The sequence below is a fragment of the Devosia sp. XGJD_8 genome, assembly GCF_046614475.1.
In the GTDB taxonomy this organism is placed as follows: domain Bacteria; phylum Pseudomonadota; class Alphaproteobacteria; order Rhizobiales; family Devosiaceae; genus Devosia.
Genome location: NZ_JBKJHF010000001.1, coordinates 1,126,327 through 1,181,906, shown reverse-complemented (window position 1 = coordinate 1,181,906; position 55,580 = coordinate 1,126,327). Strand labels below are relative to the sequence as shown.

General features: G+C 64.8%; 56 protein-coding genes, 1 riboswitch and 1 other annotated feature (2 of these 58 only partly in view). Of the genes, 27 read left to right on the top strand and 29 right to left on the bottom strand.

All coding sequences use genetic code 11. From position 1 onward, the window contains the following. Positions 1–2,005 carry the 3' portion of a chromosome segregation protein SMC gene (gene smc / locus ACLI1C_RS05515; RefSeq protein ID WP_411395864.1) on the top strand. The gene continues 1,451 nt to the left of window position 1, outside the view, so only the last 2,005 of its 3,456 coding nucleotides appear in the window; its start codon lies beyond the left edge, outside the window; the stop codon is at positions 2,003–2,005. Here smc and ACLI1C_RS05510 read toward each other — a convergent pair. Continuing rightward, positions 2,002–2,505, bottom strand: coding sequence for a DUF1353 domain-containing protein (locus ACLI1C_RS05510; protein WP_411395862.1), 504 nt, complete (start codon positions 2,503–2,505; stop codon positions 2,002–2,004). The genes smc and ACLI1C_RS05510 overlap by 4 nt on opposite strands. A gap of 585 nt (positions 2,506–3,090) precedes the next feature. On the opposite strand from ACLI1C_RS05510, the gene ACLI1C_RS05505 reads away from it, so the two are divergent. The 9 genes from ACLI1C_RS05505 to gcvPB all read left to right on the top strand — a co-directional run bounded on the left by ACLI1C_RS05505 (position 3,091) and on the right by gcvPB (position 10,587). Beyond that, entirely contained in the window at positions 3,091–3,480 is a 390-nt protein-coding gene (locus ACLI1C_RS05505) for an AtpZ/AtpI family protein (RefSeq protein WP_411395860.1), read from the top strand. A 21-nt stretch (positions 3,481–3,501) separates the two neighbouring features. Beyond that, positions 3,502–4,278 carry a F0F1 ATP synthase subunit A gene (locus ACLI1C_RS05500; protein WP_411395859.1) on the top strand — a complete coding sequence of 259 codons (777 nt, stop codon included), beginning with the start codon at positions 3,502–3,504 and terminating at the stop codon, positions 4,276–4,278. A gap of 66 nt (positions 4,279–4,344) precedes the next feature. After that, a complete protein-coding gene (locus ACLI1C_RS05495) occupies positions 4,345–4,572 on the top strand; it encodes a F0F1 ATP synthase subunit C (RefSeq protein ID WP_108462026.1) in 228 nt (75 codons plus the stop codon). 95 nt (positions 4,573–4,667) lie between these two features. Next, positions 4,668–5,306: a F0F1 ATP synthase subunit B gene (locus tag ACLI1C_RS05490; protein ID WP_411398230.1), complete on the top strand. Its 639-nt coding sequence runs from the start codon at positions 4,668–4,670 to the stop codon at positions 5,304–5,306. 5 nt (positions 5,307–5,311) lie between these two features. Further along, the gene (locus ACLI1C_RS05485) at positions 5,312–5,797 is read left to right on the top strand and encodes an ATP F0F1 synthase subunit B (protein ID WP_411395858.1); all 486 of its coding nucleotides are present in this window, start codon (positions 5,312–5,314) and stop codon (positions 5,795–5,797) included. 102 nt (positions 5,798–5,899) lie between these two features. Then, positions 5,900–5,987, top strand: a riboswitch (glycine riboswitch). 158 nt (positions 5,988–6,145) lie between these two features. Then, positions 6,146–7,315, top strand: a complete 1,170-nt coding sequence (gene gcvT / locus ACLI1C_RS05480) for a glycine cleavage system aminomethyltransferase GcvT (protein WP_411395857.1) — start codon at positions 6,146–6,148, stop codon at positions 7,313–7,315. Between the two features lie 10 nt (positions 7,316–7,325). After that, the gene (gene gcvH / locus ACLI1C_RS05475) at positions 7,326–7,691 is read left to right on the top strand and encodes a glycine cleavage system protein GcvH (protein WP_411395856.1); all 366 of its coding nucleotides are present in this window, start codon (positions 7,326–7,328) and stop codon (positions 7,689–7,691) included. A gap of 8 nt (positions 7,692–7,699) precedes the next feature. Beyond that, positions 7,700–9,043 carry an aminomethyl-transferring glycine dehydrogenase subunit GcvPA gene (gcvPA, locus tag ACLI1C_RS05470; RefSeq protein WP_411395854.1) on the top strand — a complete coding sequence of 448 codons (1,344 nt, stop codon included), beginning with the start codon at positions 7,700–7,702 and terminating at the stop codon, positions 9,041–9,043. Next, positions 9,040–10,587: an aminomethyl-transferring glycine dehydrogenase subunit GcvPB gene (gene gcvPB / locus ACLI1C_RS05465; protein WP_411395853.1), complete on the top strand. Its 1,548-nt coding sequence runs from the start codon at positions 9,040–9,042 to the stop codon at positions 10,585–10,587. The genes gcvPA and gcvPB overlap by 4 nt, the downstream gene beginning before the upstream one ends. 208 nt (positions 10,588–10,795) lie before the next feature. Here gcvPB and ACLI1C_RS05460 read toward each other — a convergent pair whose 3' ends face one another. From ACLI1C_RS05460 to ACLI1C_RS05450, 3 genes are all read right to left on the bottom strand, one after another. Further along, positions 10,796–11,380, bottom strand: coding sequence for a hypothetical protein (locus tag ACLI1C_RS05460; protein WP_411395852.1), 585 nt, complete (start codon positions 11,378–11,380; stop codon positions 10,796–10,798). Between the two features lie 23 nt (positions 11,381–11,403). Continuing rightward, complete coding sequence (locus tag ACLI1C_RS05455) at positions 11,404–11,898, bottom strand: redoxin family protein (protein WP_411395851.1); 495 nt, start codon at positions 11,896–11,898, stop codon at positions 11,404–11,406. Between the two features lie 122 nt (positions 11,899–12,020). Then, positions 12,021–12,833 carry a protein-disulfide reductase DsbD domain-containing protein gene (locus ACLI1C_RS05450; protein WP_411395850.1) on the bottom strand — a complete coding sequence of 271 codons (813 nt, stop codon included), beginning with the start codon at positions 12,831–12,833 and terminating at the stop codon, positions 12,021–12,023. Between the two features lie 128 nt (positions 12,834–12,961). Here ACLI1C_RS05450 and ACLI1C_RS05445 point away from each other — a divergent pair, with 128 nt between their 5' ends. Further along, positions 12,962–13,537 carry a YqgE/AlgH family protein gene (locus ACLI1C_RS05445; protein WP_411395849.1) on the top strand — a complete coding sequence of 192 codons (576 nt, stop codon included), beginning with the start codon at positions 12,962–12,964 and terminating at the stop codon, positions 13,535–13,537. Between the two features lie 47 nt (positions 13,538–13,584). Here ACLI1C_RS05445 and ACLI1C_RS05440 read toward each other — a convergent pair whose 3' ends face one another. The 12 genes from ACLI1C_RS05440 to coxB form a co-directional block, all read right to left on the bottom strand. Next, the gene (locus ACLI1C_RS05440) at positions 13,585–16,464 is read right to left on the bottom strand and encodes an EAL domain-containing protein (protein WP_411395848.1); all 2,880 of its coding nucleotides are present in this window, start codon (positions 16,462–16,464) and stop codon (positions 13,585–13,587) included. A 167-nt stretch (positions 16,465–16,631) separates the two neighbouring features. Then, positions 16,632–17,243, bottom strand: a complete 612-nt coding sequence (locus tag ACLI1C_RS05435; RefSeq protein ID WP_411395847.1) for a GNAT family N-acetyltransferase — start codon at positions 17,241–17,243, stop codon at positions 16,632–16,634. Positions 17,244–17,258: 15 nt separating this feature from the next. After that, positions 17,259–18,521, bottom strand: a complete 1,263-nt coding sequence (locus ACLI1C_RS05430) for a M16 family metallopeptidase (protein ID WP_411395845.1) — start codon at positions 18,519–18,521, stop codon at positions 17,259–17,261. 54 nt (positions 18,522–18,575) lie between these two features. Then, positions 18,576–19,967, bottom strand: a complete 1,392-nt coding sequence (thrC, locus tag ACLI1C_RS05425) for a threonine synthase (RefSeq protein WP_411395843.1) — start codon at positions 19,965–19,967, stop codon at positions 18,576–18,578. Positions 19,968–20,035: 68 nt separating this feature from the next. After that, positions 20,036–20,794: an SURF1 family protein gene (locus tag ACLI1C_RS05420; protein ID WP_411395842.1), complete on the bottom strand. Its 759-nt coding sequence runs from the start codon at positions 20,792–20,794 to the stop codon at positions 20,036–20,038. Beyond that, positions 20,791–21,144, bottom strand: a complete 354-nt coding sequence (locus ACLI1C_RS05415) for a DUF983 domain-containing protein (RefSeq protein ID WP_411395841.1) — start codon at positions 21,142–21,144, stop codon at positions 20,791–20,793. The genes ACLI1C_RS05420 and ACLI1C_RS05415 overlap by 4 nt, the downstream gene beginning before the upstream one ends. 63 nt (positions 21,145–21,207) lie before the next feature. After that, the gene (locus tag ACLI1C_RS05410; RefSeq protein ID WP_411395840.1) at positions 21,208–22,041 is read right to left on the bottom strand and encodes a cytochrome c oxidase subunit 3; all 834 of its coding nucleotides are present in this window, start codon (positions 22,039–22,041) and stop codon (positions 21,208–21,210) included. A 2-nt stretch (positions 22,042–22,043) separates the two neighbouring features. Beyond that, entirely contained in the window at positions 22,044–22,610 is a 567-nt protein-coding gene (locus tag ACLI1C_RS05405) for a cytochrome c oxidase assembly protein (RefSeq protein ID WP_411395839.1), read from the bottom strand. Further along, positions 22,610–22,792 (bottom strand): hypothetical protein, encoded by a 183-nt coding sequence (locus tag ACLI1C_RS05400; RefSeq protein WP_411395838.1) that lies wholly within the window; start codon positions 22,790–22,792, stop codon positions 22,610–22,612. The genes ACLI1C_RS05405 and ACLI1C_RS05400 overlap by 1 nt, the downstream gene beginning before the upstream one ends. Continuing rightward, positions 22,792–23,724 (bottom strand): heme o synthase, encoded by a 933-nt coding sequence (locus ACLI1C_RS05395; protein ID WP_411395836.1) that lies wholly within the window; start codon positions 23,722–23,724, stop codon positions 22,792–22,794. Before ACLI1C_RS05395 ends, ACLI1C_RS05400 begins: the two co-directional genes overlap by 1 nt. A 54-nt stretch (positions 23,725–23,778) precedes the next feature. Next, positions 23,779–25,473 carry a cytochrome c oxidase subunit I gene (ctaD, locus tag ACLI1C_RS05390; RefSeq protein WP_411395834.1) on the bottom strand — a complete coding sequence of 565 codons (1,695 nt, stop codon included), beginning with the start codon at positions 25,471–25,473 and terminating at the stop codon, positions 23,779–23,781. Between the two features lie 24 nt (positions 25,474–25,497). Then, complete coding sequence (gene coxB / locus ACLI1C_RS05385; protein ID WP_411395833.1) at positions 25,498–26,409, bottom strand: cytochrome c oxidase subunit II; 912 nt, start codon at positions 26,407–26,409, stop codon at positions 25,498–25,500. 326 nt (positions 26,410–26,735) lie between these two features. On the opposite strand from coxB, the gene ACLI1C_RS05380 reads away from it, so the two are divergent. Both ACLI1C_RS05380 and ACLI1C_RS05375 read left to right on the top strand, forming a co-directional pair. Continuing rightward, positions 26,736–27,248, top strand: a complete 513-nt coding sequence (locus tag ACLI1C_RS05380) for an invasion associated locus B family protein (protein ID WP_411395832.1) — start codon at positions 26,736–26,738, stop codon at positions 27,246–27,248. Positions 27,249–27,262: 14 nt separating this feature from the next. Continuing rightward, positions 27,263–27,514 (top strand): PilZ domain-containing protein, encoded by a 252-nt coding sequence (locus tag ACLI1C_RS05375; RefSeq protein ID WP_411395831.1) that lies wholly within the window; start codon positions 27,263–27,265, stop codon positions 27,512–27,514. 173 nt (positions 27,515–27,687) lie between these two features. Here ACLI1C_RS05375 and ACLI1C_RS05370 read toward each other — a convergent pair whose 3' ends face one another. Next, entirely contained in the window at positions 27,688–27,945 is a 258-nt protein-coding gene (locus tag ACLI1C_RS05370; RefSeq protein ID WP_411395830.1) for a hypothetical protein, read from the bottom strand. A 150-nt stretch (positions 27,946–28,095) separates the two neighbouring features. On the opposite strand from ACLI1C_RS05370, the gene ACLI1C_RS05365 reads away from it, so the two are divergent. The 4 genes from ACLI1C_RS05365 to ACLI1C_RS05350 all read left to right on the top strand — a co-directional run bounded on the left by ACLI1C_RS05365 (position 28,096) and on the right by ACLI1C_RS05350 (position 32,109). Further along, on the top strand, positions 28,096–28,983 hold the full coding sequence (locus ACLI1C_RS05365; RefSeq protein WP_411395829.1) for a LysR family transcriptional regulator: 888 nt from the start codon (positions 28,096–28,098) through the stop codon (positions 28,981–28,983). Positions 28,984–29,073: 90 nt separating this feature from the next. Next, entirely contained in the window at positions 29,074–30,687 is a 1,614-nt protein-coding gene (gene xseA, locus ACLI1C_RS05360; RefSeq protein ID WP_411395828.1) for an exodeoxyribonuclease VII large subunit, read from the top strand. 49 nt (positions 30,688–30,736) lie between these two features. After that, positions 30,737–30,958 (top strand): DUF2093 domain-containing protein, encoded by a 222-nt coding sequence (locus ACLI1C_RS05355; RefSeq protein WP_056228027.1) that lies wholly within the window; start codon positions 30,737–30,739, stop codon positions 30,956–30,958. After that, entirely contained in the window at positions 30,958–32,109 is a 1,152-nt protein-coding gene (locus ACLI1C_RS05350) for a hypothetical protein (protein WP_411395827.1), read from the top strand. The genes ACLI1C_RS05355 and ACLI1C_RS05350 overlap by 1 nt, the downstream gene beginning before the upstream one ends. 41 nt (positions 32,110–32,150) lie before the next feature. Here ACLI1C_RS05350 and ACLI1C_RS05345 read toward each other — a convergent pair whose 3' ends face one another. After that, positions 32,151–32,393, bottom strand: coding sequence for a DUF4170 domain-containing protein (locus ACLI1C_RS05345; protein ID WP_411395826.1), 243 nt, complete (start codon positions 32,391–32,393; stop codon positions 32,151–32,153). Further along, positions 32,386–33,249, bottom strand: a complete 864-nt coding sequence (locus ACLI1C_RS05340) for a 3'(2'),5'-bisphosphate nucleotidase CysQ (RefSeq protein ID WP_411395825.1) — start codon at positions 33,247–33,249, stop codon at positions 32,386–32,388. Before ACLI1C_RS05340 ends, ACLI1C_RS05345 begins: the two co-directional genes overlap by 8 nt. A gap of 267 nt (positions 33,250–33,516) precedes the next feature. Between ACLI1C_RS05340 and ACLI1C_RS05335 the strand changes: the two genes are divergently transcribed. Then, positions 33,517–34,032 (top strand): DUF6101 family protein, encoded by a 516-nt coding sequence (locus ACLI1C_RS05335; RefSeq protein ID WP_411395824.1) that lies wholly within the window; start codon positions 33,517–33,519, stop codon positions 34,030–34,032. 77 nt (positions 34,033–34,109) lie between these two features. Here the strand turns inward: ACLI1C_RS05335 and ubiA are convergent, their stop codons facing one another. Then, positions 34,110–35,039 carry a 4-hydroxybenzoate octaprenyltransferase gene (ubiA, locus tag ACLI1C_RS05330; RefSeq protein WP_411395823.1) on the bottom strand — a complete coding sequence of 310 codons (930 nt, stop codon included), beginning with the start codon at positions 35,037–35,039 and terminating at the stop codon, positions 34,110–34,112. Between the two features lie 274 nt (positions 35,040–35,313). Between ubiA and ACLI1C_RS05325 the strand changes: the two genes are divergently transcribed. From ACLI1C_RS05325 to ACLI1C_RS05305, 5 genes are all read left to right on the top strand, one after another. Beyond that, positions 35,314–36,054, top strand: coding sequence for a 16S rRNA (uracil(1498)-N(3))-methyltransferase (locus ACLI1C_RS05325; protein WP_411395822.1), 741 nt, complete (start codon positions 35,314–35,316; stop codon positions 36,052–36,054). Positions 36,055–36,126: 72 nt separating this feature from the next. Then, positions 36,127–37,497 carry a glutamate--cysteine ligase gene (locus tag ACLI1C_RS05320; protein ID WP_411395821.1) on the top strand — a complete coding sequence of 457 codons (1,371 nt, stop codon included), beginning with the start codon at positions 36,127–36,129 and terminating at the stop codon, positions 37,495–37,497. 94 nt (positions 37,498–37,591) lie between these two features. Continuing rightward, positions 37,592–38,866, top strand: a complete 1,275-nt coding sequence (purD, locus tag ACLI1C_RS05315) for a phosphoribosylamine--glycine ligase (RefSeq protein WP_411395820.1) — start codon at positions 37,592–37,594, stop codon at positions 38,864–38,866. Further along, positions 38,799–39,884: a patatin-like phospholipase family protein gene (locus tag ACLI1C_RS05310; protein ID WP_411395819.1), complete on the top strand. Its 1,086-nt coding sequence runs from the start codon at positions 38,799–38,801 to the stop codon at positions 39,882–39,884. The genes purD and ACLI1C_RS05310 overlap by 68 nt, the downstream gene beginning before the upstream one ends. A gap of 61 nt (positions 39,885–39,945) precedes the next feature. Continuing rightward, positions 39,946–40,001: a sequence feature (sul1 is cis-regulatory element that is thought to sense ions involved in sulfur or methionine metabolism; They are found in Alphaproteobacteria), on the top strand. Between the two features lie 66 nt (positions 40,002–40,067). Continuing rightward, on the top strand, positions 40,068–41,552 hold the full coding sequence (locus tag ACLI1C_RS05305; protein ID WP_411395818.1) for a SulP family inorganic anion transporter: 1,485 nt from the start codon (positions 40,068–40,070) through the stop codon (positions 41,550–41,552). A gap of 9 nt (positions 41,553–41,561) precedes the next feature. Here ACLI1C_RS05305 and ACLI1C_RS05300 read toward each other — a convergent pair whose 3' ends face one another. Both ACLI1C_RS05300 and ACLI1C_RS05295 read right to left on the bottom strand, forming a co-directional pair. After that, positions 41,562–42,011 carry a nucleoside deaminase gene (locus tag ACLI1C_RS05300; RefSeq protein WP_411395817.1) on the bottom strand — a complete coding sequence of 150 codons (450 nt, stop codon included), beginning with the start codon at positions 42,009–42,011 and terminating at the stop codon, positions 41,562–41,564. A gap of 44 nt (positions 42,012–42,055) precedes the next feature. Further along, a complete protein-coding gene (locus tag ACLI1C_RS05295; protein WP_411395816.1) occupies positions 42,056–42,907 on the bottom strand; it encodes a DMT family transporter in 852 nt (283 codons plus the stop codon). A 160-nt stretch (positions 42,908–43,067) separates the two neighbouring features. Between ACLI1C_RS05295 and mutL the strand changes: the two genes are divergently transcribed. The 3 genes from mutL (at position 43,068) to ACLI1C_RS05280 (ending at position 45,662) form a co-directional block, all read left to right on the top strand. Further along, the gene (gene mutL / locus ACLI1C_RS05290) at positions 43,068–44,858 is read left to right on the top strand and encodes a DNA mismatch repair endonuclease MutL (protein ID WP_411395814.1); all 1,791 of its coding nucleotides are present in this window, start codon (positions 43,068–43,070) and stop codon (positions 44,856–44,858) included. 90 nt (positions 44,859–44,948) lie between these two features. Further along, positions 44,949–45,089 carry a hypothetical protein gene (locus tag ACLI1C_RS05285; protein WP_411395813.1) on the top strand — a complete coding sequence of 47 codons (141 nt, stop codon included), beginning with the start codon at positions 44,949–44,951 and terminating at the stop codon, positions 45,087–45,089. An 84-nt stretch (positions 45,090–45,173) separates the two neighbouring features. Continuing rightward, positions 45,174–45,662: a hypothetical protein gene (locus ACLI1C_RS05280; RefSeq protein WP_411395812.1), complete on the top strand. Its 489-nt coding sequence runs from the start codon at positions 45,174–45,176 to the stop codon at positions 45,660–45,662. Between the two features lie 7 nt (positions 45,663–45,669). On the opposite strand, the gene edd is transcribed toward ACLI1C_RS05280, so the two are convergent. The 4 genes from edd to ACLI1C_RS05260 form a co-directional block, all read right to left on the bottom strand. After that, positions 45,670–47,484 (bottom strand): phosphogluconate dehydratase, encoded by a 1,815-nt coding sequence (edd, locus tag ACLI1C_RS05275; protein ID WP_411395811.1) that lies wholly within the window; start codon positions 47,482–47,484, stop codon positions 45,670–45,672. Between the two features lie 123 nt (positions 47,485–47,607). Continuing rightward, the gene (pgl, locus tag ACLI1C_RS05270) at positions 47,608–48,303 is read right to left on the bottom strand and encodes a 6-phosphogluconolactonase (protein ID WP_411395810.1); all 696 of its coding nucleotides are present in this window, start codon (positions 48,301–48,303) and stop codon (positions 47,608–47,610) included. A 202-nt stretch (positions 48,304–48,505) separates the two neighbouring features. Continuing rightward, entirely contained in the window at positions 48,506–49,987 is a 1,482-nt protein-coding gene (zwf, locus tag ACLI1C_RS05265; protein WP_411395809.1) for a glucose-6-phosphate dehydrogenase, read from the bottom strand. Between the two features lie 30 nt (positions 49,988–50,017). Then, complete coding sequence (locus ACLI1C_RS05260) at positions 50,018–50,956, bottom strand: BadF/BadG/BcrA/BcrD ATPase family protein (RefSeq protein WP_411395808.1); 939 nt, start codon at positions 50,954–50,956, stop codon at positions 50,018–50,020. A gap of 270 nt (positions 50,957–51,226) precedes the next feature. Between ACLI1C_RS05260 and cobU the strand changes: the two genes are divergently transcribed. Then, positions 51,227–51,781, top strand: coding sequence for a bifunctional adenosylcobinamide kinase/adenosylcobinamide-phosphate guanylyltransferase (gene cobU / locus ACLI1C_RS05255; RefSeq protein WP_411395807.1), 555 nt, complete (start codon positions 51,227–51,229; stop codon positions 51,779–51,781). 212 nt (positions 51,782–51,993) lie between these two features. Here the strand turns inward: cobU and cbiB are convergent, their stop codons facing one another. The 3 genes from cbiB to ACLI1C_RS05240 form a co-directional block, all read right to left on the bottom strand. Further along, entirely contained in the window at positions 51,994–52,956 is a 963-nt protein-coding gene (gene cbiB / locus ACLI1C_RS05250) for an adenosylcobinamide-phosphate synthase CbiB (RefSeq protein ID WP_411395806.1), read from the bottom strand. Between the two features lie 154 nt (positions 52,957–53,110). Continuing rightward, a complete protein-coding gene (locus ACLI1C_RS05245) occupies positions 53,111–54,571 on the bottom strand; it encodes a cobyric acid synthase (RefSeq protein ID WP_411395805.1) in 1,461 nt (486 codons plus the stop codon). Between the two features lie 8 nt (positions 54,572–54,579). After that, on the bottom strand, positions 54,580–55,580 hold the 3' portion of the coding sequence (locus ACLI1C_RS05240) for a cobyrinate a,c-diamide synthase (protein ID WP_411395803.1). Its footprint extends 295 nt past the window's final position; only the last 1,001 of its 1,296 coding nucleotides appear in the window; its start codon lies beyond the right edge, outside the window; its stop codon occupies positions 54,580–54,582.

Genomic DNA, 55,580 nt, shown 5'->3' with positions numbered 1-55,580 from the left:
CGAGGCCGCGCTCAACCGGCTCGAAGCCGAGGCGGCAACGCTGGCCAAGATGCTCAATGTCGGCTCGGGCCTGTGGCCGGCCATTGTCGACCAGCTCAAGGTGACGCCGGGCTATGAGACCGCGCTCGGCGCCGCTCTCGGCGATGACCTTGAAGCCAGTTCCGATGCCGGCGCGCCGATGCACTGGTCGGTGCCGGTCGATCACAGCGATGACGCCGCCCTGCCCCAGGCCGCCGAGCCGCTGTCGCGCTATGTCACCGGCAGCGCCCTGCTCAAGCGGCGGCTCGACCAGATCGGGCTGATCGACGCGGCCGATGGTCCGGGGCTGATGCATGCGCTCAAGCCCGGCCAGCGGCTGGTGACGCTCGATGGCGCCCTCTGGCGCTGGGACGGCTTCGTCTCGGCCGCGGACGCACCGAGTGCCGCCGCGCAGCGCTTGGCGCAGCGCAATCGTCTCACTGACCTGGACGAGGAAATCGCCCGGGCCAAGGGCGAGCGCAATGCGCATAAGCGCGACGTGGAGGCGCTGACCGTGGCACTCGACATGGCCCGGCAGCAGGAGCGCGGGCGCCGTGAGGCCTGGCGCGCGGCCCAGCATGCCATTGGCGCGGCGCAGGCCGAGGTCGACAAGGCGCAACGCGCCATCGGCGACCTCACCACGCGCCAGTCGGCGCTGGAAGAAGCCCGTATTCGCCTCGCCGCCAGCCTCAGCGAGGCCGAGGCCATTCGCGCCGAGGCCGAACAGGCGCTGGCCGAGGCCGGCACCGAGGACGACGCCGCCCAGCGCGCCGAGGCCAGCCAATCCATTCTCACCACGGCCCGTGACCGGGCGGACCAGGCCCGGCTCAAGCTGGGCAGTTTCGAAACCGCCGCGCGCATGCGCGAGAGCCGTCTCGCCCAGCTCGAGCGCGATAGCCAGAGCTGGCAGCGTCGCCGCGAGGGCGCGCTGGCGCAGCTGTCGACGCTGGACCAGCGCAGCGCCGAAGTCAGCGCCCAACTGGCCGGCGTCAACGAAACGCCCGATGGGTTCGTGGCGCGGCGTGCGCAGATCGAGGACCAGATCGAGCAGGCCAAGATCGACCACAAGGCGGCCGGCGACAGCCTGAGCGTCGCGCAATCCGGCTATCGCGAGGCCGACAAGGCCCTCAAGACCGCCAGCGATATCCTGGCCAATGCCCGGATCGAACTGACCCGCATCGAGGAGCGCGCCAAGGGCTTCATCGCCCAGCGCCAGCAGATCGAGCGGCAGATCGAGGAAGTGCTCGACATTCCCGCCAGCAAGACGCTGGAAGCCTCCGGCATCCGCCCCGAGGAGGCGCTGCCTTCGGAAGCCGCCATCGAGCAGAAGGTGGACCGCCTCAAGGCCGAGCGGGAGCGGCTGGGCGGGGTCAATCTCTCGGCCGAAAAGGAAGCCATCGAGGTTCAGGAAAAGCTTGATGCCATGGTGCGCGACAAAACCGACCTGATCGAGGCCATTGCCAAGCTGCGCACCGGCATCCAGTCGCTCAACCGCGAGGGCCGCGCCCGGCTCAACGACGCCTTCGTCAAGGTCAATGCGCATTTCCAGGAGCTGTTCACCACGCTGTTCGGCGGTGGCACGGCGGAGCTGAGCTTTGTCGAGAGCGACGATCCGCTCGAAGCGGGCCTTGAAATCATCGCCCGTCCGCCGGGCAAGAAGCCGCAGACCATGACCCTGCTGTCGGGTGGCGAGCAGGCACTGACTGCCATGAGCCTGATCTTTGCAGTATTCCTCACCAATCCGGCGCCGATCTGCGTGCTCGACGAGGTCGATGCGCCGCTCGACGACGCCAATGTCGAGCGCTTCTGCAACCTGCTCGACAGCATGCGGCAGCGCACCAATACGCGCTTCATGGTCATCACCCACAATCCGATCACCATGAGCCGGGTGGATCGCCTGTTCGGCGTCACCATGGCCGAGCGCGGTGTGAGCCAGCTGGTCTCGGTGGACCTGACCACGGCCGAGAGTTTCCGCGAGGCGAGCTAGGCGCCGGTCACATAACGTTCAGTCGCCTCGCTGACCATGGCCGCCCGGTTCTCGCGCCAGCCCCCTGAGCCGCCCAGGCGAACGGCAGCGTAGATCAGCCTGCGGGCGAACCAGCCCACGCCGCGATTTTCCATCGCCTCTTCCATGATCCGGTCGGCTTCCAGCCGGCTATAGGGTTGGGGGCGGGTAATGGAGGGCGGATGCTTCTTCCATTTGCCGGTGCCGCCGGTGGAATAGAGGTAGTCGTGGATGATGGCGGCCTTGACCCAGGGTCCGTCCGGCGGGATCAGGATCCAGGCCCAGCGCGGCACCGATGCCAGATCGGTGACGAAACCCGCCGGCACCGTGATGGTGTGTTGCCGGTCGCCGGGGTGGTAGGTCAATGGGTCATGCATGCCCCACAGGCTCCGCCCCTCCTTGATGGATGGCGCAATCTTGTTGTCCAGCAGCACCAGAACCAGCTTGCCGCCAAATCTGTCGACCTTCTCAGCCCCTGCCATGCCAACCTCCCCGCACGGATAAGGCATTGAATGCCAGGACCGGCACGAGGGCAAGCTGGGATCTCCTCTTGCCGTCCCCAACTTATCCCCCTCTCCAGAACCCATGCCATAATCTCCCCATCACTCCGCATGGGCGGCCTGCAGGCGAACAGTGGCGGGGTGAGCCGGGCGCGGGCTTTGCCTTCCGCGCAGGTTCGAGATCCGGCCGCACGTTGGCGAGCGACCATCGTGCGCGATAACCGGGACTGTTCCAAAAACCGGCACCCGGAGGCGGTTGGCGTCTCGTTTTTAAATTACCAGAGGCGAAAGCCGCCTCGGGGTCCGTCCATCTCGAAAACCGCGCTGCAGGCGGCGCGTCCGCACGTCCCTGGGAGACAGAATCCCCCCGTCCCCGCCCCGACTTCGCCACGATCGCCGGTGGACAGCATGCCGCACCCCTGCGACAAGCTGAATTGCCATTACAGATCAACAACTTACGGTCGGTAAGGTTGTCTTGACACTCTCAGACCCCACCACTATGTTGCGCGCGACTTAAAAGGGCGTCCCGGAAACTCCGGGAGAAAGCCGGCCAGGGGGAGCGCGCGGATGGTAAAACCGCAAGATACCGAAGGTCGGCCGGACAGCGCCGAAGGGGTGACGCGCGATCTTGCATCACGCATCGCCTCGGCCAAGCGGGAACGCGATATCGAGGACAACAGAACCTCGAGGGACGCCTCCCCGGAGATGAGCGGTATGGCGCGCGGCATGCGCATCGGTACCGAGTTCATCGCCGCGATCCTGGTGGGGGCCGTTATCGGCTATCTCATCGATCTTGGCCTGGGGACCAGCCCCTGGGGCTTGCTCATCATGTTGCTGATGGGCTTCGCCGCTGGAATACTCAATGTCACCCGCGTGGTGGCGCAGATGAATGCCGCTTCGCCTCCCCCGCCGGGGTCCGATCTGGGACCCGACGTGGAAGACGAGGCAGACAAATGATGACGCTTAGAGGGCACCATCTTGGCCGGTACTGATCCGATCCACCAGTTCGTCATCTATGACATCGCGAAGCTGTTCACCGTTGGCGGTGACGGCACCGAAGGCAGTGGCGTCACCTTCGCCTTCACCAATTCGGCGCTGTTCATGGTCGCCACCGTGGCGATCGTGTCGCTCTATATGATCATGGCGACCGGCGCGAAGCGCGTGGTTCCAGGCCGGGCGCAGCTCGTGGCGGAGCTCATGTATGAGTTCGTGGCCAATATGGTGCGAAGTGCCGCCGGCACCGCGGGCATGAAGTTCTTCCCGCTGGTGTTCAGCCTGTTCACCTTCATCCTCGTGGCCAACATGCTCGGCATGGTGCCCTATTTCTTCACCGTCACCAGCCACATCATCGTCACCTTCGCGCTGTCGATGCTGGTCTTTCTGACCGTGGTGATCTACGGCTTCGTCAAGAACGGCCCGAAATTCCTCAAGCTGTTCGTGCCCTCCGGCGTGCCCGGCTATATCCTTCCCATCGTGGCGCCGATCGAGTTCATCTCCTTCATGAGCCGCCCGATCTCGCTCTCCGTGCGTCTGTTCGGCAATATCCTGGCCGGCCACATCACGCTCAAAGTCTTCACCGGCTTCATCGTCACCATGTCCAGCCTGGGTTTCCTCGGCATTCTTGGTTCGGCGCTGCCGCTGATCATGGCCATTGCGCTCACTGGCCTCGAGTTTCTCGTCGGTGCCGTTCAGGCTTACGTCTTCGCCGTCCTGACCTGCATGTATCTCAACGACGCGATCCACCCGTCTCACTAACTACCAGTCACGGCGGGCTGTTCCGCCAGAACCCCCGCTTAAAAAGTCGCTTGAAAGGACTAAAAAATGGAAGCTGAAGCCGCAAAGTACATCGGTGCCGGTATTGCTTGTTTCGGTATGGCCGGCGCCGCCATTGGCGTGGCCAACATCTTCGGCAACTTCCTGTCGGGCGCCCTGCGCAACCCGTCGGCTGCTCCGAGCCAGTTCTCGAACCTGATCTTCGGCTTCGCCGTGACCGAAGCTCTGGGCATCTTCTCGTTCCTGGTTGCCCTGATCCTGCTGTTCGTCGTCTAAGACCAGCGTCGATCACGCTTTTCGCAGCCGGGCCTGGTCCGGCTGCGTGCACTTCTCCGGCTCCGGCCGGCTGACCGGATTTAACGGGACCTCACCTGATGGTAACGCAAGCCTACGCCCAAGAAGCGGTTGCACCGGCCGAAGAGCACGTCGAAGGCGCTGAAGGCGCCGTCGACGCGACCCACGCCGATCCCACCGCCGATACCCATGCCACGACCGAAGCCCATGGCGGCGAGCATGGTTCGGACGTGTTCCCGCCCTTCGATCCGGCGACGTTTCCCAGCCAGCTGCTGTGGCTGACCATTACATTCGCCGCGCTCTACCTGCTGATGAGCCGGGTTGCCCTGCCCCGCATCGGCGGCATCCTTGCCAACCGCAAGGCCATCATCGATGCCGATCTGGCAGCGGCCGATGCCTCGCGCCAGAAGACCGACGCCGCCATTGCCGCCTATGAATCGGCGCTGGCCGCGGCCAAGTCCAAGGCCCAGGGCATTGCCAATGAGAGCCGCGAAGCCATCCAGGCGGACCTCGCCGCCAAGCGCAGCGCCGTCGAGACCGATCTCGCCGCCAAGGTGACTGCTGCCGAAGCCCGCATCAATGTCACCAAGACCGAAGCACTGACCCATGTCGACGAGATCGCCACGACCACGGCGCAGACCGTCGTGACCCAGCTGGTCGGCGACGTATCGGCTGACAGCGTCCGCGCCGCGGTCGCCAAGGCGAGCAAGGAGTAAGCGACATGGAATGGCTCGATAACAGCTTCTACGCGCTTGTCGCCCTCGTCATCTTCCTGGCGCTGACGCTCTATTTCGGCATCCCCCGGATTGTCGGCAAGATGCTCGATGGCCAGATCAAGAAGATCGCCGACGACCTGGCCGAAGCCAAAAAGCTGCGCGAGGAAGCCGCCGCCCTGCTCGTTGAATATGAGCAGAAGCGCGTGGCCGCCGAAAGCGAAGCTGAAGGCATCATCGCCGCCGCCAAGGAAGAGGCTGCCCGCCTCACCGCCGAGGCCCAGGTGTCGCTTGCTGACCTGGTCACCCGCCGCACCAAGGCCGTGGAAGACAAGATCGCCCAGGCCGAGGCCCAGGCCGTCGCCGAAGTGCGCGCCCGCTCGGCCGATGTGGCCATCGAGGCGGCCCGACTGGTGCTGACCGACGAAATGAACCGCAAGGGCGGCCAGGTCGTCGACACCGCCATTGCCGATGTGGCCAACCGGCTGAACTAAGGTTCGTCGCAGAGAATTTGGAAGGGCGGGCAGTTATGCCCGCCCTTTTCGTTTGGCGCTACAATGGCCGGATTGACCTCCCGCGGAATCTCCACCATGGTGCCGGGGACTGCGGGAGAGACTGGATTTCTCCGGCGCCGAAGGAGCAACCGCCCCGGAAACTCTCAGGCCAAAGGACCGCCGTCAGGTCAACAACTCTGGAAAGCGGACCGGGTCATCCGGTCCCACCGAAGGAGCAACCAGCGCTCAGCTGGGAAATCTCTCAGGTGTCGAGGACAGAGGGGGCACGGATTTCGCCGCAGGGCGAAGCTAGTCGTGCCGCCTTGTTTCATTTTCCGGGAAGTGTTGATGGCCGAAACCTCAGCCGATAACCTCAAGACCACGCCGCTCTATGAGCGCCACGTCGCCGCCAATGGCCGCATGGTGCCCTTCGGCGGCTATAGCCTGCCGGTGCAATATCCGAGCGGCATCATGACCGAACACAAATGGACGCGCGAGCAGGCGGGCCTGTTCGACGTGAGCCATATGGGCCCGAGCTTCCTCACGCTCAGCAATCCCAGCGGCGATGCCGAGGCCGACCATGCCGCCGTGGCCGCATTGATCGAGCCACTGATCTGCGGCGACATTGCCGGCCTCAAGCCGGGCAATATCCGCTACACCCTGCTGCTGAATGACCAGGGTGGCACGATCGATGACCTGATGGTCGGCCGCTCGCCACTCTTCGGCGGGGCGCTCTATATCGTCGTCAATGCCGGCACCAAGGAGGGCGACTTCGCCCTCATAGAAGCGGCCGCCGGCGACAAGGCCAAGCTGATGCGGGCCGACGCCGACAATGCCCTGCTGGCCCTGCAGGGTCCCGAAGCTGTCAATGTCATTGCCCAGATCGCCCCGGGCGCAGTCGAGCTCAGCTTCATGCAATATGCCCCCTTCGAATGGGGCGGTGAGCGGCTGATCATCTCGCGCGCCGGCTATACCGGGGAAGATGGCTTTGAAATCCTCGTCTCGGCCGCCAATGCCCCCAAGCTTTGGGATGCGCTGCTCGCCGACGATCGAGTCAAGCCGATCGGGCTGGGCGCGCGCGACAGCCTGCGGCTTGAGGCCGGACTGCCGCTCTATGGCCATGACCTCAACGAGACCATCTCACCCACCGAAGCCGATCTCGGCTTTGCCGTTTCCAAGCGCCGCCGCGAGGCTGCCGATTTCCCCGGCGCCACGCGCATCCTCGCCGAGCGCGAGGGCAAGCTGTCCAGGATCCGCGTCGGCCTGATCGTCGAAGGCGCCCCGGCCCGCGAAGGCGCCGAAATTCTCGATGCCGCCGGCAATGCCATCGGCGTCGTCACCAGCGGCGGCTTCGCCCCGTCGCTGGGCAAGGCCATCGCCCTTGGTTTCGTGCCACCGGCCCATGCCACGCATGGCACCAAGCTGCAGGTGTCGGTCCGCGGCCGTGCCCAGCCGGCCGAGGTGGTTCCGACCCCCTTCGTGCCACATCGTTATTTCCGCAAGCCCAAAGCCAGTTGAGAGGCCAGCCATGACCACCAAGTTCACCCCTGACCACGAATATATCCGCGTCGAGGGTTCGACCGGCATTGTGGGGATCACGCCCTATGCGCAGGAAGCGCTCGGCGACATCGTCTTTGTCGAGCTGCCTGCCGTCGGCAAGGTGCTCAAGAAGGGCGACGAGGCCGCTGTCGTCGAAAGCGTCAAGGCCGCTTCGGAAATCTACGCCCCCGTCTCGGGCACCGTCACCGAAGTCAACGAAGAGCTCTCGGCCAATCCCGGCCTGATCAATGCCGATCCAGAGGCGACCGGCTGGATCTACAAGATCGCCATTGCCGATGCCGGCGAGATCGACGGCCTGCTCGATGACGCCGCCTATGCCGACCTGACGAAGTAAGAGGCCCCATGCGCTACCTCCCCCATTCCGAACACGAACGCGCCGAAATGCTCGGCGTTATCGGTGCGGCCAATATCGATGCCCTGTTCAGCGCCGTTCCAAAGCAGGCGCTGAAGACCTTTGATCTCGGCCTGCCCGCCCATAGCCCGGAATTTCTGGTCGAGGCCCATATGCGGGCGCTGGCCGGCAAGAACCATGCGGGAGCGGATGGTCCGTTCTTCGTCGGCGCCGGCGCCTATCGTCACCATGTGCCGGCCACGGTCGACCACCTCATCCAGCGCTCGGAATGGCTCACCGCCTATACGCCCTACCAGCCGGAAATCTCGCAGGGCACCCTGCAGATGCTGTTCGAATTCCAGACCCAGGTGGCCAAGCTCACCGGCATGGATGTGGCCAATGCGTCGCTCTATGACGGCTCGACGGGTACGGCCGAAGCAGTGCTGATGGCGCGGCGCCTCACCAAGCGCAACAAAATCGTGCTGTCGGGGGGGCTCCATCCGCATTACCGCGACGTGGTGAAGGCTTATCTCAAGGACGATGCCGATCTCGAATGCCTCTCGGCCTCGCCCGAGGGCCAGGGCGACATTCTCGACCATATCGACGAGACCACCGCCGCCATCGTGATCCAGACGCCGGACTTCTATGGCCATTTGCGCAATCTCAAGACCGCCGCCGACGCCGCCCATGCCAAGGGGGCGCTGCTGATCGTGGTCATCACCGAGGTGGTGTCACTCGGTCTCATCGAAGCGCCGGGCGCCTATGGCGCCGACATTGTCGTGGCCGAAGGCCAGTCTATCGGTAATGCGCTCAATTTCGGCGGCCCCTATCTGGGCCTGCTGGCCACGCGCAAGGAATTCATCCGCCAGATGCCTGGCCGCATCTGCGGCGAAACCGTCGATGCGGAAGGCCAGCGCGGCTTCGTGCTGACTCTCTCCACCCGCGAGCAGCATATCCGTCGTGAGAAGGCGACGAGCAATATCTGCACCAATTCGGGGCTCTGCGCCCTCGCCTTCTCGATCCATATGGGGCTGCTCGGCGAAGCCGGCTTCACCCGCCTCGCCCGCCTCAACCACGCCAATGCCTGCAAGCTGGCCGATGCGCTGGGGACCGTGACGGGCGTCGAAGTGCTCAACAAGACCTTCTTCAATGAGATGACCATCCGCACGGCGCAGCCCGCCGCCACGCTGATCGAGCGCCTGGCCCGGCGCGGCATTCTGGCTGGCGTGCCGGTCAGCCGGCTGGAGCCAAGCGATCCGAGCGTGGCCAACCTGATCGTGCTGGCCGCGACCGAACTCACCACCGACGCCGACATTGCCGCGCTCTGCGCCGCCCTTTCGGAGGAACTCGCATGAGCATGAACAATCAGGGCCGCCCCACCGGCACCGGCGCTTCGGGCTTCACCTCGACCTCCGGCTCGGCACTGCTGCCCAATGAACCGCTGCTGTTCGAAATCGGCGATACCGAGCATTCCGGCGTCGACCTGCCGGATGTGACCATCTCGGCCGGCCGCCTCGGCGGCTTCGAGCGCAAGATGCCGCTCGACCTGGCGGGGCTTACCGAGCCCGAGGCGATGCGCCACTATGTGCGCCTCAGCCGGCTCAACCACTCGATCGACTCCGGCATGTATCCGCTGGGCTCCTGCACGATGAAGCACAATCCGCGCCTCAACGAGAAGATGGCGCGCCTGCCCGGCTTTGCCGATATCCATCCGCTGCAGCCGGCCTCGACCGTGCAGGGCGCGCTGGAGCTGATGAACCAGCTCAGCCACTGGCTGATGACGCTAACCAACACAGCTGCCGTCGCGCTGACCCCCAAGGCCGGCGCGCATGGCGAACTGCTGGGCATGATGGCGATCAAGGCGGCGCAGGATGCGGCCGGACAGAGCCACCGCACCATCGTGCTGGTGCCCGAAAGCGCGCATGGTACCAATCCGGCTACTGCGGCCTTCCTCGGCTATTCCGTCAAGCCGATCCCGGCGCGGGACGATGGCACGGTGGATGTGCAGGCGGTCAAGGATGCGCTGTCGCCGGAAGTGGCGGCCATCATGCTGACCAATCCCAATACCTGCGGGCTGTTCGAACCACAGGTCATCGAGATCGCCGAAGCCGTGCATGCGGCCGGGGCCTTCTTCTACTGCGATGGCGCCAACTTCAACGCCATCATGGGTGTCGTCCGTCCGGGCGACCTTGGCATCGACGCCATGCATATCAACCTGCACAAGACCTTCTCGACGCCGCATGGCGGCGGCGGGCCTGGCGCAGGCCCGGTGGTTCTGTCGGAGGCCCTGGCGCCCTTCGCGCCGGTGCCTTTCGTGCGCAAGGGCAGCAATGGGCTGGAACTGGTCGAGCATACCGAGGGCGGAGCGCTTGGTCGCATCACCGCCTTCCAGGGCCAGATGGGCATGTATGTGCGCGCCCTGACCTACATGCTCAGCCATGGCGGCGACGGCCTTGCCCAGGCGGCGCAGGATGCCGTGCTCAACGCCAACTATATCAAGGCGCGCCTGCAGCACGTGTTCTCGGTGCCGTTCGGCGACTATCCGACCATGCATGAGGCGCTGTTCGACGACAGTTTCCTGGCTGGTACGGGCGTCACCACGCTCGATTTCGCCAAGGCGCTGATCGACGAGGGCTTCCACCCCATGACCATGTATTTCCCGCTGGTCGTGCATGGCGCCATGCTGATCGAGCCGACGGAAAGCGAGAGCAAGCAGACGCTGGACCACTTCTGCGATGTGATGGCGGAGCTGGCGACCGACGCCAAGGCGGGCAATACGACGCGCTTCACCGCCGCGCCGCTCAAGGCACCCCGCCGCCGGCTGGACGAGACGCGGGCGGCCCGCTCGCCGATCCTCAAGTGGGAACGCAAGGACGAGCTGCCGAAGGCAGCGGAGTAGTGTAGGCGTACTATCCGCAAACACTGAGGACCTCCCCCTTGACGGGGAGGCTGGGAGGGGGGGGCGACTGGCCCGGATATCTGCGCTAAACGCCCCCCCCTTGATCCCTCCCCGCAGGGGGAGGGCGTCGACTGAGATATCGGTGCGACAAACAGAAAGGCCCGCGGACTTATCCACGGGCCCTGATTGTCTGCGATACTGCCGAATTTCAGCCCCTGGTGTCGAAGCCGACCCAGATGGTGATCTCTTCGCCGCCCAGATAGGGAATGGCGACATTTTCGAGCACCTTGACGAATTCGGCCGAACGGGCCGGGGCGGCAATCGCAACCGGCAGGGTGTGCTTCTCGGAGAATACGGCCTGGCCATCGCGCTCGACGGCGAAGCGAATGGGGGCATTGACCGAAGACTGGCTTCCGGCAGGGCCGAGCAGGACGCGGCCCACCACGCCCATATTGACGGTGATCAGGCCATTGGAAACCACGCAATTGCGCGAGGTCTCGTCGATGACGCCCTGATACTGCAGCGAGCGGGCGTCGCCGGTGCGGCCGCCACCATAATAGAACATCGCCTCGCCGCCAGGCCGGACGCGGATGGGGGGGCATTCGGTGGCGATGGCGGGTAGCGCACTGGTCTGGGCTTGCGCCACCGCTGCGGGCGTCGCCGTCGCATTCTGCAGCTGCTGGTTCTGCGCGGCATTGCCGCTGCCGAACAGGCCGCCCATGGAACAGCCGGCCAGCAGTGTTGCGGTAGCGAAACCGGCCGACAGGCGCAGCAGGAAAGAGGCTTGGTTCATCGGGCGATCTCCTGACGCAAACACTAGCTGTAGGCGGCTTCGAGCGCCATCAATATGGCGGGCGCGCCGCTGGCATTGACGCCCGGCGCGTCTTCGACGAACACGGCATCGACAACGCCGTCGCGGATCAGCAGCGCCGAACGCACAAAGCGCATGCCCATGCCGAAGGCGGTCGAGTCCTTCATCAGCCCGAGCGCCTCGGCCAGTTCGGCATTGCCGTCGGAAATGAAATCGACCGTGCCGAGCGCGCCGGCGACTTCGCCCCAGGCCTTGACCACGTGATGGTCATTGACCGTGGCGCAGACGATACGATCGATGCCGGCAGCCTTCAGCTTGGCCGCATTGGCGACAAAGCCCGGCAGGTGGTTGACATGGCAGGTCGGCGTAAAGGCGCCGGGGACGGTGAAGAGCACGACGAGCCCCGTGCCGAGAATGGCATCGCTGGTCGTATCGGTAGCGCCATCGGCGGTGACAAGTTTTACGCCCACGGACGGGACCGGACTGCCGCGATCGATCATATGTGGATATGCCCCATGACTTGGCCACCAGGGCGGTGGCCATTCCTCAGTCTCAAGTGCATTCGGGATAAGCGGCTTTCACACCGTCGACAAGGCCTAATGGCCCTTTCCCCTCGCACCGTTCACCTGGCCGTCGGCACCCTGATGGTCCGTGTGACCTCGAAAGCTCCCATGCCTGTGAGGAATGTGAGCTGAACAGCCTGGTTTTCCAAGTCGATTTCGTCGCTTTTGCCCAGGATGGGGATGAGGACTAGGTTTGGTTCGGGGCTTTTTTGCGGCGCGCCGAACAGCGGCTCGCCGCTTGGCGTGGCGGCGATCAGCGAGGCGGGGTCGATCGCCGGATCGTTGACGCGGACGGCCAGCATGGCTGCGTCGCGCCGAAGTTCGACATTGCCGATGGGCTGGGGATCGCCGTCCCATTCGATCGGGGCCATGGCCAGCGCCTGGCGGATGCGCAAGCCATTGGGCCGGTCGGGTTCTGCGTCGTGCAGCGGCAACGAAAAATGCGCCTGGGCGGGCACGCAGATATCGGAGCAGACGCCCAGAATGGCGCCAAGTTCGAGCCGGGGCGCGCCGGGGGCCACTGTCACCTCGATGGGCAGGACGGTGGGGCCGAAATAGGCATAGTCGAGATAGTCGGCGGTCTCGTGCCGGGTCGGATAGGGCCAGAGCACCTGGTGGCCCAGCACGCCGGTGGAGCCGGCCAGATCAAGCTCGGTGGGCAGGCCGGTATCCCCCGGCACGCGCCAATAGGTCTTGCTGGTCTCGGGCATGTCGATTTCGAGACCGACAAGCGTGGTGCCGCTGGACTTGACCTGGCCGGTGCTGATCAGCCGCAGCTTCACGCCGGGCGCCACTTCCTGCCATGGCGTTTCATCCGCCGTGGCGGACGAGGCGAGCATGGCGATGGCGGCGACAAGGGACAGAAGGCGCATGGGATGGCATTAGCGCAGGATGGGGTTGAGAAATAGCTGACAGTCCATCATGCCTTCGTGAAGAGGTCTGATACATCACGAGACCTTGGTAACTTGGCATGGGCGGTGTCGGGACTTACATTAGCGCCATGAGCACACTGGAAGGACAATTCCTCGTCGCCATGCCCGACATGACCGACGAGCGCTTCGCGGAAAGCGTCATCCTGCTCGTTGGCCACGGCAGCGAGGGGGCGATGGGCCTTGTGGTCAACCACGAGCTTGCCAACCTGCGCTTTGCCGACATTCTGGACGAGCTCGACCTGGGCGATCCGGACGCGGTGATACGCCTGCCCGACAGCATTCGCCAGCGCGCCGTGATGCGCGGGGGACCTGTGGAGAAGGGGCGCGGCTTCGTGCTGCATTCTTCCGACTATCACAGCGGCCACACCTATCCGGTGACCGAGGGCATCTGCCTCACCGCCACACTCGACATCCTCAAGGCCATGGCGTTTGGTCCGGCACCGCGGGCCTCGCTGTTTGCGCTGGGCTGCTGCGGCTGGGCCGCCGGCCAGCTCGAAGGCGAGATCGGCGACAATGGCTGGCTGACCGCCCCATTCAGCCGCGAACTGCTGTTCGACACCCCGGTGAGCGACCGCTATGAAGCGGCGCTGGCGAGCCTGCATATCACCCGGGCGACGCTGAGCCCCGATGCCGGACACGCCTGAGACCCATTCTTCACACCCTCCCTTGGGGAGAGGTCAGAACGTTCCCGCTAGCGCGCCAGCTGAGCCGACAGTTTCTTGCCGAATTCCGGGCCGGTCATTGCCGCGCCGAAGGCGAAGCCCTGGGCATAGCGACAGTTGAGCTGGCGCAGGCGTTCGATCTCGTCCAGCGTCTCGACGCCCTCGGCGATGACCATCAGGTCGAGGTCGGTCGCCAGCTGCACCACGGCCTTGATGATCGGGCCCTGGGTATGGGCGATGCCGTTGGTCTCGCCCATCTTGATGAAGGGTTGCGGGATCTTGATGGTGTCGAAGGGGAAGCGGTGCAGGTAGCTCAGCGATGAGTGGCCGGTGCCGAAATCGTCGAGCGCCAGACCCAGGCCCAGATTGCGCAATGCCTGCAGCATATAGGCGGAATGCTCGGGATTGGTCATCACCTGGCTTTCAGTGATCTCGAGCTTGAGGCGACGCGCCAGTTCCTTGTCCTGGCTGACCAGGTTGCGCATGTCGTTGAGCAGGGTCTCGGTGGCCAGCTGGGTGGGCGAGAGATTGACCGAGATGAAGAAATCCTCGGGCAGGCCCAGCGTCGTCATCCAGTCCTTGGCCTGGGCGGCCGATTGCTCGAAGGCGAGACGCCCGAGTTTTTCGATCTGGCCCGAGCGCTCGGCGAGCGGCACGAATTCGTCCGGATTGACCACGCCGCGCGTCGGATGCGTCCAGCGCATCAGCGCTTCGGCGCCGACGATCTGGCCGCTCTGGATATCCATGACCGGCTGGAACTGCACATGCAGCTCGCCCTGCTTCATGCCGCGTTCGAGGTCTTCCTCGCTGGCGCGATTATAGGCGGCGATGGAGCGGGCGGAGGCGCGATAGGCCTCGATGCGGTCGCCGCCCAGGCGCTTGGCGTAATACATGGCCAGTTCGGCATCGCGCAGCACATCGGCGGCTGTGGCCGGGTTGCTGTCATAGATGGTGACGCCGATCGAGGCCGACAGGGTCAGGTCGCGGTCGCCGAAATTGAACGGGGCCTTGAGCGCCTTGCGGATCTGCTCGGCGGTCTCGGCGATCTTGCCGGCGGCCTGCTCGGACGCCAGGATGACGGCGAACTGGTCGCCGGTTACACGCGCCACGGTATCGAGCGGCCGCATGATGCGGGCGATGCGTCGAGAAATCGCGAGCAGGACCGAATCGGCAGCCGAATGGCCGATGCGTTCCTCAAGCTCCATGAAGCGGTCGATATCGATGAGGAACACGGCGGGCTTGGTACCGCCCGGCGTGCGCGCCCGTACCAGCGCGCGCTCCAGCCGGTCGAGGAACAGCATGCGGTTGGGCAGGCCCGTGAGGCTGTCATGCACGGCATCGTGCAGCAGGCGCTCGCGGGAGGCGCGGTCCTCGGTCACGTCCTGTAGGGTGCCGACGATGCGGTTGACCTGGCCATCGCCGCCCAGCACCGGCTTTACCCGCATGCGGAAGCTGCGATAGCTGCCGTCGTGGCCGGCAATGCGCATATCGGCGCTGACCTTGCCGCGGCGCAGCTCGACCAGCGTGTCGAAGGCGGTGCGGAAGCGGTCGCGGTCGTCGGGATGCACGCGATCGAGCCAGCGCTTGATGGCGCCGCGCAGGGCCCCGCGCTTCTCGCCCAGCCGCGTCGCCAGTTCGTCGCTGACCGACACGCGGTCGCGCTCGATATTCCAGTCGAAGACGAAGTCGCCCGAACCGGTCAGCGCCAGGGCGCGGCGTTCGACTTCCGACAGCGTGCCGATCGACACCTGCCCTTCGGAAAAGGCGTGCTGTACAGCGGTGAAGCCGAGCAACATGACGATGAGCACGAGGCCGCCCCCGACCGCCGGCTGCGCCACGTCGTTGGAGACCTGTCCGGAGAGGACGAGCCAGGCATAGAACAGCCAGGAAATCAGGATGATCCAGGTGGGCACCAGCAGCACGGCGCGGTCATAGCCGCGTAGCGCCAGCAGCAGGATCAGGAAGAAGCCCGAGACGCCGAGCAACGCCAGCACCAGCCGGGCGATGGTGGCGGCGATGGCTGGCTGGAAGAAGGCAAAGGCGAACAGCGCCAGGAACAAAGCCGCCAGGCCCAGCGCCAGATGGATGAAGCGCAGGTGCCAGCGGTGGAGATTGAGATAGATGAACAGGAACCCGGCCAGGGTCGTGGCGATGCCGGCCTCCGCTGCTGCCCGCAGCGGTTGCACGCCACCTGCCGGCAGGCCGAGCAGGCGCCCCAACACACCGAAATCGATGAGCAGATAGACCAGCACGGCCCAGGCAAAGGCGGCCGTCGCCGGGAAGACGCCGCGCCCCTTGACCACGAACATGATGGTCAGGAACACCGCCGCCAGCGAGGCTACACCCAGCACCACGCCCCGGAACAGGGTGAAGGAGTTGACGTAGTCGCGATAGGCATTGGGCTGCCATAGGTACAGCTCGGGCAGCTGTTCGCCCGTGAGTTCGGCAACAAAGGTCACCGTCGCGCCGGGGTCGAGCGTGACCTCGAACACATCGGCCTCGCTGTCGACGAGGCGGACCGGGCGGATGCCGGCGCTCGGCGTCAGCGCCTTGAGGCGATCATCGCCCAGATCGGGCTGGAAAATGCCGGAGCCCGGCAGGCGGAAGAAGGGCGCCACCAAGAGGCGCTCGATCTGCTGGTCGCTCTCGTTGCGCAGCGCGAAAAGGGCAAAGCTCGGATTGGTGCCCTGCTCGCTCGCCAGCACCTCAATGCGCCGGATGATGCCGTCCTCGCCCGGTGCGGTGGACAATTGCACGCGGCCATCCGTGCCGGGCTGAACCTCGATCACGTCGGACAGATTGACGGCATTGACGTCTTCGGGAACCGAGATGACTTCAAAAGCAGCGGCCGGAGCAAAGACGCCCAGCGCGAACGCAAGACACATCGCAAGTGCAAAGAGGTGACGCATCAGGGGCGATTATATCCTGCGGTAGGCTTCATTGTGGCAGCGCTTCAGCAAGGTCGCATAAAGCGACGACGCGCTGAGACGGCATCCTCTTGGCGGGAGCGCCCTTTGGTAGCGGGGATTGCCCCCTGCCACAAGCTTGCGGGGCTGTTGCCAATTGGCAACAATGGTCACGCGTGGCGCCGGTTGAAGCGGCTGATCTCGTAGCGTTCCTTGGTCAGGCCGAACAGCACGTGGTCTTCCCAGCGGCCATTGATCTGCAGATATTTCTCGGCAAAGCCTTCTTCGACAAAGCCATTCTTCTCCAGCACCCGGCGCGACGCGGTGTTGCCGGGCAGGAAGGCGGCATGGATGCGGTGCAGGTCCAGCGTGTCGAAGACGAATGGCAGGGTGGTCGCCACCGCCTCGGTCATCAGCCCCTGGCCGGCAAAGGGCTGGCCCATCCAATAGCCCAGATTGACGAATTGCGCGGCGCGGCGACGCACATTGGACAGGGTGATGCCACCAACTAGGGCTTCATCCCGACCCGTCGTCAGGAAGATGAAAAAGGAATAGTCCGTCCCTTCCTCCGCCTCCTCGCGTGCGCGCCTGACGCGCTGCGCAAAGACGCGGCGACCGAGGTCGGCCTCGGTCCAGCGGGGTTCGAAGGGCCTGAGGAAATCCCGGCTGGAATGGCGCAGTGCATACCAGTCCTCATAGTCTGCCATCAGCGGCAGGCGCAGCAGCAGGCGCTGCCCGCGCAGGGCAATCAGGGGAGCGGGGGATGACCAGGGCCAGAGCATGGCGTGTCGGCGGCCTCAGCGCTTGAGCCGGTCGCCGATGGCGCCCACATCGGCAAGATGGCCGATAGGCCCGATTCCGGCCAGCGTTGGCGACCCCTGCGTGAGGATCTGTTCGGCCACTTCCTGCACCCGGTGGGCCGTGATGCGGTTGATGCGCTCCACGGTCTCGGCCATGGGGATGGGCCGGCCCCACAATATCTGCTGCCGTGCCAGCTGGCCCGCCCGCGCCGAAGGGCTCTCCAGCGACATCAGCAGGCCGGCCCTGATCTGGTTGCGGACGCGGATCACTTCCTCGTCGGTAATGGTCTCTGTGGCGCGCTTGAGCTCGTCCAGCACGACGGGGACCAGGTCGGCTACCTCGTCCTGGCCGGTGGCCGCGGCGACGCCGAAGACGCCGCTATCGGCGAAGGCCCAGTGAAAGGAATAGACCGAGTAGCACAGCCCGCGCTTCTCGCGCACTTCCTGGAACAGGCGGGAGCTCATGCCGCCGCCCAGGATAGAGGCCAGCACCTGCGCGGCATAGAAGCCGTCGGAATTATAGGCCCTGCCCTCGAAGCCGAGTACGATATGAGCCTGTTCGTGATCGGAGATGAGGCGCTCTTCGCCGCCCTGATACTCGGCGCGCTGGGGGGCCGGCGCCCCATTGGGCTTGAGATCGGCAAAGCGGTCTCGCGCCACTTCGACCAACCCGTCATGATCGACATTGCCCGCCGCTGCCAGCACCATGTGGTCACCCACATAATTGCGGTTCATGTATTTGCGGACGGTGTCGGGCGTGAATTCGCGCACCGAATCAACCGTGCCAAGAATGGTGCGGCCGATGGGCTGGGTGGGGAAAGCCGCGGCCTGGAACAGGTCGAAGACATGATCGTCGGGATTGTCGCGCGCCGCGCCGATCTCCTGGACGATGACCTGTTTCTCGCGCGTCAGCTCGTCGTCGTCGAACAGGGAATTCTGCAGGATGTCTGACAGGATGTCGGCGGCCAGAACCACGTCATCTTTCAGTACGCGGGCGAAATAGCCGGTATGCTCGATGGAGGTTGCGGCATTGAGATCGCCGCCGACATTCTCGATGGCCTCGGCGATCTGCAGCGCGGTGCGCGAGGTCGTCCCCTTGAAGGCCATATGTTCGAGCAGGTGGGAAATGCCGTGTTCCGCCTTGCGCTCACTGCGCGCACCGGCCTTGACCCAGACGCCGAGGGAGGCACTTTCGAGATGCGGCATGTCATCGGTGAGCACCACCATGCCGTTGTCCAGGGTCGTCGATTGTACGCTCACGCTAGGCTCCTCCTCGAGGCCTGGCGGTCGAGCGACCGCCGGCCCCCGAATGCGTCAGGCAGCGCGCGTACGCGCTGAGATGAAGTCTTCGACCGCTGTCTGGTCGTTGGCAAGGATGCTGAGACGCTCCTCGCGCGAATGCAGGTCGGCCAGCCATGTTGGCAATGCGGGGGCAATGCCCGATGCTGCCTCGACCGCTGCGGGGAACTTGGCCGGATGGGCGGTCGCCAGCGTGACCATGGGAGTGGGCCCCAGATGCGTCCGCGCCACATGGGCGCCCACGGCAGTATGCGGGTCGAGAAGATAGCCCGAAGCCGCAAGCGTATTGGCAATCGTCGCCTTCGTTTCCGCTTCACCTGTGGTGCCGGCCGCGAAATCGCGGCGGATGGCGGCCAGGGCCTGGTCCGGCAGGGCAAAGCCGCCGGATTGCTTGAGACTGTCCATCATGCGTACCACGGCTGTCGCGTCGCGCCCGGCTGCCTCGAACAGCAGGCGCTCGAAATTGGACGAGATCTGGATATCCATCGATGGGCTGATGGTGGGGGCCACGCCATCCATCTCGTAGCGGCCCGTATCGAAGGTGCGGCGCAGGATGTCGTTGGCATTGGTGGCGATGATCAGCCGCTCGATGGGCAGGCCCATGGCCTTGGCGCAATAGCCGGCAAAGATGTCGCCGAAATTGCCGGTGGGCACGGTGAAGCTGATCTTGCGCTGCGGGGCGCCCAGCGAAACGGCCGCCGTGAAATAATAGACGATTTGCGCGACGATGCGGCCCCAATTGATGGAATTGACGCCGGAGAGGCGCACATGGTCGCGGAATTTGTGGTTGTTGAACATCGCCTTGACGATGTTCTGGCAGTCGTCGAACGTGCCTTCGAGCGCAATGTTGTGCACATTGGCATCAAGCACGGTGGTCATCTGCAGGCGCTGCACCGGTGAGGTGCGACCGCGCGGATGCAGGATGAAGATGTCGGTGGTGTCACGCCCGCGAAAGGCCTCGATCGCGGCGGAGCCGGTATCGCCTGATGTAGCGCCAACAATGGTCGCCTTGAGCCCGCGCTCGGCCAGGATGTGGTCCATTATGCGGCTGAGGAACTGCATGGCCACGTCCTTGAAGGCCAGGGTCGGCCCGTGGAACAATTCCAGCACGAAGTGGTTCGGTTCGAGCTCGAGCAGCGGCGCAACCGAGGGATGACGGAACACGGCGTAGGATTCGTCGATAATGGCCTTGAGTCGCTCCGGGGCGATTTCGTCGCCGGTGAAGCGGCTGATGATGGCATAGGCCACATCGGCATAGGGCTTGCCGGCAAAGGCGGCGATATCTGCGGCGCTGACCTGGGGCCAGCTCTGGGGCACATAGAGCCCGCCGTCGGAGGCCAGGCCCGCGAGAACCGAGTCGGAGAAGCCGAGCGCTGGCGCCTGGCCGCGCGTGGAGACAAACTGCATTCGGGGGAAGAGCCCTTTTAGAATTGTCGCAACCTATTCAAACAGGGGATGAACCGCAAGTTTGCCGCTCAACCCTTGCTGACGACACGCTGCCGGGCCAGCCAGAAGCCCAGCATGACGACGGCGACGATGGCAAAGCCGTACCACGTATAGGCATAGCCCAGATGGTTGTTGGGGAATTCGACGACCGTCTCCCCGCCCTGCGGCAGTTCCCCTGCCGGTCCCGCCGGCAGATCGACATAGAAGGGCGCAAAGGGCGCGAGGGCCGGGTCGACCATGGCGGCGAGCCGTTCGGGATCGCGTACCCATTCGATGCGGTCGGAGGTATTGGGGCCCGGCGTCATGAAGCCGGCGGCCTCGCCTGGGCGCAGGAGGCCACTGATGGTCACAAGGCCGTCCTCGCCTTGGGGATCGGTCACAGCCGCTTCCTGGAAGTCCTCCGGGATGAAGCCGCGGTTGACGAAAACCGTGCCGCCTTCGGCGAGAACGAAGGGCGTGACAACCCAGTAGCCGGGGCCGGAGGCCGGGCCCCGGGCATTGGCGAGGCTCGTGAAGACCGTCACGGTCTGGTTGTAGCGGAAGGTGCCCGTCAGGGCGACGGGCAGAAAATTGAGCGCTTCGAGATCGAGGCTGTTCCACTGGTCCGCCGGGGGAACGGGTATCGGATCGGCATTGAGCCGCGCCGCGACGGCGGCGATCAGCGCATCCTTTTCGGCCAGGCGTTGCATCTGCCAGGAGCCGAGCCAGACGCAGGTGGCGGCAAGCGCCAGCATCAGGACAACGAAGGTCCAGGTCATCACCGGTCCGAGGCCGCGTCTCTCGCTCATTGGTGGCCCTCATGGGCGTCATGCCGGTATTGCAGCGCGATGAGCACGCCCTTGAAGGGCGGCAGCAGCGCGAGCGAGAGCAGTATTGTGACCGGAATCCACAACATCAGGTGGACATAGGGTGGCGGGTTGAACAGCGCGCCGACAGCCAAAGCGAGCACCATGACGATGGGCGCCACGAGAAAGATGACAAAGATCGCCGGGCCGTCGCCGCTATCGGCGAATTTGAGATCAAGCCCGCAGGACGAGCAGGCCGGTGCCAGCTTGAGATAGCCGGTGAACAGCTTGCCCTCGCCGCAGCGTGGGCAGCGACATTTGAGGCCGGTGATGATCGGGGCGGGTCGGGCCATAGGGCCTCCAAATGGATCGGGGCGCAGCCTGTGGCCGCGCCCCGTAAAGATGTCCGGCCGATGCTAGTGGTGGATCGCCACGCCCCAGCTGCCCCAGACGTAGATGGAGGCAAACAGGAACAGCCACACCACGTCCACGAAATGCCAGTACCAGGCGGCAAATTCGAAGCCGAGATGGCGCTCGGGGGTGAAGTCGCCACGCAGGGCGCGGATCAGGCAGACCAGCAGGAAGATGGTGCCGACCAGCACGTGGAAACCATGCAGACCGGTCGCCATGAAGAAGGTGGCGCCATACATGTTGCCGCCGAAGCTGAAGCCGGCTTCCATATATTCGATGGCCTGCACGCAGGTGAAGATCGCGCCGAGCAGGACGGTGAGAACGAGGCCCCACTTGAGGCCTTCGCGGTCATTCTCGAGCAGCGCATGGTGCGCCCAGGTCACGGTGGTGCCCGAGGTCAGCAGCAGCAGAGTATTGAACAGCGGCAGGTGAAAGGGGTCGAACAGCTCGATGCCGGTCGGCGGCCAGACACCGCCGGTTGCGGCGACGCGGGCATATTGCTCGACGTCATCGAGGCGGAAGAAGCCGTCAAAATAGGCCCAGAAGAAGCCGAAGAACACCATCACTTCGGAAGCGATGAAGAGCATCATGCCGTAGCGGTGATGCATCTGCACGACCGCGGTGTGGTCACCCTGGTTGGCTTCCTTGATCACATCGCTCCACCACGCATACATGGTGTAGAGCACGCCCACGAGGCCGATGAAGAAGACCCACGGGGTCCATTCGTGCATCCAGAAGATGCCGCCCATGGCCATGATGAGGACCGCAACCGACATGACGAACGGCCACGGGCTCGGCTCGACCATGTGGTAATCGTGGTTCTTGGCTATTCCGGCCATAGTCAGCTTCCCTCGTTGTCTGAAGCGTAGAAAGTGTAGGAGAGTGTGATCTCGTTGACAGTGGCAAGCTCGTGATTGTCCGCCAGTTCGGGATCGATGAAGAAGACGATCGGCATGTCCACGGTTTCACCGGGCTGCAGCGTCTGCTCGGTGAAGCAGAAGCACTCGATCTTGTTGAAATAGGCGCCGGCCTTGGCGGGCGAGACGTTGAACACGGCCGTGCCCGTGATCGGCCCGTCCGAATTGTTGGTCGCCACGTAGTTGACGGTATCGACCATGCCGATGCGATCGGTGATCGAGGCGGCCGGGGTAACCGACCAGGCCAGGTCATTGGCCACGTTGGAATCGAAACGCACAGTCATTTCGCGTGCGATCGCGCCCTTGGGGCTGTCGCCGGCCACCTGCGTAGTGCCGCCAAAGCCGGTCAGCTGGCAGAACAGCTGGTAGAGCGGCACCGAAGCATAGGCGAGGCCGACCATGCCGGCGGCGATGAACAGGCCGGCAATAGCCACGCGCCGGTTGCGGCGCGCCATTGCAGGATCGATCGCGGGATTGGTCAGATCAACCATCAGAGTGTCCGGTCAAACAGAGCGGGGCCCATCTTGATGATGGTCAGCGCGTAGAATGTCACGGCGAACAGCGCCAGGCCCAAAGCAATGGCAATGGAGCGGCGGCGGCGCAGGCGGGCGCGCGCTGCGGCGATCTCGGGCGTATCGACTTCGACGCTGCGGATTTCGTTCGGTGCGCTCATCAGATGAAACCTCCGAAGCGGGTCAGCAGGTTATCGGTCATGAAGGCGAAGAACACGATGAACAGGTAGCTCAGCGAATAGTTGAACAGTGTCCGGGCCGCCTTGCGCATGGCCACATCCTCGCGCGTAACCAGCAGGCGCCAGGCGAGATAGGTGAAGGATGCACCGGTGACCACGGCCACGGTCGTGTAGATCCAGCCGGCAAAGCCGAAGAAAGTCGGCAGCATGGCGGCAGCGGCCAGGATCAGCGTGTAGCCGAAGATCTGCTGCTTGGTGGAGGCTTCGCCGACGACATTGGGCATCATGGGCACGCCCGCCGCGCCATAATCGGACTGCTTGTAGAGCGCCAGCGCCCAGAAATGCGGCGGCGTCCACAGGAAGATGATGAGGAACAGCACGACGCTTTCGAAGGACACATTGCCCGTCACCGCCGCCCAGCCGACAATGGGCGGGAAAGCGCCTGCGGCGCCACCGATGACAATGTTCTGCGGCGTCGAGCGCTTGAGCCACATCGTGTAGATGACGGCGTAAAAGAAGATGGTGAAGGCGAGGAGCCCCGCGGCCACCCAATTGGTGGCCAGCCCGAGCAGCGCCACGGAAAACACCGAGAGCACCAGGCCGAAGACCAGCGCCTGCTCACGGGTGACGCGCCCTGCGGGGATCGGGCGGTTCTGCGTGCGGCTCATGACGGCGTCGATGTCGCTGTCATACCACATGTTGAGCGCGCCAGAGGCGCCCGCACCGATGGCGATACAGGCAATGGCGATGATCGCGATGACCGGATTGATGCCGCCGGGGGCCACGATCAGGCCGACAATGGCGGTGAACACGACCAGCTGCATCACGCTCGGCTTCAGCAGCGCGAGGTAATCCTCCACGCGCGCTTCGCCGGCGATGCCTGGCAGGTTCCTGCTGTCGTCGAGAAGAGCCAATGGCCTTGCCTTTACGGTTCGGAGACGGGCCGCGCGAACGCGGCCCGGATTACGCTAGTGCGCGTTGGTCGAGTCGATCTTGGGAAGCGTCGTGAACTGGTGGAACGGCGGCGGGCTGGACAGGGTCCATTCCAGCGTGGTTGCACCATCACCCCACGGATTGTCACCGGCGGGACGCTTCTTCCGGGCAGCTTCCCAGGTCGCGTAGAAGAAGATGATCATGGCGACGAAGGTGATGTAGTAGCCGACCGAGGAGACGCGGTTCCACATGCCGAAGGCATCCGGGTAGTCGATATAGCGGCGCGGCATGCCGGCAAGGCCGAGGAAATGCTGCGGGAAGAAGATCAGGTTCACGCCAACGAACATGACCCAGAAGTGCAGCTTGGCCAGGAACTCGTTGTACATGTAGCCGAACATCTTCGGGTACCAGTAGTACCAGGCCGCGAAGATCGAGAACACGGCGCCCAGCGACAGCACGTAGTGGAAGTGCGCCACGACATAATAGGTGTCGTGCAGGGCACGGTCGGCACCGGCATTGGCCAGCACCACACCCGTCACACCGCCAACGGTGAACAGGAAGATGAAGCCGATGGCCCAGAGCATGGGCGACTTGAAGGTGATCGAGCCGCCCCACATGGTGGCGATCCAGCTGAAGATCTTCACGCCCGTGGGCACCGCGATGACCATGGTGGCGGCCACAAAGTAGCGCTGAACGTCAAGGCTCAGGCCGGTCGTGTACATGTGGTGCGCCCACACGACGAAACCGACGAAGCCGATGGCGACCATGGCATAGGCCATGGCCATGTAACCGAAGACCGGTTTGCGGCTGAAGGTCGAGACGATGTGGCTGATGATGCCGAAGCCCGGCAGGATCATGATGTAGACTTCAGGGTGACCGAAGAACCAGAACAGGTGCTGGAACAGCACCGGATCGCCGCCGCCAGCCGGATTGAAGAAGGTCGTGCCGAAATTGCGGTCGGTCAGCAGCATGGTGATGGCACCGGCCAGCACCGGCAGGGCCAGCAGCAGCAGGAAGGCGGTCACCAGCACGGACCAGGCAAACAGCGGCATCTTGTGCAGCGTCATGCCCGGCGCGCGCATGTTGAAGATGGTGGTGATGAGGTTGATGGCGCCCAGGATCGAGCTCACGCCAGCCACGTGCAGCGACAGGATGGCGAAATCCATGGCCGGGCCAGGATGTCCCGAGGTCGAGAGCGGCGGGTAAACCGTCCAGCCGCCACCGAAGCCGAGTGCGCCGGGGCCGGTGCCTTCAAAGAACAGGCTCATCAGCAGCAGGATGAAAGCCGGCGGCAGCAGCCAGAAGGCGATGTTGTTGATACGCGGGAAAGCGGTATCGGGCGCGCCGATCATCAGGGGCGCGAAGTAGTTGGCAAAGCCGCCCATGGTGGCCGGCATGACCACGAAGAACACCATGATCAGCGCATGCGCGGTGGTGAACACGTTGTACATGTGCTTGCCGGCGTCGATGGCTTCGCCACCTTCCACGCCATAGACCATGGAGGCCAGGCCGTGGAAAATCTGAATGCCTGGCTCCTGCAGCTCCATGCGCATCACGCCGGAGAGCAAGCCACCCAGAATCCCCGCGACGATCGCGAAGACCAGGTACATGATGCCGATGTCTTTGTGGTTGGTCGAATAGACCCAACGGCGCCAGCCGGTCGGTTCATGGTGCGACGCGGCGTCGTGTCCGGTCGCGTGGGCTTCGAGGTGAGCGGTCGTGTCGGCCATTAGTGTATCCCCTGACCCGTGTTCTTACTGCACTGCCGCGAGCGTCGCGGTAGCGGCGGTGTAGTCACCGCCCTCGAAAGCCGCCATGTAGGCTGCAAATTCTTCCTTGGTGACGACGCGCACTGCGATCGGCATGAAGGCGTGGTCCTTGCCGCAGAGTTCCGAGCACTGGCCGTAGAACATGCCGGTCTCGCGCGAATTGAACCACGTCTCGTTGAGACGGCCGGGAACCGCGTCGATCTTGATGCCGAAGGACGGCACGGCGAAAGCGTGGATGACGCCAAGCGGATCGGCAGTCACCTGCAGGCGCACGGTCGTATCGACCGGCACGACAAGCTCATTGTCCACCGCGAGCAGGCGCGGCTGGTTTGGCTTGGTGGCGTTGCGATCGTCTTCATTGAGCATGATCGAGGTCAGGGTCAGCCCCTGATCGACATATTCATAATCCCAGTACCACTGCTGGCCGGTGGCCTTGATGGTCAGCTCGGGTGCCGGAACATCGACTTCACCGAAGGAGAAGATGTTGGAGCCGAGATACTTGCGCTCCCCGTCGGGCGTGGTGAGCTGGTCGCTCAGGACACCGAATGAGGGGATGGCGATGATGATCAGGATGACGATGGGCAGGACCGTCCAGACCACTTCAACCAGCGTATTGTGGGTGAAGGCCGCAGGAACCGGGTTCCGCTTGGCATTGTAGCGGATCACGATCCATACCAGCAGTGCCAGCACGAAGACCACGATCAGGGTGATGGTCCACATCAGGATGCCGTCGTGGAAAGCCACGATGGAGTCCATGATCGGGGTGACCGATGGCTGAAGGTGGAATTGGCCCGGAACGGGATGGCCCGCGCTTTCCTGCGCCGTGGCAAGAACGGGTGCCAGCGCCATTGCGGCTGCCGAAATGGCCCCCATCTTTTTCAAGAACTGCCCGGTCACCTAAACCCCCTATCGACTTCAATTGGTGTATCCACACCGGGATTGAGGGGCGAAAACAGCGGCATAGCGTACGCCGCCCCGACTCAACCTCGGAGCGCAAAACTCTTCCCTGACCTAAATCACATCGGAAACGCCAAGTCCATTGTGGCAAAGGGCGCCCAAGCTGCGTCATATTGCGCGACAAACAGGCGGAGACGCCTCACCCTCGCCGCAGTTTGCCGACCTTATCCCTAGCAATTCCGGGCGTTGGTTGACTTGCCCCCCGGCCTGTCGGAAACAGACGAAGGCTCGCGTGGGCGCGCGATTCGTCGGGAGAGTTGATACAAGTGAAGCGGATTGTGAAGCGTCGTCTGGCCGGTCTGGGTCTTGCGCTGGTGGCTGCGGCAGCCGCGGCGGGTGCCACCTTTGGCCAGGGCGTGGTACGCGCCCAGTATGGCGACTGGCAGATGAGCTGCGACACGCCGCCAGGCGCAAGCTTTGAACAATGCGCCATTATCCAGAATGTAATGGCCGAGGATCAGCCCAATGTGGGCCTGTCCGTCATCGTACTGCGCACGGCCGATCGCGAGGCGCGCCTGCTGCGCGTGCTGGCGCCGCTCGGCGTGCTGCTGCCCAACGGTCTCGGGCTCAATGTCGATGGCGAGGATATGGGGCGCGTGGCCTTCGTGCGCTGCCTGCCCAATGGCTGCGTGGCCGAGGTTGTGCTCGATGACAGCCTGATCGATACGCTGTCAAAGGGCACGAATGCCATTTTCGTGGTGTTCAAGACGCCCGAGGAAGGCATCGGCATTCCGGTGTCGCTGAACGGTTTCGAGGACGGCTTTGCCCAACTCCCCTGAGTGAGGAGTAGTGCATGGCAGAAGAGCACCGCGCATCGCCCCGCCACCGAACGCTCAAGGGTGGGCGCATCGTCATCAATGACGGCTTTTCGACGTTCCAGTGCACGGTGCGCAACCTGTCCGAGGCTGGCGCGCGCCTCAAGGTCGCCAGCATAGTTGGCATTCCCGACAGTTTTCAGCTGGCCATGGACGACGGGCGCAAGTTTGCCTGCAGCGTCGTGTGGCGCACGGAAGCCGAGCTGGGCGTCGCCTTCGCCCCCTCCTGAACAAAAAAAGGCCGGACGGATGCCAAGGCATCGGTCCGGCAAGTCATCAGGAAACGGGACCGGCGGCAAAACCGGCCCGGGAGATGGCACGAGCGCTCGTAACGAATGTTCGTACCAACAGGGGTGCGCCGGCTGGAGGTCAGCGCCGGCGCAAACTCTATGGAAACAACAGATCAGGCCCGCGCGTTGCGGCTGCGCGCGGCGTTCAGCGTGCGACCGGCATGCGCCGGGGCGGCAAGCGCAGCGGTCACGTCGTCGCGCGAAATGCCCAGGTCGCGAAGGCGGGCGTGATCGAGTTCCAGCAGGGCTGTCAGCGCATGCCGGCGGGTTCGTGCGGCACGGGCCTTGGCGATCCAGCGCGCGAAAGCGGCAAACGGATTGGCAGGCGACGCGGCCGAGAGTGACCGCTCGCCGGGAAGCGAGAGAGCCATTATAGTCTCCAAACATGTGGTTGTGCCGAAGGGAGGTCGGCGGGTCCGGCGCGGGTCTACTGCGCCGATGTTCATGAGATAACGCTCTGGACTTCCATTCGTCCAACAAATAGATTTCATTCACACCATCAATTTGAGTGATGTAGCGACATGACCGCTCCGCTTGATCTGGATCAGCTCCAAAGCTTCTGCGCCATCGCCGATTGCGGCAGCTTCACCGAGGCGGCACGCCGGGTGAACAAGACGCAGTCCGCCGTCTCCATGCAGATCAAGCGGCTCGAAGAGCGGCTTGGTCATTCGCTGCTGGCGCGCGACGGGCGGGGCGTCACCCTCACCGTGCATGGCGAGGCGCTCTATGCCCGGGCGCGCAAGATGCTGCGCACCAATGCCGAAATCCTCGACCATTTCTCGGATGGCGATCTCAGCGGCTCCATTCGCTTCGGCGTGCCGGATGATTATGCCGTGCGCCTGCTGCCGGTGATTCTGTCCAGCTTCCAGCGCACCCATCCCAAGATCGCCGTGGATGTGGCCTGTATGGCATCGGAGGAGCTGCTGACAGGTATGCGGGCCGGGCGCTACGACCTGATCGTCTTCACGCAGGGTACCGACCAGAATTTTGGTGAGCTGTTCCGCACCGAAAAGATGTTCTGGGTCGCCTCGCATGGCGGACGGGCGCTGGCCAGCGAGCCGCTTGCCATTGCCTGCGGGCCGCAATGCTGCATCTGGCGCAAGGATGCGCAGGAAGCACTGGACCGCACCGGCAAGGACTATCGCATTGCCTATACGTCCTCCAACGCGACCGCCATCTCCAGCGCCGTGCTCTCCGACCTCGCCGTCGGCTTCCTGCCCGAAAGTGCGCTGCAGCCGGGCATGCGTGTGGTCAATGACGATCAGGGCCTGCCGCGCCTGGGCGACGCACAGATCGCCCTGATGCGCGCCAGCCACGCCTATGGCGGGATCTATGATGCGCTGGCCAACCATATCGTGCAGTCGATGGGCAATCTCGACGTGCCACGCCAATCGGACGCGGCGGAGTAGCTGGTCGCCAGTTTCGCCCCGTCGGGGACAAGGAGAAGATGGGCGCGCCCTCGCTCTTGACCTCCATCGGGCTTTGTCGCACCAGAGGACATGGCCGACGCCCTGACCAATGCCGCCGAATTCACCGTCAGCGAGATCGCCCAGGCGGTCAAACGCACGGTCGAGGACGAGTTTGGCCATGTGCGGGTGCGCGGCGAGATTTCCGGCTATCGCGGCCAGCATTCCTCCGGCCATGCCTATTTCACCCTCAAGGATGAAAACGCCTCGATCGACGCCGTGGTGTGGAAGGGCAACTTCGCCAAGCTGACCTTCAAGCCGCAGGAGGGGCTGGAGGTCATCGCGACCGGGCGCCTCACCACTTTCCCCCGCTCGTCCAAATACCAGATCGTCATCGACAATATCGAGCCGGCCGGCGCGGGTGCGCTGATGGCCCTGCTCGAGGAGCGTCGCAAGAAGCTCCTGGCGGAGGGGCTGTTTGCCCGCGAGCGCAAGCGCCCCCTGCCCTATCTGCCTCGGGTCATCGGCGTCATCACCTCGCCCACCGGCGCGGTGATCCGCGATATCCTGCATCGTCTGGCGGACCGCTTTCCCAGTCACGTCCTGGTCTGGCCGGTGCGCGTGCAGGGCGAGACCTGCGCGCCCGAAGTGGTCAATGCCATCGAGGGTTTCAACGCCCTCATGCCCAATGGACCGATTCCCCGCCCGGACCTTCTGATCGTGGCGCGTGGTGGTGGCTCGATCGAAGACCTCTGGGGCTTCAACGAGGAAGCCGTGGTGCGCGCCGTCGCTGCCAGCGGCATTCCGGTGATCTCGGCGGTTGGCCACGAAACCGATACGACGCTGATCGACTATGTGTCGGACATGCGGGCACCCACCCCGACTGCTGCGGCGGAAGCGGCCGTGCCGGTGCGCGCCGAACTGATCGGCTATGTCGACGATCTGGGCAGCCGCCAGCGTCAGGCCGCCCGCCGGATGGCCGGCAGCGCGCGGGACAGGCTGCGCGCCGCTGCCGCCGGACTGCCGCGCCCCACCGACCTGGTCGCCACCCAGCGACAGCGGCTCGACCATGCCGCCAGCAATCTTTTTACCGGCCTGCGCCATTCGGTGCAGGACCGGCGCGTGGCCTTCTCGCGCGTCGAATCCAAGCTCACCGCGCGGGTCATCCGGGGCCAGCAGCAGGAGGTGGGCGAGCGCCTGCGCAACCTGTCGCTGCGGGCCGATGCCGGCCTGCGCAAGACGGTGGACCGGGCGCGGCTGACGCATGATCCGCGCGCCGAGCGGCTGGCTGCCGCGGCAGGGCGACTGGTGGAGCGCAAGCGGGCGCAGTTCGAAGCCATTGGCCCGAAGCTCTCGACCAATGCCCTGCGCGCAGAACTGCGCCACTCGCAGAGCCAGCTCGCCCCGCTCACGGCCCGGTTGCTGGGCGGCATTGCCCAGAGCCTGGGCGAGCGGCGCGCCGCCTTGTCCCAGTCGGCCAAGCTGCTGGTGTCACTGAGCTACAAGAGCGTATTGGCGCGCGGCTATGCCGTCATCAAGGATGCAGACGGCAACCTGGTGCATGAACGGGCGGGCCTGATGCCGGGCGATATGGTTGCCATCGAGTTTGCCGATGGCGACGTTTCCGCGACGATTGCTGGCAGCCCAGCCATAAAGAAGAAACCACGCCCTCAACTGGACAGGGATAGTCAGGAAAGCCTCTTTTGATCGGTCCCATTGCCCGCTATATCGATGTAACGGTTGAAGGACGATCAGAATGAACATCTTCGACAAGGGCTTTGCACCCACCGAAGCGGTGATCCGCTACCTCGATGGCGACTATGTGGTGCTCAAACCCGGCAGTTTCGTGCGCTGCGCCATCACGCAAAAACCCATTCCGCTCGACGAACTGTTCTACTGGAGCGTCGACCGGCAGGAACCCTATGCCGATGCGACCGCCGCTCACACCGCGTTTGAGCGTTTCGGTCGCGGAGCCTGATGGTGGAAGCCGAAGCGTCGGGCTGCCGCCGGTTCCTGTTCATTTCCAATGGCCATGGCGAAGACAGCATTGCTGCAGCCATCGTGGCGCGCCTGCCCAAGGGCATCGAGGCGGATGCCTATCCGATGATCGGGGCCGGCAATGCCTATGCCGGCGTCTGTGCCGTGGTTGGTCCGCGCGCCACGCTGGCGTCCGAAGGCTGGCGCAACGTCAAGGGTTCACTGCGGCGCGACATTGCCACGGGGGGCCTTGCCACCGTGCCGCCGGCACTGCGCTTCCTGCGCCGCATGCGCGGCCGGTATGATCGTGTGGTGGTCGTGGGCGACATGGTCGGTGTTCTGGCCTGCCAGCTGACCGGCCACCGCGACCTCTATTATCTGGACGTCTACAAGACGGGCGCGGCACGGCTCTATTCCGCGCCGGAGCGCTGGGCCATCAAGCATGCCTGCAAGACCGTGTTCTGCCGGTCCGACAACCTGGCCCAGTCGCTGACGCAGATCGGCGTCGATGCGCGCTCGGCCGGCAATATCATGATGGATACCATTCCCCATGGCGGCTACGACGCCATGGCACGCCGCAGCCGGCCGATGGCGGTGACGCTGCTGCCCGGGAGCCGGGCGCTGACCGCCGAGAGCTTTGCACTCCAGGTCGAAGCCCTGCGCATGCTGCGCACCGACCTGCGCCCGGATGTCTTCCTGGCCGTGGCGGGCAGCATCAGTGTCGACGAGCTGGCCCGGCAGACCGGCCTCAAGCGCACGGCGATGCTCAGTGTCGAGCCCTCCGACCTCGGCGAATTGTCCGATGGCGATCTGACCATTCACATGGCGCGCGGCGGGGCGATGGGCAATCTGCTGGAGGCATCCGACATCGTGCTGTCGCAGGCGGGCACGGCCACGGTGCAGGCGCTGGGCCTGGGCAAGCCGGCCATCACCTTCGTCAACCCACGCGACCGCCGCTCGCGCTTCAATGACGAGCAGATGCTGTTCGGCGAGGCGCGCATGGTCGTGCCGGCCGATGCCCCGGCCATCGCCACGGCGCTGCGCACGCTGCTGGAAAATGAAGACGAACGCCGGCGCCTGGCCAATATCGGCCGCCAACGCATCGGCGGCCCCGGCGCCATGGCGGCGATCTTGGACGCGCTGGTCGCGTAGCCAGCCTTACCTCTCCCCCAAAGGGAAAGGTGAAGAGCCCATCAGGGCTTGTGCGTTTCCGGCTCCAGAAGGCGATGCAGGTGGACGATGAAATAGCGCGTCTGCGCGCTGTCGACGGTCATCTGCGCCTTCTGCTTCCACACCGCATAGGCAGCGGCATAGTTGGGATAGAGCCCCACGATGTCGACCTTGTCGAGATCGGCGAAGGTCACGCCTTCCAGGCTCGAGAGTTCGCCGCCGATCACGAGATGCAGCAATTGCTTGGTGGGGTCTTCGTTAGCCATCGGTGAGGTCCGTGTGTGAAGGAGTGGACAGTTCGGCGTCGCCTGCGTCCGGGGCCGGACAGCCATAGACCTTGATCAGGGCCGCATGAACAAGCGGTTTTAGGCTCATGTCGCTCAGCGCCGCAAGCGCCCCGTGACGCACATCTCGTTTGTTGAAATGGGGGAACCCGACGCAGACATCGGCAAAGTCGATCTCGGACTCCGCCAGGATCAGCGCCGCGGCGGCAATATCCCAATCCTGGCTGCCGCGCCGGGCGACCGCCGCATCAAGCTTTCCGGTGGCCACCTGCACCAGCCGATAGGCCAGCGACGGATAGGCCGGGCCGCGCGTATAGTCGAGCCCGGCAGCCTGCATCTCCTGATGCACCGCGCCCGGCGCCGGAATCAGCGGCGCGGCGCCAGCCCGGCGCGTGCGGCGGATGGGCTGGCTATTGAGCCGGGCACCCTCGCCGCGCACCGCGTCATACATTTCGTCGCGCATCGGCGCATAAACCACCCCGGCAACCGGCACGCCGTGTTCCACCACGGCAAGGGAGACCGTCCAGCTGTCCTCGCCGCGCAGGAAGCCCCTGGTGCCGTCGATCGGATCGACCACGAAAACCCGCTCGCAATCGAGCCGGCTCGGATGATCGACCGTTTCCTCGCTCAGCCAGCCATAGTCGGGCCGGGCCTGCAGCAGGGCATTGGCGAGATAGCGATCCACCAGGATATCGGCCTCGCTCACGGGCGATGCATTCTCCTTATGCCAGCTCTTGACGTCGCGGCGGAAAAAGCTGCTGGCAATGATCCCCGCCGCGACCGCCGAGGAGCGGAGCAGTTCGAGGTCATCGCTGTAAGTGGTTGCAGGAGCGGGCATTGCCGCGCCTTTTAGGCTTGGCGCGGGGCTTGGGCAAGAGCCGGGCCGCATGGCGGGCGGACAGCGGCAAATATGGCAGGGTTAACACCCCGCCAGCCAGCGGGGTTAACCGCTCCCTACCCGGTGCAAGACCCTGCTAACCCTCTCGGAAAACAAGATAAACTTAACCGAACGGATTAAGGAGGCAGGTAAGGCGAGGCGCTATGTTGGCCCCATAAAGAGAGCGCAAAAAACCAGCTCTCGAAGTTGACAGGAAGGCGAATTCAAATGGTTCATGGTGTCGCGATGGAAGGGACTTCGGTCGTTCTCGCATTCGGCCGCCCCAGCGTGGCGGACCGCCGCTTCGTGGCGGCAAACGACAACGGCCCCAAGGATCCCGTCAAGACCGTCACCGTGCGCCGCATGCTCGAACAGAGCGGTGTGGCCATCAAGATCAAGGTGCCGGTTACCGAATTCATCGGCGTCGCCGTGGCGACCCAGATTTCCGAAGGCGGCGTGCTGACCAGTTCGATCGAGCTGGTTCATTCCGACAGCGAACTGAACTATCGCGTCTTCGAGGAAGAGGGCAATCACAACGTCGTCGCCGAATGGCAGAACTGGGGCAAGAAGCTCCGCCTGCCGCTGTTCATCAAGGCCGGCGATGGCGCCTACATGCCCTATAGCCAGCAGGTCGATGGCGTGGCCGTCGGCAGTTCGCAGAGCCGCCGCAAGCTGGTGGCCGAAGCCAATCGCCGCCCGCGCTTCCTCAACCGCCGCAAGCCGGGCGCCCAGTCCGACGCATAAGTTTACTGCTCTCCAAAGCACGTCCAAGGGGTTGACCGGTGGTGCGGTCAGCCCTTTTGGCGTTTAGGATAGGGCCGCTACCAGACCCACTCGGCCAGCAGCGCCAGCGAAACGATAATTCCCACATACTTGTTGCTATCGAAGCGGAAGCGGGGATTGTCCGGCTGGTCCGCATCGACGGTCCAGACCTGCCAGGCGAGCAGCGCCGCGGCCGCCAGCGAGAAGGCGGCAAAGACGATCCCGCCTCCAACCAGCAGGGCCGCCGCCAGCCAGAGCAGGTAGGCTCCGGTGTAGAGCACCGCCACCACCGGCCGCACATGCTCCCCGAACAGGCGCGCCGTGGATTTGACGCCGATCAGCGCATCGTCCTCGATATCCTGCAGGGCGTATAGCGTATCGTAGCCGATGACCCAGAGGATCGTGCCGGCGTAGAGCAGCAGCGCCGGCATGGCGAGGCTGGCAGTCTGCGAACTCCAGCCCACCAGGGCACCATAGGCAAAGGCCAGGCCCAGAAAGGCCTGTGGCCACCAGGTGACCCGTTTCATGAACGGGTAGATCGCCACCAGCACCAGCGAGGCCACCCCGGCCCACACCGTGAAGCGATTGAACTGGAAGAGGATCACCGAGGCGAGCAGCGCCTGGGCAACGAGGAAGGCCAGTGCGTCGCGCGCCGTGACGGCTCCGGAGGGAATCGGGCGGGAACGGGTGCGGGCGACCTTGTCGTCGATGTCGCGGTCGACAATGTCATTGAAGGTGCAGCCGGCGCCGCGCATCAGGATGGCGCCGGCCAGCATCAGGATGGCGGCCCACCAGTCGAAACCGACATCGGGCCGCGCCACTGCCGCCAGGCCTATCCCCCAGACACAGGGCCAGAACAGCAGCCAGAAGCCGATCGGCCGGTCCCAGCGCGCCAGCCGTGCATAGGGCTTGAGCCATGCCGGCGCATAGCGATCGACCCAGTTGCCGGATTTGGCATCGGCGACAGCGTCGGGAGTGTTTTCGGTCATGGGCAATGGCCTCTTTACGCGCTCTGCATCCCTCCTCTCCCCTTGTGGGACTTTGAGCCGTCCCGCAGGGCAAGTCGCTCCATTGGAGCGACTTGAGGGGAGAAGGCCATGAGAGCCGTGCTCGAATGGCAAGTCTGATTTTCTGCGTTCAGCAGAAAATCAGGGGTGAGGGGTTCTCTCCACGCATACAGCGTTTATGGTCGCCCCCGAAACCCCTCATCCGCCCCTTCGGGGCACCTTCTCCCACAAGGGGAGAAGGGGAACGGCAGAGATTATGCCCCGCACCCACGCCGCCCTGCCCCGCCTTTACATCGACGCCGACCTCGCCCCCGGGGTGCCGCTCACCCTGGGCAAGGAGCAGTCGCTCTATCTCGCCGCCGTGCTGCGCAAGACGGTTGGTGATGAGGTCGTACTGTTCAATGGCCGCGATGGCGCCTGGCTGGCCCGGCTCACCGGTGATTCGAAGAAGTCGGTGGCGCTCGAACTGGTGCAGCAGATCGCACCCCAGAGCCCGCCGTCCGACCTGTGGTACGGCTTTGCCCCGCTCAAGACCGAGCGGCTGGACTATGTGATCCAGAAGGCGGTGGAAATGGGTGCCGGCACCATCCAGCCGGTACTCACCCGCTTCACCCAGGTCAGCCGGCTCAAGCATGAGCGGCTGGTGGCCAATGCCATCGAGGCGGCCGAGCAATGCGAAGTGCTGCGCGTGCCCATTGTCGAGCCCGAAGTGACGCTGGACCGCCTGATCGATTCCTGGCCCGCCGATCGGCGGCTCATCCTCGCCGATGAAGGCGAGGCATCGTCCTCGCCGGTCGAGGTGCTGGGCAGGCTCAGGGGACAGAAGATCGGCGTCCTGATCGGTCCCGAGGGTGGATTTTCCGACGAGGAACGCGCCCGGCTGCGCGCCCTGCCCTATGTCGTCCCCATCAGCCTGGGCCCCCGCATCCTGCGGGCGGACACGGCTGCGGTCGCGGCGCTAGCGGTGATTCAGGCAATCATCGGTGATTGGCGATAAAAGCCGATTGCATTCGGCTTGTGCAACGCTATGTTCCGGCCAACATTGAACCCTCACGTCAGAGGACTGCTTATGGCCGGCGCCGACTCCTATTCACCCCCGATCGAATCGCGGGCCGACCTGATCGAGGCCATGGCGCGGGGGTGCAAGCCCGAGGCCGACTGGCGGATCGGCACTGAACACGAAAAGCACGTGTTCCACACCAATCCCTTGCGGCCGGTCACCTATGAAGGACCCGATGGCATCCGCGCGCTGCTCGACGGCATCCAGGCGGAAACCGGCTGGCATCCCTTCTACGATGGTGAAAACCCCATCGGCCTGCGCAATGACGAGGTCGCCGGCGGCATTTCGCTCGAACCCGGCGGGCAGTTCGAACTCTCGGGTTCGCCGCAGCAGGACCTGCATGGCACTGCGGCCGAACTGGCCGAGCATATGCGCGTCACCAAGAAGGTCGCGGCACCGCTCGATATCCATTTCCTCGGCCTGGGCGTGACGCCGCTGTGGTCGGTCGATGAAATCCCGGCCATGCCCAAGTCGCGCTACGGCATCATGAAGCCCTATATGGAAGAGGTCGGCACGCTCGGCACCTCCATGATGTTCCGCTCCTGCACCGTGCAGGCCAATCTCGATTTTTCGAGCGAAGCCGACATGGTCAAGAAGCTGCGCGTATCGGTGGCGCTGCAGCCGGTGGCCACGGCCCTGTTCGCCAATTCGCCCTTCTCGGAAGGCCGCGACAGCGGCTATCTCAGCTATCGCAGCCATATCTGGCTCAATACCGACGATGCCCGCACCGGCATGCTGCCCTTTGCCTTCGAAGAGGGCTTCGGCTTCGAGCAATATGCCGATTATGCCCTTGATGTGCCGATGTATTTCGTCATCCGCAATGGCGCCTATGTCAACGTGGCGGGCGAGAGCTTCCGCGCCTTTCTCAAGGGCGAGCTGCCCCAGCTGCCGGGTGAAAAGCCGACCATCAAGGATTGGGAAGACCATCTCTCGACAATTTTCCCCGAAGTCCGGCTCAAGCAGTTCCTCGAAATGCGCGGCGCCGATATGGGCGACGAAAAGTCGGTCGTGGCGCTATCGGCCTTCTGGACTGGCCTGCTCTATGATGAGGTTTCACTCGAAGCCGCGTACGAATTGATCGAGCCTTGGTCCGCCGACGAGCGCGACCGCATGCGGCGCGAAGTACCCCGCCTGGGGCTGATGACCCCGCATGACCGCTCCAACCTCTATGACGTCGCCGCCCAGGCCGTCGGCATTGCCGAGGCGGGCCTGGTCCGCCGCGACCGCCGCAACGCCCAGGGCCAGGATGAAACCATCCATCTGGCCCCGCTCGAAGAGACCATCCAGCACGCCAAGTCCCCGGCGGAACGCTGGCTCGACAAGTATCGCGGCGAATGGAACGGCGATCTGACCCGGATCTTCAAAGAAGCCGAGATGTAGGCGGCTTACCTCTCCCTTCGGTGGAGAAGTAAGAACCGCTTGCCTCTCCCGCCCCCATCGTGCATCACGCCCGCAACAGCGACGGGGGCAATCCATGCGGGTATTGGTGATCGGTTCGGGTGGGCGCGAACATGCCCTGGCGTGGAAAATCGCCCAGTCACCCCTCCTGACCAAACTCTTCATCGCCCCGGGCAATGGCGGCACCGGCGCAGTGGCGGAAAACCTGGCGGTCGACGTTACCAACCATGACGCCGTGGTCGCCCTCTGCCGGCAGCACCAGATCGACTTTGTCGTGGTGGGGCCCGACGCACAGGTCGTTGCCGGCCTTGGCGACGATGTGCGCGCCGCCGGCTTTACCTGCTTCTGCCCCAGCAAGGCCGCCGGCCAGCTCGAAGGCTCCAAGGGCTTTACCAAGGCGCTATGCGACGAGATGGGCATTCCCACCGCCGCCTATGGCCGCTTCGACACGGAAGCCGCCGCCCTCGCCTATCTCTATACGCAGGGCGCGCCGATCGTGATCAAGGCCGATGGCCTGGCGGCCGGCAAGGGCGTGACCGTGGCCATGACGGTCGAGGAAGCCGAGGCCGCCATTATCGATTGCTTCGCGGGCGCCTTCGGCTCCTCCGGCGCGGAGGTCGTCATCGAGGAATTCATGGAGGGCGAGGAAGTCAGCCTCTTCGTGCTCTGCGACGGCAAGGACATCCTGCCGCTGACCACCGCGCAGGACCACAAGCGCGCCTTCGATGGCGATACCGGCCCCAATACCGGCGGCATGGGCGCCTATTCGCCGGCTCCGGTGATGACGCGCGAAATCTACGAGGACGTGCTCGAACGGGTGATCTGGCCCACGGTCCGCGGCCTTGCCGCCCGCGGCACGCCCTATCAGGGCGTGCTCTATGCCGGGCTGATGCTCACACCCGATGGCCCAAAGCTCGTCGAGTATAATGCCCGCTTCGGCGATCCGGAAACGCAGGTGATGGTGCTGCGGATGGACAGCGACCTGCTGCCGCTGCTGCATGCCACCGCCACGGGCACGCTGGCTGGCCACGACGTGCAGTGGAAAGACCAGTATGCATTGACGGTCATCATGGCGACAAAGGGCTATCCGGGTTCATATGCCAAAGGCTCGGAAATCCAGGGCGCCGAAGGCATCGACAGCGACACGATTCATGTCTTCCACGCCGGAACGCGCCGCGACGGCGAACGTTTACTTGCTGCCGGCGGCCGCGTCCTGAACGTTACCGCGCTGGGCAAAACGGCAAGAAAGGCACAGGAACGTGCTTACGCAGGCGTGGACCAGATTGTTTGGCCAGAAGGTTTTTGCCGCCGAGACATCGGTTGGCGCGAAATCGCCCGCGCCGATTCTTGAACCCTTCCTAAACCCCGCCAACCTATTCTACCGCAAGACCGTCTTTGACGAGACGCCGCCCAAGCGTCCGCTGACACCGCTGCAACTGCGCGGCAAGGCGCTCGCCGATGGGCTGCGCAGCCAAGGCAAGGAGCGGGGCAGCGGCATGACGACGATATCGGGACCTCGAATTGGCGTGGCATTGGGCGGCGGGTCCGCCCGTGGCCTGACCCATATTCCCTATATCGAGGCCATGGACGAACTCGGCCTCAAGCCATCGGTGATCTCGGGCACCTCGATCGGCGCGCTGATCGGGGCCGGCTGGGCCGCCGGCATGAGCGGGCAGGAGCTGCGCGAGCATTCCTATGAGGTGCTGGGCACCATGCGCACCATTGCCACCAAGCTCTGGGCCACCCAGATCCGCGGCATCAGCGGCATCCTCAAGAACGGCATTTCGATGCAGCTGGACGCCACCAGCATTGTCGACGCCTTCACTCCGGACAGTTTTCCCCTCGAATTCAAGGATCTCAAGGTCCCGCTCTATGTGGTGGCGACCGATTTCCAGTCCTGGCACCAGGTGGTGTTCAATTCCGGCCTGCTGCGCCCGGCCATTGCCGGCTCCATCGCCATTCCCAGCCTGTTCAAGCCGGTGGTCTATGCCAACCACATCCTGGTGGATGGCGGTGTGGTCAATCCCCTGCCCCTCGACCAGGCCGATATCGACACCGATTTCCTCATCGGCATCGACGTCAATGGCGACCCCTCCGAGGGCATCGCCAAGACCGACCATAAGGCGATCGACATCTGGTTCGGCTCGGCCCAGATCATGATGCACTCGCTCACGGCGCATATGATGGCCGCCTATCCGCCCGATATCTACATTCGCCCGCATGTCACCAATTTCGGCGCCCTCGAATTCTGGCGGGTGCGCGAGATCGTGGCCCATGCCGAGGTGGAAAAGGAGCGCTTCAAGCGCATCCTGGCCCAGAAGATCGAAGACTATATCGCCGACCGTGTTCCGGTGATCGGGAGCAACTAGCCTGCGAAAGACTTGCGCCGGCTTGCATTTCGCTGCGGATGCGGGCAAAACGGCGCCATTCATCGGACCCGGTGCAAATCCGGGTGGCTCTTCTGGCCGCCAATCCGCCAGACAATCCAGTAGAAACCGCCCCATTTTCCGGTCGCCGATTGCGGCCAGGTTATCGTGCTGTCTGGACCATCCATGACCCTCATTGAAAACTTCCGCCGCGATTGGCTCTCCAACCTGCGCGGCGACGTGCTTGCCGGCATCGTTGTCGCGCTGGCGCTCATCCCCGAAGCCATCGGCTTTTCCATCATTGCCGGCGTCGACCCCAAGGTGGGGCTCTATGCCTCGGTGGTCATCGCCATTGTCATCTCCTTTGCCGGCGGTCGCCCCGCCATGATCTCGGCCGCCACTGCCGCCACCGCCGTGCTGTTCGGCTCGCTGGTGCGCGAGCATGGGCTCGATTACCTGCTGGCGGCCACGATCCTGGCCGGTGTGCTGCAGATCGCAGCCGGATGGCTGCGCGTCGGCGCCATCATGCGCTTCGTGTCGCGGTCGGTGCTGACCGGCTTCGTCAATGCGCTCGCCATCCTGATCTTCATGGCCCAGCTGCCCGAACTGATCGGCGTCACCTGGCAGACCTATGCCATGGTCGCGGCGGGCCTTGCCATCATCTACCTGTTTCCCCGCCTGACGCGCGCCATTCCCTCCCCGCTGGTCTGCATTCTGGTCCTCACCGCGATTACGCTGCTGCTCGGGCTCGATGTCCGCTCGGTTGCCGACCTGGGCGAACTCCCCTCTGCCCTGCCGTCCCTGCTCTGGCCACAGGTGCCGCTGTCGCTTGAAACGCTGTGGATCATCCTGCCCTATTCGGCCGCCGTGGCCGCAGTCGGCCTGCTCGAAAGCCTGCTCACCGCCTCCATCGTCGACAACATGACCGATACGACCAGCGACAAGAACCGGGAATCGGTCGGCCAGGGCATTGCCAATATCGCCAGCGGCTTCTTCGGTGGCATGGCGGGCTGCGCCATGATCGGCCAGTCGGTCATCAATGTGAAATCGGGCGGCCGTACACGCCTGTCCACCTTCATCGCCGGAGCATTCCTGCTCTTCCTGCTGATGGTTCTGGGAGACGTCGTGGGGCTCATCCCCATGCCCGCCCTGGTCGCCATCATGATCATGGTCTCGATCGGCACCTTCAGCTGGCGCTCGCTCAACGAGCTGCGCCATCACCCTCGCCGGTCGAGCCTGGTCATGCTGGCCACGGTCATCACGGTTGTCGGCACGCACAACCTGGCGCTGGGCGTCGGCGTCGGCGTGCTGCTGTCGGGCATCTTCTTTGCCTGGAAGGTGGCGCAGATCTTCCGCGTCACCTCGGTGCTGGCCGCGGACGGCAGGGAGCGCGACTATCTGGTCGAAGGCCAGTTGTTCTTCGCCTCGGCCGAGGACTTCCTCAAGGCCATGGATTTTGCCGAGAAACTCGATCGTGTGCGCATCGATGTCAGCAAGGCCCATATCTGGGACCTGACCGGCGTCAATGCCATCGACATGGCGGTGCTCAAGTTCCGGCGCGCCGGCGCCGAAGTGGAACTGGTCGGCATGAACGAGGCCAGCGCCACCATCATGGACAAGCTGGCGGTGCATGATCATCCAGGCGCGTTGGAGCGCATGCTGGGCCATTAGGCCCGAGAGCTAGCGCAGCGCCTTGAAGAAATCGCGCAGCATGGCTTCCGACCGTGCTGCGCCAATGCCCCCGATAACCTCGGGGTGGTGGTGGCAGGTTGGCTGGTCGAACAGCCGCACGCCGTTTTCCACAGCGCCCGCCTTGCTGTCCTCGGCAGCGAAATAGACCCGACGCAGCCGCACATGGGCAATGGCCCCCGCGCACATGGCGCAGGGCTCCAGCGTCACATAGAGATCGCAGCCATCGAGCCGCCCGGTGCCCCGCTTGTCGAGTGCGGCACGGATGGCCAGCATCTCGGCATGGGCGGTGGGATCGTTCAGTGCCTTCATGCGGTTGCGCTCTGCCGCAAGGACAACCTCGCCCTCCATGACCACCGCACCCACCGGCGCTTCGCCATGGGTGGCCGCCTCTTCGGCGAGGCTGAGGGCAAGGTCCATGGGGGCTAGGGGCGGGGCCATGAACGGGGTGGTATCGCGAACTGTCCGGGCGGGCAAGCGCAGGCTCAGCGGCTGCGGCGGCCGGCGAGCAGAGTCGCCAGCGCGATACCACCCAGAATGAGCGCAGATGAAACCAGCAGGCGTGGCGTCACGGTCTCGCCGATGAACAGCGCTGCCCCGAATGCCGCAATGACGGGAACGCTGAGCTGGACCACCGCCGCCCGCGTACGCGAGAGCTCCGGCAGCGCGGCATACCAGATGGCATAGCCAAGGCCCGACGCTATGGCGCCCGAGGCAACCGCATAGAAAACGCCATCCAGGCGCGGCGCATTGAGCGCCAGCCCGCCCACCAGAAGAAGCACTGCGAAAGGCAGGCAGCGAAGGAAGTTTCCCGCCGTGTCGGCCAAGGGCTGCGACGAGCCGCGCCCCAGCAGCGAATAGGCCGCCCAGCAAAGGCCCGACACGACCATCAACAGCGCCCCCAGCGGATCGGGCGACGCGAGACCGGGTGAGACAAGATAGACAAAGGCGGCCCCGGCCAATCCCAGTCCCAGCCACTCAAGAGCGCCGGGACGATCGCCGACCAGGACCGCACGCGCCACCATGCCGGTCTGTACGCTCGCAAACAGGATCAGGGCGCCCACGCTCGCCCCCAGCAATTGATAGGCAAGGGAGAATGCGAGGGCATAGCCCAGCAATGCAGCGGCCTGCTGCCAGGTGCCCAGCCGGGCAAGAGAACGCCAGCCGGATTTTCCACGCAGCATGACCAGCATTCCAAGAACCACCGCCCCTGACGCCAGGCGAATGCCGGTATAGCTGGCCGCATCGATGGCGCCGCTGCCCAGCGCCAGCCTTGCCAGGATGGAATTGGCGGCAAAGGCGACCATGGCCACGGCGGTCAGCAGGATCGTGCGCAATGTCTTACTCCCCGAGCCGATGGCATTTTAGGTCCGGGCGTGGCCCCGAGTCCTGAATAAAGCGCCAGCGACCAGCGCGCATGCGCATGGGCACAACCAGCGCAAACGGGTCGGAAAGCCGCCTCGCCTCCCCTATATTCTCCCCTCAGGAGAATCGCCCTTGCCAATCCGCCAGCTGCCCGAAGATCTGATCAACCGCATCGCCGCCGGCGAGGTGGTGGAGCGACCCGCCAGCGTGGTCAAGGAGCTGGTCGAGAACGCCATCGATGCCGGCGCCAGCCGGATCGTCATCACCACCGCGGCGGGCGGCAAGGGGTTGATGCGCATCGAGGATGACGGCCACGGAATGGACCGGGCCGACCTGCTGCTTTCGGTGGAGCGGCACGCCACCTCCAAGCTCTCGGAAGACGAGCTGGACGATATCCGCACGCTGGGTTTCCGCGGCGAGGCTTTGGCCTCGATCGGCTCGGTGGCCGAGCTCTCGATCGCCTCTCGCACCGCTCATGCCGAAAGCGGGTTACGGCTCGAGGTGCGCCATGGCATGCGCGCCGGCCCGGTGCCGCTGGCGATGAACCGGGGCACCATTGTCGAGGTGAAGAACCTCTTCGCCCATGTGCCGGCGCGGCTGAAATTCCTCAAGACCGACCGGGCCGAGGCGGCGGCCATCACCGATGTGGTCAAGCGCCTCGCCATGGCCAATCCGGCGGTGCATTTCGTGCTCAACGGCACGGACCGCTCACCCGCCAACTGGCCTGCCGTCACCGGCACGGGTGCCCTGGAGGCGCGACTGGGCCAAGTGATGGGCGATGATTTTGCGCAGAATGCCGTGCGGCTGGCGAGCAGCCGGCATGGCGTGGTGGTCGCGGGCCTTGCTGGCCTGCCGACCTATACGCGGGCCAATTCGCTCAGCCAGTTCTACTTCGTCAATGGCCGCTCGGTGCGCGACAAGGTGCTGGTCGGCGCCATCCGCGCCGCCTATGCCGACTATACCTTCCGCGACCGCTTTCCGGTGGTGGCGCTCTATATCGCGGTCGATCCGGGCGAGGTGGACGTCAATGTGCATCCCGCCAAGGCCGAGCTGAGGTTCCGCGATGCTGGCGCGGTCCGCAGTGCGGTGATCCGCGCCATCGGCGAAGCTCTGACGGCGGCGGGTTTCAAGGCCTCCGACACAGTGGCCGACGATGTGCTGGGCGCCTTCACCGCGCCCGCCTATAGTGCACCCGCGCCGCAGACCATGTCGACGGCGGCGCCCATGGCCCGCAGCTACGACCAGAGCCACCATGTCGAGCCGGCCACGTTTGCGCGCTTTGACGGGTTCACCGAGCCCAGCGCCCGCATCGAGGCCGAACCTGCTCCGGCGCTGTCCGAATATCCGCTCGGCACCGCCCGGGCGCAGATGTTCGACAATTTCATCATCGCCCAGAATGGTGAGGGCCTGCTGCTGGTCGACCAGCACGCCGCCCATGAGCGCCTCGTCTATGAGCGGTTCAAGGCACAGCTGGCCTCCGGCCCGGTCCCCAGCCAGAGCCAGCTCATTCCGGTGGTGATCGAACTGCCCGAGGAAGACTGCGCCCGGCTGGAGGAAGCCGCCCCCGAACTCGAGGGCTTTGGCCTCTATCTCGAACGCTTCGGCCCCCGCGCCGTCGCCGTGCGCGAGACCCCGGCCTTGCTCGGCAATTCCGATATCGACGGCCTCGTGCGCGACGTGGCGGACGGCCTTGCCGAGTGGGACTCCGTGGCCGCCATCAGCGACCGGATGGAAGCCATCATCGCCCGCATGGCCTGCCACGGCTCGGTCCGCTCCGGCCGGCGCCTGCGGGTCGACGAAATGAATGCCCTGCTCCGCGACATGGAAGCAACGCCCCATTCAGGGCAGTGCATCCACGGCCGCCCGACCTATGTCGAGCTCAAGAAGAAAGACATCGAGCGGCTGTTTGGGAGAAGTCGCTAGTTCGCGGATTGATTCGCAAAGGTTAACGAATCTCTCTCGACTCCGGATATTTGTTCATGAAATGTTCCTTTGAACAAAGAGGGAACGAAAATGCGTGAAGCAATATTCGGTCTGGTCTGCCTGGTGTTTTCATGCCTGCAAGCTGCCCTCGATAGGTGGCTCAAGGCACGTCTATTGACGGACATCTATCCGCATGACCCGCCGGCTAAGGACGACTATCTGGCCGGCTAGCAGCAACAGTCCACACTCCTCGGCCACGCCGGCCGGCACACTCGGTTACTTCAGCGACGTCATGCCGCCAGGTCTCTTGGCGGCATGGGAAAACTTGCCTCCTCAAGCGTCAACACTTGCAAGCAACAGGACACAATCATGCGCGTCAGCGTGTTTCTCCTGCTCTGTACTCTGCCGCTGAGCGCCCCGGTCGCCGCTCAGTCCTACCGTCTCGATGCGCCCCTTGTGCTGGGCCTGCCCCAGGCGGGTGACGTCAACGTACCGATCGGGCGTGCCGACGGCCTTGGCTACCTGGAGGCAGCGGCCCTGTCCGGCGACCGGCGGGCCTCGGCGCTGCTGGCGGTGCTGCTGCAGGACAGTCCGGAGGTCGAGGGCAGTCTGGTCAAGTCGGCGCTGCATTTCCAGGCAGCGGTCGCCGCGGGATGCAGTGATCTGGCGACCCTGGCCGCCCGGGCGGTGGCCCGCCTATCGCCGGACCAGCGCGCCGAATTCGAGCGGGCTCTCCCGCGCTGGAGTCCGGCGGGCACGGACGTGCCGCAGGCAGGCATCAAAGGACGATGCCTCTCCTGGTAGCCCTGCTTTACTGGAACACGCTCGCGCCCCGGTCCGCCACGCCCACCAGGCTCCGGAACCCGGCAAACAGCTCGCGGCCCATGCCGTAATGCTGGCTGCGCAGGTCTTCCGTGGCCGGGGTGCGCGAGCGGAATTCCTTCTCGTCGCCGAGGAAGGTCAGCGTGCCCTCATTGGCGTCGAGGCGGATCATGTCGCCGTCGCGAATCTTGCTGATCGGGCCGCCATCGACCGCTTCGGGGGTCATGTGGATGGCTGCCGGCACCTTGCCCGACGCGCCGGACATGCGGCCATCGGTGAGCAGGGCCACCTTGAAACCGCGATCCTGCAGGATGCCGAGTGGCGGCGTCAGCTTGTGCAATTCGGGCATGCCGAGCGCCTTGGGGCCGGAGAAGCGGACCACGGCGATCATGTCGCCATTGAGCTCGCCCGCCTTGAACGCCGCCTGCAGGCCCTCCTGGCCGTGGAATACCTTGGCCGGCGCCTCGATGACACGGTGCTCGGGCTTGACGGCCGAGACCTTGATCACCGAACGGCCGAGATTGCCGCTGAGCAGCTTGAGCCCGCCGGTGGGCGAAAAGGCCGTCGCGACCTTGGTCAACACCTTGGGCAGCGCGGATTCCTTGGGGGACGGCTCGAAGGTCAGCTTCTCCTCGATCAGCTTGGCCTCGACCGTGTAGTTCGACAGGCCATCGCCCCAGACGGTCTTGACGTCCTCATGCAGGTGGCCGCTCTCGAGCAGTTCCTGGATCAGGAAGCCCATGCCGCCGGCGGCGTGGAAATGGTTCACGTCGGCCACGCCATTGGGATAGACGCGGGCCAGCAGGGGCGTGGCGTCCGAAAGGTCGCTCATGTCGTCCCAGGTCACCTGCAGGCCCGCAGCGGCGGCAATGGCGATCAGGTGCATGGTGTGGTTGGTCGAGCCGCCGGTGGCATGCAGGCCGACCAGGCCATTGACGATGGCCTTCTCGTCCACGATGTGGCCGACCGGCGTATAATTGTTGCCCAAAGCCGTCAGCGACAGGGCGCGCACGGTGGCCTCCCGGGTCAGCGCATCGCGCAGCGGCGTGCCCGGATTGACGAAGCTGGCGCCCGGCAGGTGCAGGCCCATGATCTCCATCAGCATCTGGTTGGAATTGGCGGTGCCATAGAAGGTGCAGGTGCCGGCCGAATGGTAGGACTTGCTCTCGGCTTCGAGCAGTTCGGCGCGGCCGACCTTGCCCTCCATATAAAGCTGGCGGACCTTGGATTTTTCGTCATTGGGAATGCCCGAGGGCATCGGGCCGGCGGGCACGAAGACGGCCGGCAGGTGGCCGAAGGTCAGCGCGCCGATGAGCAGGCCCGGCACGATCTTGTCGCAGATGCCGAGATAGACCGCGGCATCGAACATGTTGTGGCTGAGCGAGATGGCCGTCGCCATGGCGATGACGTCGCGGGAAAACAGGCTCAGGTCCATGCCCGGCTGGCCCTGGGTGACGCCGTCGCACATGGCCGGCACGCCGCCAGCCACCTGTGCCGTGGCGCCGATGGCGCGGGCGGCCTCCTTGATGATTTCGGGATAGAATTGATACGGCTGATGGGCGCTCAGCATGTCGTTATAGCTGGTGACAATGCCCAGGTTCAGCGTCTTGTTGCCGGCCAGGGCCGCCTTTTCCGACGGGGTGCAGGCGGCAAAGGCATGGGCGAGATTGCCGCAGGAGAGCACGGAGCGGTGCACGCCGGCCTCGCGCGCTTCATCGAGACGGCCGAGGTAATCGCGACGGCTGTCGCGGCTGCGCGCCGCAATACGATTGGTAACATCCTGGATGGCCTGGCGGACAGACATGGCGAGCTCCTAACCTTTCAATGGTCGCGCCCTCGAAGTGGAAAACCGGTTTCCACCTTTCTGAGAACGCTCCGGGCTGGGGCCTTCGTGGCCTAGGCGGTCAATTGGGGACCGCGAAGGGGACTATGGGCACCAGTAGACAGTCACAGCATGGCCGGATCGCAAGACGGCGCGGATGGGCATGTCCTCGACGGGACCCTCGCCCAGAGCCGTGTCGAGAACGGCGGCCTTTTCCTCCCCTTCGATATGAAGGTACAGCCCATCCGTGCGGAGGAGACGCGGAAGGGTAAAGGTGATGCGCGGCTCGCCCGCGCCGGGGGCGCGAATGGCCAGAGCCGGGCCTTCGGCGGTCAGCGCCTCGGCCAGCGTGTCGCCGCCGGGAAAGAAGGAAGCGGTATGCCCGTCGCTGCCCATGCCGAGCACGACGGCGGCGAACTGCTCGGGCAGCTGGGCCAGAAGGGCATTGGTGCGGACGACGCCCGCTGCGTCGGGTTCGTCGCCGCCCGAATAGAGCGGGAAGAAGCGGGCCGTGGCTGCGGGTCCCTGCAGCATGCGTTCATTGACCAGCAGCGCATTGGAGCGATCGCTGGTCTCGTCGACCCAGCGCTCGTCGACCAGCGTGACGATGACCTTGGACCAGTCGATATCCTTGGTCTTGCCCAGCGCCTGGAAGAAGCGGCCCGGGGTCGAGCCCCCGCTCACCGCAATGGCCGCCTCGCCGCGCTCGGCAATCGCCGCGCGAATACGATCGGCAACGGCCTCGGCCAGCTCAATGGCCAGGGTCGGCTTGTCGGCAAAGCTGCGGCGGTCGATGGTCATCGTCGTTCACTCACAGTCATGGGCCAATTCTGCCCCGATATCTCAGTCAACACCCTCCCCCTTGGGGAGGGATCAAGGGTGGGGGAGGCTGGCCCGAATTTCCGGGCTCCCGGCACCCCCTCCCAGCCTCCCCCATCATGGGGGAGGTGCCGCCCGGTGGTCGCGAGGCGATGGCGCCGTACGACCCACTGGGCTAAGCCCTTCAGTTATCATCCTCGTGCCAGGTCCGTCCGTCGCGTTCGATCAGCGCGATGGCGCTGCTCGGGCCCCAGGTGCCGGCCACGTAGGTCTGCGGCGCCTCAGTCGAGCGGTCCCAGGCCTGGCGGATCGGATCGACCCATTTCCACGCGGCCTCGAGTTCGTCGCGGCGCATGAACAGGGTCTGGCTGCCGCGGATCACGTCCATCAGCAGGCGCTCATAGGCTTCCGGCGTCCGCTCGGAAAAGGTCTGGGCGAAGCTGAGGTTCAGGGGCACCTCGCGCAGGCGCATGCCGCCCGGGCCGGGATCCTTGATCATCATCATCAGCTTGACGCCCTCGTCGGGCTGCAGCCGCAGCACCAGCTTGTTGGCCTTGGGCGCACCTTCGGCATGGTCGAAGATCGAGTGCGGAATGGGCTTGAACTGGATGCAGATTTCCGAGGCGCGGCTGGCCATGCGCTTGCCGGTGCGGAAATAGAAGGGCACGCCGCTCCAGCGCCAGTTCTCGACTTCAGCCTTGAGCGCCACGAAGGTCTCGGTGCGGCTGCCCTTCTTGTCCTCGGGCAGTTCTTCCTGGTAGCCGGCCACGGACGTGGTCTCGGATTTCACGCCCTTGTACTGGCCGCGCACGGTGTTGCGGGCGATGTCGCCATTGATGATCGGCTTGAGCGCCCGCAGCACCTTGAGCTTTTCGTCGCGCAGCGCATCGGCATCGTCCGAGGCCGGCGGCTCCATGGCGACGAGGCACAGCAGCTGCAGCATGTGGTTCTGCACCATGTCGCGCAGCGCGCCGCTCTCGTCGTAATAGCCGCGCGTGCCGGCGCCGACCGACTCCGCCACCGTGAGCTGGACGTGGTCGATATGGGCCGAATTCCAGATCGGCTCGAACAGGGCATTGGCAAAGCGCAGGGCCAGGAGGTTCTGCACGGTCTCTTTGCCGAGATAGTGGTCGATGCGATAGACCTGATCTTCCTTGAAGATCTTGGCCACGCCGTCATTGATCTCCATCGAGGAAGCCAGGTCATGGCCCAGCGGCTTTTCGATCACGACGCGCGCATCGCGGCGATAGAGCTTCTTCTTGGCCAGGTATTCGGCGATCGGCTCGAACAGGTCGGGCGCCACGGCAAGGTAGAAGGCGCGGACGATCTGGGGGTCGCTGCGCAGCGCCTTGCCCAGGTCGCCCGAGCCTTCGGGGTTGCTCGCATCGACCGGAACATAGGAGAAGATCTTGATGAAACGGTCGATGACCTTTTCGTCCTGATATTCCTTTTCGACGAACTGGCTGATGGCCTCGCGCGCCACTTTCTGGAAATCGGCGTCGCTGAGCTTGGAGCGGGACGCGCCGATGATGCGGCTTTCCTCGTCAAACTGCCCATCCTTGAAGCGATGGTAGAGCGCCGGAATGAGCTTGCGCTTGGTCAGGTCGCCCGTGGCGCCGAACACCACATAGTCGAAAGGCTGGACGGGAATGATGCGGCTGGACACTAGGCTAGTCCTCTGGGGTAGGTGCGAGGGTCAGGCGGGGTGGTTCTGCTTGGCGAGGATGACGGCGCCATGCAGCGGCTCGAATTGCGGCAGGGCGACGAAATTGCCATAGCGCTTTTGCAGGATGGGGAACAGGCGCGCACCAAAGCCGCCGACAATGGCCATGACATGGGCATTGTGCGCCTGGAACCAGCGCACATAGGTGTCGATATAGCCCAGCTCGATTTCCATCATCTTGTGGGCAACGGCATCGCCCTTGTCGTAATGGTCGAAAAACAGCGGCATCAGCTTGCCGAATTCGGCCGGCGCGCGCCCGATAAGCGCGTCGTCGCAGCCCTCCGAGCCATCCCGGCTGATGATCTTGAGGTCCATGTCGGTGGCAAAGGACCAGGTCATCACCGCCTGGTTGTCGCCCCCCAGGGCCGCAATGACCGCCTTGGTCAGCGGCGAGGCCTCGACGAGGCCATCCTCCGCCTCTACCGAATAGCGGACCAGTTCGCGGCCCAGGATGGCGCCGCTCATCTGGTCGCCGATCTGGAAGCCCCAGCCGCCGGCCTGGTGCCGCCTGCCATCGACGATGGACATGGCGGCCGAGCCGGTGCCGACGATGATCACGCCGCCCTCGCCGCCGCCCAGGGCGCCGGCATGGGCAATGTCGATATCGTCATAGACCTTGACCCCGGCAAAGGGCCATGGCCGCGCGGCGAATTCGGCGCGGGCCGTATCCATGCGGCCGCCGGCCATGCCGAAGCAGGCATAGGTATTGGCGGTTTCGGCATAATCGAGCCCGGCGGCCTGGAACACGTCGCGGGTGCCGTCGCTGATGGCGCGGAATGCCGGCTCCCCGTCGTCGATCTGCAGGTTGGAGCGGCCGTTCTTGACCTCGGCGAGCGTCTTCAGGTTCTCGTCAGCCAGACGCACGCGGCAATTGGTGCCGCCGCCATCAACGCCAAGATAGTATCTGGGCACGCGGGGAATCTCCCGGTCATCGAGTTGCGCGCTTCCGGACGGAAAACCGGCTTCCACTTTTCCTGGAGCGCTTTTGGACGGATTCTAAAGTGTCGTTTCGGCGCGGACCATAATGCGAAAGATGCTAAGACGAAAGTAGGATAAGGCACAAAAAGCGCCCGTCGGCGGCATGGCGCGCATGGCCTGCACGCGGGCCTGGCGCAACCTGTTGCGGCGGAGCAGCTTTTGTACCATTGAGCGCTGCGGCGGCAGGTTAGGGAGGCAACGACGATGACACGACATGTGCTGGTTCTGGGTGGCGCCCGTTCGGGCAAGACGGCCTTTGCCGAGCAGCTGGCGATCCGCAGTGGCACAAGGCCCGCCTATCTCGCGACGGCCGAGGCGCTAGACGCGGAAATGCGCGACCGGGTCGCCAGTCACCAGGCCTCGCGGGCCGCACAATTTGCCACGATCGAGGAACCGCTGGCCTTGTCCGACGCCCTGATTGCGGCGTCCGAAAAGCATGACGTCATCCTGGTCGATTGCCTGACGCTGTGGATCACCAACCTGCTGGTGGCCAATGAAGACGTGGCCCTGGCGGTGAGCGAGCTCGGCGCCACCCTTGTACAGGTCAAGACGGCCAAGGTGATCCTGGTCAGCAACGAGGTGGGCCTGGGCATCGTGCCCGACAATGCCATGGCCCGCACCTTTCGCGACCTGACCGGCGCCGCGCATCAGCGCCTCGCCGAAATCTGCGATGACGTCTACTTCGTCGCCGCCGGCCTGCCCATGACCCTCAAGGGCGACGTCCCGGTACCGGCGACGAGCCGCATACACGTGGCCTAGACATCCGGTGAGAGTCCGATCGGACAACATACTCCGGGCGGCACCTCCTTGACGGGGGAGGCCGGGAGGGGGTGTCGGCTGGCCCAAATATCGGGGCCAAACGCCCCACCTAACCTCCCCCTGAAGGGGGAGGAATCCGGCTGGTGATCGTCATCGATGTTGCCACACACCCGATCTGTCCCTCCCCCTTCCAGGGGGAGGCTAGGTGGGGGTCAGGCCACCCAGAGCAACACCGCCAACACCACACTCACCCCCAGCAGCACATTCAGCGTCGACCGATACAGCACCAGCGCGCGCAAAATATCGCTGCCCACCAGAGCCGACTTGCCATCGCCAAAGCTGGGCAAATCAACAATCTCGCCATCGTAGCTGCGCGGGCCTCCCAGCCTGAACCCCAATGCACCGGCAAAACTGGCTTCCGGCCAGCCGGAATTGGGCGAGGCATGCTTGCGCGCATCGCGCCGGGCCATGGCCCAGGCCTTGCTCGGGCTGGCATGGGGCGTGACAAAGCAGGCGGCAGTGATCAGCACCGCAGTCAGGCGGGATGGGATCCAGTTGGCTAGGTCGTCGAGCTTGGCCGCCGCCCAGCCATAGTCGCGATAGCGCTCGTTCATATGGCCGATCATCGAGTCGGCGGTGTTGATGGCCTTGTAGAGCGCAATGCCCGGCAGGCCGAGCAGCACCAGCCAGAACCACGGCGCCACCACCCCGTCCGAGGTGCTTTCGGCCAGTGTCTCGATCGCGGCTCGGGCGACGCCCGCCTCGTCCAGCGCCTGCGGATCGCGTCCGACAATGTGGCTGACGGCTTCGCGGCCCGCATCGAGCGAGTTGCGCAGCGCGATGGCTACCGCCTCGACGGCACGGCACAGTTCCTTCTGCGCGAGGAAAGGCGTGGCCAGCATGATTTCAAGCACCCAGCCCAGCGGCATGGACCGCAGGACCTGCTGGACAGCAAGGGTGATGGTCAGCGTCACCAGCAGCAGCATGGCCAGCGTAAAGATCCCCGCATCGCGGCGCTGGCGGGGCGTCCGCTGCCGCTTGTCGACGCCCCGCTCCATGTAGGAGATGAACCGCCCCATCCAGATAACGGGATGGCCGATCAGCTCCACCAGCCGCTGCGGATAGCCGAACCAACGTTCGAGCAGGAGGGCGAGGGGGGCAATCATGGCGTGCATAGCAAGCCCCCCTCATCCGCCCCTTCGGGGCACCTTCTCCCACGAGGGGAGAAGGGGGCAATGTGCCTCTCAAGCTGCAGGTGTCCCCCTCTCCCCTCGTGGGAGAGGGTGGATCGGCCGCAGGCCGAGACGGGTGAGGGGGGCTTCCTGGCGTTCATTTACCAACCTCCTCTGCGAGCGCCAGCAGCGCATCGATATCAAGATGCTGTTCGAGGTGATCCGCCAGGGCATCCAGCGTCTGCTCGATGCTCGCCTCATAGGCGAGATCGGGACTGGCCACATTGCCCAGGAAGCTGCGGCGGAAGCCGTCGCCAGCGAAGAGCCCGTGCAGATAGGTGCCCATGACCCGGCCATCGGCACTGATCGCGCCCTCATCCTCGGCACCGATGCGTGCAAAGGGCCGCGCCCGGGCCGCGCCTGCCGTCACGCCCATATGCATGTGATAGCCGCTGATGGTCTCGCCAGAGGCCACATGCCTGGCCTCTTCCACCCGCAATTGCTTGACCGGCGTCAGCACGGTCTCGACATCGAGCAGGCCCAGCCCGGCGCTGCTGCCCGGCGCGCCTTCGATCCCGTCGGGGTCGGCAATGGCGCGACCCAGCATCTGGTAGCCCCCGCAAATGCCGAGCACCCTGCCCCCAGCACGATGATGGGCCAGGATATCGCTGTCCCAGCCGTTGGCGCGCAAGGCGGCAAGGTCCGACCGCGTGGCCTTGGAGCCGGGAATGATGATCCAGTCGGCGTCACGCGGAATGACCTCGCCCGGCTGCACCATCACCACATTGACGCCGGGCTCGGCGCGCAGGGGGTCGAGGTCGTCGAAATTGGCAATGCGCGGCAATTGCGGGACCGCAATGGTCAACGCGCCATCCGGATTGCTGGGCAGCGCGCCCAAAGCCATCGAATCCTCGGCGGGCAGTTTTACCGCGTCGGCAAACCAGGGCACCGGACCAAAGCAGGGCATGCCCGTCCGATCGCGCAGAAAGTCCATCCCCGCCTCGAACAGCGCCGGATCACCCTGGAACTTGTTGATCAGCGTGGCGCGGATCAGCCGGGCATCGGCGGGGTCGATGACGGCGAAGGTGCCGGCCACCGAGGCGATGACGCCGCCGCGATGAATGTCACCCACCAGCACGACCGGCACGCCGGCCGCCTGGGCGAAGCCAAAATTGGCCAGGTCATTGGCGCGCAGATTGACCTCGGAGGCGCTGCCGGCCCCCTCGACCAGCACCACGTCGGAATCGCCAGCAAGTTCGCAGTATGCTGCAAGCACATCCGGCAGAAGCTTGCCGCGTTCTGCCCAATAGCTACGCGCCGACATGGAGGCGCGGCGCTGTCCGCGCACCACCACCTGCGCACCGGTTTCCTGTTCAGGTTTGAGCAATACAGGGTTCATAGCGGTGACCGAATTGCGGCGGGCGGCCCTGGCTTGCAGCGCCTGCGCCCGGCCAATTTCGCCGCCATCGGCGGTCACCGCAGCATTGTTGCTCATGTTCTGCGGCTTGAACGGAGCCACGCGCAGCCCGCGATTGCTGAGCGCCCGGCACAGTCCGGCCACCAGCAGCGATTTGCCGACATCGGACCCGGTACCCATGAACATCAGTGACTTAGCCATGGCCCGACTTATGCCGCATCCACCACATGGGCGTAAGAGCCCATGACGCGGCCGATCACGGCGCCCATGGGCGGCATGGCCTCGCCCCGCGCATCGGTCGCCGCAAAGAGCGGCGGCAGGCGCGACTGCCTGGCCGACGAATAATGAAATTCATGCCCCTGCAACCGCCCCGGCCACGGCAGGTCTCCCGACTGCACCAGCCGCCGATAACCCAGGATCCGCTTGGGCCGATCGATGCGGGTGGTGACGGGCAAGAGGCCCGCCATGGCATGGGTCTCCCCCGCCTTGTCCACCAGCGCCTCGCCCAGCACCATGAAGCCCCCGCATTCGCCATAGATCAGCGCGTGCCGGTCCCTCGCGGCGATGAGCCCCGCCCTGAAGTGGTTGGCAGCGGCGAGTGTGCCGCCATGGAGCTCGGGATATCCCCCTGGCAGGAAGACGGCGTCGCAGTCGTCCGGCGTGGCCTCGTTGGCCAGCGGGGAGAAGAAACTCAGTTCCGCGCCCATGGCCCGCCAGCCATCGAGCAGGTGCGGATAGAGAAAGGCGAAGGCATCGTCGCGGGCAATGGCGATACGCTGACCCAGCGGCCGCAAGGGCGCCGGCGCCGTATCGCCTTCGGCAATGGGTGCAGCCAGCCCGCGCAGCCGCTCGAGGTCGACATAGTCGCCAACGGCCTCGGCTGCGGTATCTACAAAGGCTGCAAACGCCGCGAGCTCGTCGGGCATGACGAGGCCGAGATGACGTTCGGGCAGCACGAGATCTGCATTGCGCGGAATGGCCCCGAGGCATGGAATGCCGGTGGCGGTCAGCGCATCGACCAGCATGCGCTCATGCTTCATGGACGCGACGCGATTGAGGATCACCCCGGCCACGCGCACACCCGGGCGCCAATTGGCGAATCCTGCCACCAACGGCGCCACCGACTGGCTCTGCCTCTCGGCATCGACGACCAGCACCACCGGCAGCTCCAGCAGTTCAGCCAGGTCGGCGGTGGAGCCAAAGCCATCCG

Bases quoted from the DNA above. Each gene is read 5' to 3' on its own strand.
- cobU (WP_411395807.1), top strand. From the start codon at position 51,227: ATGACACGACATGTGCTGGTTCTGGGTGGCGCCCGTTCGGGCAAGACG.
- ACLI1C_RS05340 (WP_411395825.1), bottom strand. From the start codon at position 33,249: ATGCCCGCTCCTGCAACCACTTACAGCGATGACCTCGAACTGCTCCGC.
- ACLI1C_RS05305 (WP_411395818.1), top strand. From the start codon at position 40,068: ATGACCCTCATTGAAAACTTCCGCCGCGATTGGCTCTCCAACCTGCGC.
- ACLI1C_RS05405 (WP_411395839.1), bottom strand. From the start codon at position 22,610: ATGGTTGATCTGACCAATCCCGCGATCGATCCTGCAATGGCGCGCCGC.
- cbiB (WP_411395806.1), bottom strand. From the start codon at position 52,956: ATGCACGCCATGATTGCCCCCCTCGCCCTCCTGCTCGAACGTTGGTTC.
- gcvT (WP_411395857.1), top strand. From the start codon at position 6,146: ATGGCCGAAACCTCAGCCGATAACCTCAAGACCACGCCGCTCTATGAG.
- ACLI1C_RS05320 (WP_411395821.1), top strand. From the start codon at position 36,127: ATGGCCGGCGCCGACTCCTATTCACCCCCGATCGAATCGCGGGCCGAC.
- ACLI1C_RS05460 (WP_411395852.1), bottom strand. From the start codon at position 11,380: ATGAACCAAGCCTCTTTCCTGCTGCGCCTGTCGGCCGGTTTCGCTACC.
- ACLI1C_RS05495 (WP_108462026.1), top strand. From the start codon at position 4,345: ATGGAAGCTGAAGCCGCAAAGTACATCGGTGCCGGTATTGCTTGTTTC.
- ACLI1C_RS05400 (WP_411395838.1), bottom strand. From the start codon at position 22,792: ATGAGCGCACCGAACGAAATCCGCAGCGTCGAAGTCGATACGCCCGAG.
- ACLI1C_RS05485 (WP_411395858.1), top strand. From the start codon at position 5,312: ATGGAATGGCTCGATAACAGCTTCTACGCGCTTGTCGCCCTCGTCATC.
- ACLI1C_RS05245 (WP_411395805.1), bottom strand. From the start codon at position 54,571: ATGGCTAAGTCACTGATGTTCATGGGTACCGGGTCCGATGTCGGCAAA.
- ACLI1C_RS05510 (WP_411395862.1), bottom strand. From the start codon at position 2,505: ATGGCAGGGGCTGAGAAGGTCGACAGATTTGGCGGCAAGCTGGTTCTG.
- ACLI1C_RS05365 (WP_411395829.1), top strand. From the start codon at position 28,096: ATGACCGCTCCGCTTGATCTGGATCAGCTCCAAAGCTTCTGCGCCATC.
- gcvPA (WP_411395854.1), top strand. From the start codon at position 7,700: ATGCGCTACCTCCCCCATTCCGAACACGAACGCGCCGAAATGCTCGGC.
- ACLI1C_RS05285 (WP_411395813.1), top strand. From the start codon at position 44,949: ATGCGTGAAGCAATATTCGGTCTGGTCTGCCTGGTGTTTTCATGCCTG.
- ACLI1C_RS05415 (WP_411395841.1), bottom strand. From the start codon at position 21,144: ATGGCCCGACCCGCCCCGATCATCACCGGCCTCAAATGTCGCTGCCCA.
- ACLI1C_RS05350 (WP_411395827.1), top strand. From the start codon at position 30,958: ATGGTGGAAGCCGAAGCGTCGGGCTGCCGCCGGTTCCTGTTCATTTCC.
- ACLI1C_RS05335 (WP_411395824.1), top strand. From the start codon at position 33,517: ATGGTTCATGGTGTCGCGATGGAAGGGACTTCGGTCGTTCTCGCATTC.
- gcvH (WP_411395856.1), top strand. From the start codon at position 7,326: ATGACCACCAAGTTCACCCCTGACCACGAATATATCCGCGTCGAGGGT.
- purD (WP_411395820.1), top strand. From the start codon at position 37,592: ATGCGGGTATTGGTGATCGGTTCGGGTGGGCGCGAACATGCCCTGGCG.
- ACLI1C_RS05410 (WP_411395840.1), bottom strand. From the start codon at position 22,041: ATGGCCGGAATAGCCAAGAACCACGATTACCACATGGTCGAGCCGAGC.
- xseA (WP_411395828.1), top strand. From the start codon at position 29,074: ATGGCCGACGCCCTGACCAATGCCGCCGAATTCACCGTCAGCGAGATC.
- ACLI1C_RS05505 (WP_411395860.1), top strand. From the start codon at position 3,091: ATGGTAAAACCGCAAGATACCGAAGGTCGGCCGGACAGCGCCGAAGGG.
- ACLI1C_RS05280 (WP_411395812.1), top strand. From the start codon at position 45,174: ATGGGAAAACTTGCCTCCTCAAGCGTCAACACTTGCAAGCAACAGGAC.
- ACLI1C_RS05345 (WP_411395826.1), bottom strand. From the start codon at position 32,393: ATGGCTAACGAAGACCCCACCAAGCAATTGCTGCATCTCGTGATCGGC.
- ACLI1C_RS05300 (WP_411395817.1), bottom strand. From the start codon at position 42,011: ATGGCCCCGCCCCTAGCCCCCATGGACCTTGCCCTCAGCCTCGCCGAA.
- ACLI1C_RS05375 (WP_411395831.1), top strand. From the start codon at position 27,263: ATGGCAGAAGAGCACCGCGCATCGCCCCGCCACCGAACGCTCAAGGGT.
- ACLI1C_RS05355 (WP_056228027.1), top strand. From the start codon at position 30,737: ATGAACATCTTCGACAAGGGCTTTGCACCCACCGAAGCGGTGATCCGC.
- ACLI1C_RS05450 (WP_411395850.1), bottom strand. From the start codon at position 12,833: ATGCGCCTTCTGTCCCTTGTCGCCGCCATCGCCATGCTCGCCTCGTCC.
- ACLI1C_RS05370 (WP_411395830.1), bottom strand. From the start codon at position 27,945: ATGGCTCTCTCGCTTCCCGGCGAGCGGTCACTCTCGGCCGCGTCGCCT.
- edd (WP_411395811.1), bottom strand. From the start codon at position 47,484: ATGTCTGTCCGCCAGGCCATCCAGGATGTTACCAATCGTATTGCGGCG.
- gcvPB (WP_411395853.1), top strand. From the start codon at position 9,040: ATGAGCATGAACAATCAGGGCCGCCCCACCGGCACCGGCGCTTCGGGC.
- thrC (WP_411395843.1), bottom strand. From the start codon at position 19,967: ATGCAGTTTGTCTCCACGCGCGGCCAGGCGCCAGCGCTCGGCTTCTCC.
- ctaD (WP_411395834.1), bottom strand. From the start codon at position 25,473: ATGGCCGACACGACCGCTCACCTCGAAGCCCACGCGACCGGACACGAC.
- ACLI1C_RS05435 (WP_411395847.1), bottom strand. From the start codon at position 17,243: ATGCTCTGGCCCTGGTCATCCCCCGCTCCCCTGATTGCCCTGCGCGGG.
- ACLI1C_RS05455 (WP_411395851.1), bottom strand. From the start codon at position 11,898: ATGATCGATCGCGGCAGTCCGGTCCCGTCCGTGGGCGTAAAACTTGTC.
- pgl (WP_411395810.1), bottom strand. From the start codon at position 48,303: ATGACCATCGACCGCCGCAGCTTTGCCGACAAGCCGACCCTGGCCATT.
- ACLI1C_RS05440 (WP_411395848.1), bottom strand. From the start codon at position 16,464: ATGCGTCACCTCTTTGCACTTGCGATGTGTCTTGCGTTCGCGCTGGGC.
- ubiA (WP_411395823.1), bottom strand. From the start codon at position 35,039: ATGACCGAAAACACTCCCGACGCTGTCGCCGATGCCAAATCCGGCAAC.
- ACLI1C_RS05420 (WP_411395842.1), bottom strand. From the start codon at position 20,794: ATGAGCGAGAGACGCGGCCTCGGACCGGTGATGACCTGGACCTTCGTT.
- ACLI1C_RS05325 (WP_411395822.1), top strand. From the start codon at position 35,314: ATGCCCCGCACCCACGCCGCCCTGCCCCGCCTTTACATCGACGCCGAC.
- ACLI1C_RS05445 (WP_411395849.1), top strand. From the start codon at position 12,962: ATGAGCACACTGGAAGGACAATTCCTCGTCGCCATGCCCGACATGACC.